The organism is Geodermatophilus chilensis (genome assembly GCF_002802985.1).
Classification (GTDB): Bacteria; Actinomycetota; Actinomycetes; order Mycobacteriales; family Geodermatophilaceae; genus Geodermatophilus; species Geodermatophilus chilensis.
In genome coordinates this window covers 1-42,564 of record NZ_NVPT01000022.1, presented here as the reverse complement: position 1 = coordinate 42,564, position 42,564 = coordinate 1, and the positions used below count along the sequence as shown (strand labels likewise).

At 75.0% G+C, this 42,564-nt stretch carries 46 protein-coding genes and 1 pseudogene; 23 read left to right on the top strand and 24 right to left on the bottom strand.

The features are described from left to right. The first annotated feature begins 137 nt into the window (after positions 1-137). From CNO22_RS05895 to pcaC, 3 genes are read left to right on the top strand one after another with little or no spacing between them, the layout of a single operon-like run. The gene (locus CNO22_RS05895; protein WP_232806827.1) at positions 138-647 is read left to right on the top strand and encodes a hypothetical protein; all 510 of its coding nucleotides are present in this window, start codon (positions 138-140) and stop codon (positions 645-647) included. Beyond that, entirely contained in the window at positions 644-1,450 is an 807-nt protein-coding gene (gene pcaD / locus CNO22_RS05890; RefSeq protein ID WP_100498400.1) for a 3-oxoadipate enol-lactonase, read from the top strand. The genes CNO22_RS05895 and pcaD overlap by 4 nt, the downstream gene beginning before the upstream one ends. Beyond that, positions 1,447-1,848, top strand: a complete 402-nt coding sequence (gene pcaC, locus CNO22_RS05885) for a 4-carboxymuconolactone decarboxylase (RefSeq protein WP_198588127.1) — start codon at positions 1,447-1,449, stop codon at positions 1,846-1,848. The genes pcaD and pcaC overlap by 4 nt, the downstream gene beginning before the upstream one ends. Positions 1,849-1,868: 20 nt before the next feature. Here the strand turns inward: pcaC and pgi are convergent, their stop codons facing one another. Then, entirely contained in the window at positions 1,869-3,530 is a 1,662-nt protein-coding gene (gene pgi, locus CNO22_RS05880) for a glucose-6-phosphate isomerase (protein WP_100498399.1), read from the bottom strand. A gap of 114 nt (positions 3,531-3,644) precedes the next feature. Between pgi and CNO22_RS05875 the strand changes: the two genes are divergently transcribed. Then, entirely contained in the window at positions 3,645-5,105 is a 1,461-nt protein-coding gene (locus CNO22_RS05875; protein WP_100498398.1) for a benzaldehyde dehydrogenase, read from the top strand. 81 nt (positions 5,106-5,186) lie between these two features. Here the strand turns inward: CNO22_RS05875 and CNO22_RS05870 are convergent, their stop codons facing one another. From CNO22_RS05870 to CNO22_RS05840, 7 genes are all read right to left on the bottom strand, one after another. Further along, positions 5,187-5,441, bottom strand: coding sequence for a hypothetical protein (locus CNO22_RS05870; RefSeq protein WP_100498397.1), 255 nt, complete (start codon positions 5,439-5,441; stop codon positions 5,187-5,189). A 40-nt stretch (positions 5,442-5,481) separates the two neighbouring features. Next, positions 5,482-7,293 carry a DUF222 domain-containing protein gene (locus CNO22_RS05865; protein WP_332870061.1) on the bottom strand — a complete coding sequence of 604 codons (1,812 nt, stop codon included), beginning with the start codon at positions 7,291-7,293 and terminating at the stop codon, positions 5,482-5,484. Positions 7,294-7,481: 188 nt separating this feature from the next. After that, a complete protein-coding gene (locus CNO22_RS05860) occupies positions 7,482-8,729 on the bottom strand; it encodes an MFS transporter (RefSeq protein WP_100498396.1) in 1,248 nt (415 codons plus the stop codon). A 74-nt stretch (positions 8,730-8,803) separates the two neighbouring features. Next, entirely contained in the window at positions 8,804-9,685 is an 882-nt protein-coding gene (locus CNO22_RS05855; protein WP_100498395.1) for a 5-oxoprolinase subunit C family protein, read from the bottom strand. Continuing rightward, complete coding sequence (locus tag CNO22_RS05850) at positions 9,682-10,293, bottom strand: 5-oxoprolinase subunit B family protein (protein WP_100498394.1); 612 nt, start codon at positions 10,291-10,293, stop codon at positions 9,682-9,684. The genes CNO22_RS05855 and CNO22_RS05850 overlap by 4 nt, the downstream gene beginning before the upstream one ends. Further along, positions 10,293-11,045 carry a LamB/YcsF family protein gene (locus CNO22_RS05845; RefSeq protein WP_100498393.1) on the bottom strand — a complete coding sequence of 251 codons (753 nt, stop codon included), beginning with the start codon at positions 11,043-11,045 and terminating at the stop codon, positions 10,293-10,295. Before CNO22_RS05845 ends, CNO22_RS05850 begins: the two co-directional genes overlap by 1 nt. A gap of 13 nt (positions 11,046-11,058) precedes the next feature. Further along, positions 11,059-12,249: an NRAMP family divalent metal transporter gene (locus CNO22_RS05840; RefSeq protein ID WP_232806826.1), complete on the bottom strand. Its 1,191-nt coding sequence runs from the start codon at positions 12,247-12,249 to the stop codon at positions 11,059-11,061. A 224-nt stretch (positions 12,250-12,473) separates the two neighbouring features. On the opposite strand from CNO22_RS05840, the gene CNO22_RS05835 reads away from it, so the two are divergent. Then, the gene (locus tag CNO22_RS05835) at positions 12,474-13,223 is read left to right on the top strand and encodes a GntR family transcriptional regulator (RefSeq protein WP_100498391.1); all 750 of its coding nucleotides are present in this window, start codon (positions 12,474-12,476) and stop codon (positions 13,221-13,223) included. Next, positions 13,220-14,008 carry a putative hydro-lyase gene (locus CNO22_RS05830; protein WP_100498390.1) on the top strand — a complete coding sequence of 263 codons (789 nt, stop codon included), beginning with the start codon at positions 13,220-13,222 and terminating at the stop codon, positions 14,006-14,008. The genes CNO22_RS05835 and CNO22_RS05830 overlap by 4 nt, the downstream gene beginning before the upstream one ends. Positions 14,009-14,126: 118 nt before the next feature. On the opposite strand, the gene argG is transcribed toward CNO22_RS05830, so the two are convergent. From argG to CNO22_RS05815, 3 genes are all read right to left on the bottom strand, one after another. Next, entirely contained in the window at positions 14,127-15,575 is a 1,449-nt protein-coding gene (argG, locus tag CNO22_RS05825) for an argininosuccinate synthase (protein ID WP_100498389.1), read from the bottom strand. A gap of 158 nt (positions 15,576-15,733) precedes the next feature. After that, positions 15,734-16,264 carry a dihydrofolate reductase family protein gene (locus CNO22_RS05820; protein ID WP_100498388.1) on the bottom strand — a complete coding sequence of 177 codons (531 nt, stop codon included), beginning with the start codon at positions 16,262-16,264 and terminating at the stop codon, positions 15,734-15,736. Beyond that, on the bottom strand, positions 16,261-17,199 hold the full coding sequence (locus CNO22_RS05815; protein ID WP_100498387.1) for a helix-turn-helix domain-containing protein: 939 nt from the start codon (positions 17,197-17,199) through the stop codon (positions 16,261-16,263). Before CNO22_RS05815 ends, CNO22_RS05820 begins: the two co-directional genes overlap by 4 nt. A gap of 136 nt (positions 17,200-17,335) precedes the next feature. Between CNO22_RS05815 and CNO22_RS28880 the strand changes: the two genes are divergently transcribed. Genes CNO22_RS28880 through CNO22_RS05790 form a run of 5 tightly spaced genes read left to right on the top strand, consistent with a single transcriptional unit; the run spans position 17,336 to position 22,747 of the window. Beyond that, a complete protein-coding gene (locus CNO22_RS28880; RefSeq protein WP_100498386.1) occupies positions 17,336-19,810 on the top strand; it encodes a molybdopterin oxidoreductase family protein in 2,475 nt (824 codons plus the stop codon). Continuing rightward, the gene (locus CNO22_RS05805; protein ID WP_100498385.1) at positions 19,807-20,289 is read left to right on the top strand and encodes a hypothetical protein; all 483 of its coding nucleotides are present in this window, start codon (positions 19,807-19,809) and stop codon (positions 20,287-20,289) included. Before CNO22_RS28880 ends, CNO22_RS05805 begins: the two co-directional genes overlap by 4 nt. A 10-nt stretch (positions 20,290-20,299) precedes the next feature. Further along, positions 20,300-20,980 carry a GPR1/FUN34/YaaH family transporter gene (locus CNO22_RS05800; protein ID WP_100498384.1) on the top strand — a complete coding sequence of 227 codons (681 nt, stop codon included), beginning with the start codon at positions 20,300-20,302 and terminating at the stop codon, positions 20,978-20,980. Between the two features lie 36 nt (positions 20,981-21,016). After that, complete coding sequence (locus CNO22_RS05795) at positions 21,017-22,222, top strand: cation:proton antiporter domain-containing protein (RefSeq protein WP_100498383.1); 1,206 nt, start codon at positions 21,017-21,019, stop codon at positions 22,220-22,222. A gap of 9 nt (positions 22,223-22,231) precedes the next feature. Then, on the top strand, positions 22,232-22,747 hold the full coding sequence (locus CNO22_RS05790) for a DUF421 domain-containing protein (RefSeq protein WP_100498382.1): 516 nt from the start codon (positions 22,232-22,234) through the stop codon (positions 22,745-22,747). Positions 22,748-22,799: 52 nt separating this feature from the next. On the opposite strand, the gene CNO22_RS28875 is transcribed toward CNO22_RS05790, so the two are convergent. Together CNO22_RS28875 and CNO22_RS28870 are read right to left on the bottom strand one after the other, a co-directional pair. Beyond that, a complete protein-coding gene (locus tag CNO22_RS28875) occupies positions 22,800-23,000 on the bottom strand; it encodes a hypothetical protein (protein ID WP_232806825.1) in 201 nt (66 codons plus the stop codon). A 36-nt stretch (positions 23,001-23,036) separates the two neighbouring features. Next, positions 23,037-23,348 (bottom strand): proton-conducting transporter transmembrane domain-containing protein, encoded by a 312-nt coding sequence (locus CNO22_RS28870; protein ID WP_232806824.1) that lies wholly within the window; start codon positions 23,346-23,348, stop codon positions 23,037-23,039. A 119-nt stretch (positions 23,349-23,467) separates the two neighbouring features. Between CNO22_RS28870 and CNO22_RS05780 the strand changes: the two are divergent. Beyond that, a pseudogene (locus CNO22_RS05780) lies at positions 23,468-23,911 on the top strand (molybdopterin cofactor-binding domain-containing protein); the annotation flags it as partial. 88 nt (positions 23,912-23,999) lie between these two features. Here the strand turns inward: CNO22_RS05780 and CNO22_RS05775 are convergent. Then, entirely contained in the window at positions 24,000-24,674 is a 675-nt protein-coding gene (locus tag CNO22_RS05775; RefSeq protein ID WP_157936820.1) for a cyclase family protein, read from the bottom strand. 498 nt (positions 24,675-25,172) lie between these two features. Between CNO22_RS05775 and CNO22_RS28165 the strand changes: the two genes are divergently transcribed. The 3 genes from CNO22_RS28165 to CNO22_RS05760 all read left to right on the top strand — a co-directional run bounded on the left by CNO22_RS28165 (position 25,173) and on the right by CNO22_RS05760 (position 27,854). Beyond that, entirely contained in the window at positions 25,173-25,595 is a 423-nt protein-coding gene (locus CNO22_RS28165) for a hypothetical protein (RefSeq protein WP_198588126.1), read from the top strand. A gap of 144 nt (positions 25,596-25,739) precedes the next feature. Further along, the gene (locus CNO22_RS05765; protein ID WP_232806822.1) at positions 25,740-26,780 is read left to right on the top strand and encodes an iron-containing redox enzyme family protein; all 1,041 of its coding nucleotides are present in this window, start codon (positions 25,740-25,742) and stop codon (positions 26,778-26,780) included. A 6-nt stretch (positions 26,781-26,786) separates the two neighbouring features. Beyond that, the gene (locus tag CNO22_RS05760; RefSeq protein ID WP_100498380.1) at positions 26,787-27,854 is read left to right on the top strand and encodes a glycosyltransferase; all 1,068 of its coding nucleotides are present in this window, start codon (positions 26,787-26,789) and stop codon (positions 27,852-27,854) included. A 181-nt stretch (positions 27,855-28,035) separates the two neighbouring features. Here the strand turns inward: CNO22_RS05760 and CNO22_RS28865 are convergent, their stop codons facing one another. After that, positions 28,036-28,770, bottom strand: a complete 735-nt coding sequence (locus tag CNO22_RS28865; RefSeq protein WP_232806828.1) for an ABC transporter substrate-binding protein — start codon at positions 28,768-28,770, stop codon at positions 28,036-28,038. 34 nt (positions 28,771-28,804) lie between these two features. Between CNO22_RS28865 and CNO22_RS28860 the strand changes: the two genes are divergently transcribed. Continuing rightward, positions 28,805-28,981 carry a hypothetical protein gene (locus tag CNO22_RS28860; RefSeq protein WP_232806829.1) on the top strand — a complete coding sequence of 59 codons (177 nt, stop codon included), beginning with the start codon at positions 28,805-28,807 and terminating at the stop codon, positions 28,979-28,981. A gap of 10 nt (positions 28,982-28,991) precedes the next feature. Here the strand turns inward: CNO22_RS28860 and CNO22_RS28855 are convergent, their stop codons facing one another. The 8 genes from CNO22_RS28855 to CNO22_RS05720 all read right to left on the bottom strand — a co-directional run bounded on the left by CNO22_RS28855 (position 28,992) and on the right by CNO22_RS05720 (position 34,700). Then, the gene (locus CNO22_RS28855; protein WP_232806821.1) at positions 28,992-30,371 is read right to left on the bottom strand and encodes a hypothetical protein; all 1,380 of its coding nucleotides are present in this window, start codon (positions 30,369-30,371) and stop codon (positions 28,992-28,994) included. Between the two features lie 73 nt (positions 30,372-30,444). Beyond that, positions 30,445-31,197 carry an alpha/beta fold hydrolase gene (locus CNO22_RS05750; protein ID WP_100498379.1) on the bottom strand — a complete coding sequence of 251 codons (753 nt, stop codon included), beginning with the start codon at positions 31,195-31,197 and terminating at the stop codon, positions 30,445-30,447. Positions 31,198-31,242: 45 nt separating this feature from the next. Next, a complete protein-coding gene (locus CNO22_RS05745; protein ID WP_100498378.1) occupies positions 31,243-31,938 on the bottom strand; it encodes a DsbA family oxidoreductase in 696 nt (231 codons plus the stop codon). A 42-nt stretch (positions 31,939-31,980) separates the two neighbouring features. Next, positions 31,981-32,142 (bottom strand): zinc ribbon-containing protein, encoded by a 162-nt coding sequence (locus tag CNO22_RS05740; protein WP_100498377.1) that lies wholly within the window; start codon positions 32,140-32,142, stop codon positions 31,981-31,983. Positions 32,143-32,157: 15 nt separating this feature from the next. Continuing rightward, positions 32,158-32,340 carry a hypothetical protein gene (locus tag CNO22_RS05735; protein WP_100498376.1) on the bottom strand — a complete coding sequence of 61 codons (183 nt, stop codon included), beginning with the start codon at positions 32,338-32,340 and terminating at the stop codon, positions 32,158-32,160. Positions 32,341-32,358: 18 nt separating this feature from the next. Continuing rightward, positions 32,359-32,670 carry a DUF2795 domain-containing protein gene (locus CNO22_RS05730; RefSeq protein ID WP_198588125.1) on the bottom strand — a complete coding sequence of 104 codons (312 nt, stop codon included), beginning with the start codon at positions 32,668-32,670 and terminating at the stop codon, positions 32,359-32,361. Between the two features lie 94 nt (positions 32,671-32,764). Beyond that, positions 32,765-33,355, bottom strand: a complete 591-nt coding sequence (locus CNO22_RS05725; protein ID WP_100498375.1) for a superoxide dismutase family protein — start codon at positions 33,353-33,355, stop codon at positions 32,765-32,767. Between the two features lie 130 nt (positions 33,356-33,485). Beyond that, a complete protein-coding gene (locus CNO22_RS05720) occupies positions 33,486-34,700 on the bottom strand; it encodes a zinc-dependent alcohol dehydrogenase (RefSeq protein ID WP_100498374.1) in 1,215 nt (404 codons plus the stop codon). Positions 34,701-34,946: 246 nt separating this feature from the next. On the opposite strand from CNO22_RS05720, the gene CNO22_RS05715 reads away from it, so the two are divergent. The 7 genes from CNO22_RS05715 (at position 34,947) to CNO22_RS05685 (ending at position 41,515) form a co-directional block, all read left to right on the top strand. Further along, positions 34,947-36,065, top strand: a complete 1,119-nt coding sequence (locus tag CNO22_RS05715) for a glycosyltransferase family 4 protein (protein WP_100498373.1) — start codon at positions 34,947-34,949, stop codon at positions 36,063-36,065. Beyond that, positions 36,062-37,030, top strand: coding sequence for a Gfo/Idh/MocA family protein (locus CNO22_RS05710; RefSeq protein ID WP_100498372.1), 969 nt, complete (start codon positions 36,062-36,064; stop codon positions 37,028-37,030). The genes CNO22_RS05715 and CNO22_RS05710 overlap by 4 nt, the downstream gene beginning before the upstream one ends. A 39-nt stretch (positions 37,031-37,069) precedes the next feature. Then, complete coding sequence (locus tag CNO22_RS05705) at positions 37,070-38,020, top strand: Gfo/Idh/MocA family protein (RefSeq protein WP_100498371.1); 951 nt, start codon at positions 37,070-37,072, stop codon at positions 38,018-38,020. Beyond that, entirely contained in the window at positions 38,017-39,111 is a 1,095-nt protein-coding gene (locus tag CNO22_RS05700; RefSeq protein ID WP_100498370.1) for a zinc-dependent alcohol dehydrogenase, read from the top strand. Before CNO22_RS05705 ends, CNO22_RS05700 begins: the two co-directional genes overlap by 4 nt. A 4-nt stretch (positions 39,112-39,115) precedes the next feature. Next, positions 39,116-40,327, top strand: a complete 1,212-nt coding sequence (locus CNO22_RS05695; protein WP_100498369.1) for a glycosyltransferase — start codon at positions 39,116-39,118, stop codon at positions 40,325-40,327. A 33-nt stretch (positions 40,328-40,360) separates the two neighbouring features. Continuing rightward, a complete protein-coding gene (locus CNO22_RS05690; protein WP_100498368.1) occupies positions 40,361-40,819 on the top strand; it encodes a hypothetical protein in 459 nt (152 codons plus the stop codon). A 174-nt stretch (positions 40,820-40,993) separates the two neighbouring features. Further along, positions 40,994-41,515 (top strand): DinB family protein, encoded by a 522-nt coding sequence (locus CNO22_RS05685; RefSeq protein ID WP_100498367.1) that lies wholly within the window; start codon positions 40,994-40,996, stop codon positions 41,513-41,515. A gap of 15 nt (positions 41,516-41,530) precedes the next feature. Here the strand turns inward: CNO22_RS05685 and CNO22_RS05680 are convergent, their stop codons facing one another. Further along, positions 41,531-42,319 carry a competence protein CoiA family protein gene (locus CNO22_RS05680; RefSeq protein WP_100498366.1) on the bottom strand — a complete coding sequence of 263 codons (789 nt, stop codon included), beginning with the start codon at positions 42,317-42,319 and terminating at the stop codon, positions 41,531-41,533. Positions 42,320-42,564: the final 245 nt, after the last annotated feature.

Genomic DNA, 42,564 nt, shown 5'->3' with positions numbered 1-42,564 from the left:
TCCGCGTCTTTATGTTGTGTTATATTTTCTTTCAAGCTGGATGACAGCTTAAGTGCACTAGGACGTGATGGTGGTAGAGGGGTGTTTGATGAGCGGCGGAGGCGAGGGGGGGGGAGGGGCGGGGCGGGTCGTCGGCGATGCCGCACAAGCGCAACCCGGTCGCTGCCATCTCCGCGCGGGCCTGCGCCCGCCGCGCGCCGGGGCTGGTCGCCACGCTGCTGTCGGCGATGGAGCAGGAGCACGAGCGCGCCGCCGGGGCCTGGCACAGCGAGTGGCCGGCGCTGACCGAGCTGCTCACCACCGTGGGGTCGGCGGCGTCCTGGCTGGCCGAGGGACTGCGCGGGCTGCGCCCCGATCCCGCCCGCATGGCCGCCACCGCCGCGGCCGCCGCGGAGGGCCCGCTGGCCGGCGCGCTCGCCGAGGCGCTGACACCCACCCTCGGCAGGGGCGCGGCGCACGACGCCGCGGCCGCCGCCGTCCGCGAGGCCCGCGACAGCGGCCGGCCCCTGGCCGAGGTGGTCGCCGCCCGCACCGACGTCGACGTGCGGGCGGTGCTCGCCGCCGGTACACCCGACGTCGGGGAGGCCGGCGCCCAGGTGGACGCCGCACTGATCGAGCACGCCGCACTCACGGAGGGACGCCCATGACGGCCGTCGAGGTCTCGTACACCGAGGACGGGCCGGCCGACGCGCCGGTCGTCGTCCTCTCCAACTCGCTCGGGGCCACCCGCGGCATGTGGGATCCGCAGGTCCCGGCGCTGGCCGAGCGCTACCGGGTGGTCACCTATGACACCCGCGGCCACGGCGACTCGCCGTCCCCCGCGGAGCCCTACACGCTCGACGACCTGGTGGACGACGTGGTCGCGCTGCTGGACCGGCTGGGCGTGCGGCGGGCGCACGTCGCCGGGCTCTCGCTGGGCGGGATGACGGCGATGCGGCTGGCGGCGCGCGAGCCCGCGCGGGTGGACCGGCTCGTCGCCCTGGCGACGTCGGCCAAGCCCGACCCGCAGGGCTTCCTCGACCGGGCCGCCGCGGCCCGCGCCGGCGGGACGGCGCCGCTGGCGCCGACCGTGGTCAGCCGCTGGCTGACGCCGGCGTACGCGGCCGAGCACCCGGATCTGGTGGCGCGGCTGGAGGCGATGATCGTCGCGGCCGACGACGAGGGCTACGCGCTCTGCTGCGAGGTGGTGGCCGCCGTGGACCTCCGGGAGGACCTCGGGCGGATCACCGCGCCGACGCTGGTGGTCTCGGGCGCCGAGGACCCGGCGCTGCCGCCCCCGCACCAGCAGGCCATCGTCGACGGCATCGCCGGCGCCTCGCTGGTGTCGGTGAGCCCGGGCGCGCACCTGCCGAACCTGGAGCAGCCGCTGGAGGTCACCGGCGCGCTGCTCGGCCACCTGGACGCGGCAGGACCCGGCCGTATCGACACAGCCGCGGGCGGACACGCGTGAGCGAGCCGCCCGACACCGACGACGCCCGCCGGGACGCCGGCATGCGCACCCGGCGCGAGGTGCTCGGCGACGCCTGGGTCGACCGCGCGGTGGCCGGCACGACGCCCTTCACCGCCGACTTCCAGGACTTCATCACCCGGGTGGCCTGGGGCGACGTCTGGCAGCGGCCCGGCCTGGCCCGCCGCGACCGCAGCCTGATGACGCTGTCGATCACGATCGCGCTGCGGCACTGGGACGAGTTCGCGCTGCACGTGCGCGCGGCGAAGAACAACGGCCTGTCCGACGAGGAGATCGCCGAGGTGCTGCAGCACGCGGCGGTCTACGCCGGCGTGCCGGCGGCGAACCACGCGTTCAAGGTCGCCGGGCCCATCCTCGAGGAGCTGCGCGGCGGGGCCTGAGCGGGCCTCGCGCCACCCCCTCAGGCCGGCCGGCCGCGGCCCTCGCGCAGGTAGCGGACGAGCGCGTCGGTCGAGGAGTCCGCGTCGTATTCCGGCGCGGACTCGCTCTGCAGCTTGGGCGCCAGCTGGTTGGCCATGACCTTGCCGAGCTCCACGCCCCACTGATCGAAGGAGTTGATGCCCCACACGACGCCCTGGGTGAAGACCCGGTGCTCGTAGGCGGCGACGAGCTGCCCCAGCACCGACGGCGTCAGCTTGGGCGCCACGATCGCGTTGGACGGGTGGTTGCCCGGCATCACCTTGTGCGGGACGACGTCCGGCGCCGTCCCCTCGGCAGCGACCTCCTCGGCCGTGCGGCCGAAGGCCAGCGCGCGCGGCTGGGCGAGGAAGTTGGCCAGGAACAGGTCGTGCATGCCGTCGAGGCCCCTGTCGTGGGCGAGGTCGTCGGGCTGCGCGAAACCGATGAAGTCGGCCGGGACGAGCAGCGTGCCCTGGTGCAGCAGCTGGTAGAAGGCGTGCTGCCCGTTGGTGCCCGGCTCGCCCCACACGATCTCCCCGGTGGCGACGTCGACCGGGGAGCCGCCGAGGGTGACCGACTTGCCGTTGGACTCCATGCACAGCTGCTGCAGGTAGGCGGGGAAGCGCGCCAGGTACTGCGAGTAAGGCAGCACCGCCTGGCTCTGGGCGCCGAAGAAGTCGACGTACCAGACCGAGATCAGCCCGAGCAGGGCCGGCAGGTTCTCCTCGTACGGCGCGGTGCGGAAGTGCTCGTCGACCGTGTGGAAGCCGTCGAGCATCTCGCGGTACTGCTCCGGGCCGATCGCCACCATGAGCGAGAGCCCGATCGCCGAGGTGAAGGAGTACCGGCCGCCGACCCAGTCCCAGAAGCCGAACATGTTGGCGGTGTCGATGCCGAACTCGGCGACCTTCTCGGCGTTGGTGGAGACGGCGACGAAGTGCTTCGCGACGGCGTCCTGGTCGCCGCCCTGTCCTCCGGATGCCAGGCCCTCGACCAGCCAGCGGCGGGCCTCCTTCGCGTTGGTCAGCGTCTCCTGGGTGGTGAAGGTCTTCGACGCCACGATGAACAGCGTGGTGGCCGGGTCGAGGTCGCGGGTGGCCTCGGCGAGGTCGGTCGGGTCGATGTTGGAGACGAAGCGGAAGGTCAGCGACCGGTCGGAGTGGTCGCGCAGCGCGAGGTAGGCCATGGCCGGCCCGAGGTCCGAGCCGCCGATGCCGATGTTCACCACGGCGCGGATCCGCTCGCCGGTGTGCCCGGTCCAGGCCCCGCTGCGCACCCGGTCGGCGAAGTCGGCCATCCGGCCGAGCACCTCGTGCACCTCGGCGTTGACGTCGTGCCCGTCGACGACCAGGCCGCTGGTGCGCGGGTCGCGCAGCGCCACGTGCAGGACGGCGCGGTCCTCCGTGGCGTTGACGTGCTCCCCGCGGAACATCGCCTCGGTGCGCCCGCGCAGGTCGACCCGCTCGGCCAGCGCCGCGAGCAGCCGCACCGTCTCGCGGGTCAGCCGGTTCTTGGAGTAGTCGAGGTACAGGTCGCCGGCGGTGACCACCAGCTCGGTGCCCCGCTGCGGGTCCTCGGCGAACAGCTCGCGCAGGTGCCGGTCGCCCACCGCGCGGTGGTGCTCGGCGAGTGCCTGCCACTCCGCGCTGTTCGTGATGCCCATGGACCCCTCCTGCTCCCAGCCGACGGATCGGCTGCCGACGCACCTACCCTGCCGGGAGGCGGCCCCCGGGGCGACTCCGGGACCCGCCGCCCGGACGAGAGGACGGACACGGACATGGCACTGCTGGACGACGGCGCGTGGCAGGGCAAGCTCTGGACCGGCGCCTGGACCGACGGGTCGGGCGGCACCTACGACGTGGTGGAGCCCGCGACGGGGGACGTCGTCGGCGCGGTCGGGAAGGCGACCCCGGAGGACGTCGCTGCCGCGGCGGACCGGGCGGTCGAGGCGCAGCGGGCGTGGGCGGCGCTGCCGTTCGAGGACCGCGCGCGGGTGCTCCGCCGCGCCGGTGAGGTGCTCGAGGCGAACGCGGAGGAGATCAGGGGCTGGCTGGCCCGCGAGACCGGCGCCGTCCAGCCGTTCGGCGACTTCCAGGTGCACACCACCGCGGCCGAGTGCTACGAGGCCTCGGCGCTGCCGAGCCACCCGTACGGCGAGCTGCTGCGCACCGGTGCGCCGCGGCTGTCCTTCGCCCGTCGGGTGCCGGCCGGCGTCGTCGGCGTCATCGCGCCGTTCAACGTGCCGACCATCCTGGCCATCCGGGCGATCGCCCCGGCCCTGGCGCTCGGCAACGCCGTCGTCCTCAAGCCCGACCCCCGCACCGCCGTCTCCGGCGGCGTGCTCTTCGCCCGCGTCTTCGAGGAGGCTGGCCTGCCGGCCGGCGTGCTGCAGGTGCTGCCCGGCGGCGCGGACGTCGGCGAGGCGCTGGTGACGGCCCCGCCGGTGCGGGTCATCGCGTTCACCGGCTCGACGAGGGCCGGCCGCGCGGTCGGCGCCCTGGCGGGCCAGCACCTCAAGCGCGCGCACCTGGAGCTCGGCGGCAACTCCGCGCTGATCGTGCTGCCCGACGTCGACGTGACCGCGGCGGCCTCGGTGGGGGCCTGGGGCACCTTCGCCCACCAGGGCCAGATCTGCATGGCCACCAGCCGGCACCTGGTGCACGAGTCGATCGCCGAGGAGTACACCGCCGTCCTCACCGAGAAGGTCGAGAAGCTGCCGGTCGGCGACCCGTTCCGCGAGCAGGTGGCGCTCGGTCCGCTCATCGACGCCGGCCAGCGCGACCGGGTGCACGGCCTGGTCACGAGCAGCGTCGACGGCGGGGCGACGCTGCGCACCGGCGGCACCTTCGAGGGGCTGTTCTACCGGCCCACCGTGCTCGGCGACGTCCCGGTCGAGGCGCCCGCCTACCGGGAGGAGATCTTCGGCCCGGTCGCCCCGGTGACCCCGTTCTCCAGCCTCGACCAGGTCGTGGAGCTGGCCCGCGGCACCGAGTACGGGCTGTCGCTCGGCATCCTCACCCGCGACGTCTACGCCGGCCTGCAGCTGGCCGAGCGGATCCCCTCGGGCCTGGTGCACATCAACGACCAGACGGTCAACGACGAGGCCGTGGCCCCGTTCGGCGGGGTTGGGGCGTCGGGCACCGGCTCCCGGCACGGCGGTCCGCAGGCCAACATCGAGGCGTTCACCGAGACCCAGTGGGTGACCCTGCGCGGCGACCTGCCCGCCTACCCCTTCTGATGCCACGTCAGGCAACGCCGTCCTGGAGGGGGCCTCAGGGAAACCGGGGTCATGGGACGAGGTGAGGCTTCGTCCGCCGACTTACGCGGCCGTCTGCCACCGCACGTGCGCCGGAGGTGGCAGCGGCAGCGGGTCGTCGTCGAGGGAGTACACCTCCAGCCCAGACAGCCGGCCGCCGTCGACGAACAGGAGGAGGCCACCGATCGGCTCGCCGTTCGCACCGACCACCGTGCCCTCGACTGGCACGGGGCTGCTCGCCGATGAGCGCGGCACGGTGTCGGGCACGTGCAGGTGCAGGGTCCCGCACCCGCAGCTGCAGCCGGGCGACGCGCTCACTTGGCGTGCCTGCACGCGCGGTGCTTCGACGCCCAGGAAGTCATGGCGGAGGAGCGCACCGAGAAGCAAGAGTTCGCTGCTCGTCAGCGGCCGGATGCCCACGGCGTCCCGCGGAGGATGTCCCGTCACGCCCTGAGTCCCATCCACTCCGCCGTCGATCAGCGTCAGCCCTGACTGGCGGCGGGTGTCCCTCAGTGGGCCGCTCAGGCGAACACCGCCTACCGCGGCACGACCTGTCGCACCCGAGGCTCCCAGGAGTCCACCCAAGGTGGCCAGGCGTCATCGGCTGGCCGCCGTGTCGGTTCGTCGACATGGCGACCAGCCGACACGGCGACGAGCCGACACGTGGTTCCGGCTGGTCAGAAGGGCGGGGGATCGGTGTCCTGGGGAGGTGGGTCCGGCCGTGGAGCGCCGTCTCTCTCCGGCGGTTCAGGTGCCGGTGGCCGCATCCCGGGTGGTCGGGTGGTGCGGGTGACGCCGGATGGTGTGGTGACGTGCAGGGTGCCGTCGGGGTCCATGGTGAAGGTCCAGCCGCGGGCGTGGGTCTTGAGGCGGTGGTGGCTGCGGCACAGGCAGCAGAGGTTGGCGCAGTCGGTGGCCCCGCCGCAGGCGTGCGGGATGACGTGGTCGCGGTCGGCCCAGCCGACCCGCTGCCCGCAGTTGGGGAAGCGGCAGGCCCGGTCGCGGGTGGTGACGAAGGCGTGCTGGGCGGCGGTGGGTACGTAGGCCTCGGTCGGCGGCGGCCGGTCCAGCACCGGGCAGCCGCAGTCGCGGTTGGGGTGGTCGGGGCAGCCGCGGCGGCGCGGGCCAGCTGCTCGGGGGTGGTGGTGGCCAGCAGCCGCCCGTCGCCGTCGGTGAGCGCGCAGGTCAGCGACCCGCCCTCGGGGGCGCGCAGGCCCAGCGCGCCGAGGCGGGCCAGCAGTTCGCGGACGTGCCGGGCGGTGATCGGCAGGCCGTTCACCGATCCCGGCGTGGCCGCGGTGCCCTCCAGGGCGTCCAGGGCGGCGGTCACCGTCACCCTTGCGGTGACGCCGGGCAGGCCGTGGTCGGCGGGGCGGCGCAGCAGCAGGAAGCAGACCTCGGCCCGGATCTGACCGATCGGCCGGTCATCGCCGTCGGCCTTGGCCATCCGGGCCAGCTGGTCGATCAGGTCGTAGGCCTCGGCGGCCTCGTCGGCGGGCAGCTCGGCGGCCAGGGTGGCCATGCCCTCCAGCTGCGAGGGATAGGTGCGCACGTCGGCCTGCCGCTTGGCGTCCTTGCGGCGGGCGTCGACGGCGTCGGCGTCCAGCTTGAGCAGCAGCGCCAGCGCCCGGGCGCGCAGCCGGCCGGTCGACAGGTCGCTGGCCTCGCCCAGCAGCTGCGCCTCGATCTGCCGGGCGAGCGCGGGGGAGGTCAGGCCGAGCACGTCGGCGAGCACCTTCGCCCGGGGCTCGTCCAGCGCACCGGCGGCCAGCGCCGCCCAGGTGGCGGGCAGGTGCTCCCGGTAGGTCCAGGCCCGCCGCGCCAGATTCGCCGCGCTGCGGCGGCCGCAGTTGAGCACCATCGCCAGCTCGGCGGAAAAGAACTGCGACACCCCGGGCAGCTCGGGCTCCGGCGCCCACGACCCCCGCCGCGCACCCGGCTGGTCCGCCGGCGGATCCAGGGTGTCCGGGGTGTCGTCGGCCAGCCCCAGCACCAGCTCCGCCTCGTACGCGGCGTCCATCGCCCGGCGGGCCTGCACCCGCTGCAACTCCGCGGCCTTCTGCTCCCGGGTCAGCAGCGACACCGGCAGCCGGCGGTCGGGCAGCGGCTGGGCCACCGACCAGTCGACCAGCAGCTCCTCCACCGCCTGCTGACCCCACATCCGACCCATGACCCGAACATACGTACGGGGTACGACAGTTCTCGTGCCATGAGCGGGGCTCCACTGACCCGGTCAGAGACGGCGGGACGCCACAGCACCGGCTGGGTCGCGTACTGGTCGCGTGCGCCGTCGACCTCCCGTCGTCCAGCCGGCCACCAGGGCGGATCCGCTGTCCGAGCCGACGACGAGCGACGACGTCAGTGGCGGGCAGCCGCAGTGCTGGCGGCCGCCACGGGCCCCTCGGTCACCAGCCGCGGCCGGCCGGCGTACAGCCCGGCCGCGAGCTGGAGGCCTTGCAGGACCATCAGCACGCCCAGGCCCGCGCGCCACCCGCCGGTCGCGTCGTGCAGCAGCCCGACCGCCAGCGGGCCGGTCGCGGCCAGCAGGTACCCGACGCTCTGCGCGGCCGCTGACAGCCGGCCGGTCTGGGCGGCGTCGCGGGTGCGCAGCAGCACCAGCGTCAGCGCCAGCGGGAACGCCGTCCCCGTGCCCAGGCCCCACAGCACCGCCCACACCGCCGGGGCCGCCGTGGGTGCGATGAGCAGCCCGACGATGCCGACGGCCGACAGCAGCGTCGCGCCGACCACCCACCCGACCTGGGAGCGGGCCCGCGCCGCCAGGGGCGGGACGACGAGCGCGCACGGCGCGCCGAACGCGGCCGCGACGGCCACGAGAGCTCCCGCGGTCACCGCGGACGTGCCGGCGTCGTCCTCCAGGACGTCGGCCAGCCAGGTGAGCATCACGTAGAAGGCCAGCGACTGGAGGCCGAAGAAGACCGTCACCGCCAGCGCCACCCGGTCGCGCAGGACGGCGACCACCGGCGGCCCGGCCACCCGCGGGCCGGACGCGGGACGGCGGCGCCGGGCCAGCAGCGCCATCGCGGCGGCCGCGACCAGCACCGGTGCCAGCCACACGGTGAGCCCGGCGACCGCGCTGCCGGTCGCGCTGGCCAGCGGCTGGGCCAGCCCGGCGCCGAGGCTGGCGGAGAACCCCATCGACGCCGTCGCCGCGCCCAGCACCGGTGCCGCGCGGTCGCCGTACGCGGCCCGCGCGGCGGCCGGTACGAGCACGTTGCCCACCGCGATGCCGGCCGACAGCAGCACGGTGCCGGCGTAGAGGCCCCAGGTGCCGGCGGTGCGCAGCGCGATCCCGACGGCGAGCACGGCGAGGCCGGCCAGGACGGCGCGCTGGACGCCGAGCCGCGCGGCCAGCGCGGGCGCGACGGGGGAGACCAGGCCGAAGCAGACCAGGGGGAGCGCGGGCAGCACCGACAGCGCGGCCTGCGGCACGGACAGCTCGGTGCCCAGCTCGCCGAGCACCGGACCGACGGCGGAGAACGGCGCGCGCAGGCAGAGCGCGGCCAGCACCAGCGCGGCGGCGGGCGCGAGCACCACCCACCACCGGCGTGGGGAGCCGGGTCCGGTCGCCGGGTCGGCGGTCTGCACGCGCGTTCCTCCAGGAGGTCGGGGACGGGTGAGCGGGAAGACGTGATCGTCGCGCAGCCGCTCCCGGCGCCCGGTCAGCCGGGGGAGACGGTGCCGCGGAAGCGCAGCGTCTGGCCCGGGCGCAGCTGGCCGCACCGGTCGACGTCGGCGTCCTCGACGTAGCCGATGACCGGGTAGCCGCCGGTCACCGGCGCGTCGGCGAGGAAGAGCACCGGCTGTCCGGACGGCGGCACCTGCAGCGCCCCGCGCACCATGCCCTCGCTGGCCAGCTCGCCGGCGCGGGTGCGCTCCAGCGCGACGCCGGCCAGCCGCAGCCCGATCCGGTTGCTCTCGCCGGTCACCTCCCACGCGGTCCCGGTCAGGGCGCGCAGCGCCTCGTCGGAGAACCAGTCGGTGCGCGGGCCGGGCAGCACCCGCACGGTCACCTCACCGCCGGGCGGGTCGGCCACCGGCGCGAGGTCCACCCCCGGCATCGGCCCGGCCGCGGACCCCACCGGCAGCACGGCGCCGGGGGAGAGCACCGGGGGACCGAGGCCGGAGAGCAGGTCGGTCGAGCGGCTGCCCAGCACCGGCTCGACGGCGATCCCGCCGCGGACGGCGACGTAGGTGCGCAGCCCCATCGTCGGCAGGCCGAGCCGCAGCTCCGCGCCCGCCCGCAGCGTCACCGGGGCGTTGTGCGCGACCGAGCACCGGGCCCCGGTCGTGGCCACCACCAGGTCCGCCCCGGCCCGCACCACCAGGCCGCCGAGGGTCGCCTCGAGCACGGCGGCGCCGGGGTCGTTGCCCACCAGCCGGTTCGCCAGCCGCGCCGCGGTCCGGTCGCAGGCGCCGGACCGGCCGACGCCGAGCGCGCCCTGCCCGGGCCGGCCGCCGTCCTGGACGGTGGTCAGCGGGCCGGTCGCCAGCACGGTGAGGGAGCGCGTCGCCCCGCCCTGCGACGCGGCGGGGCCGGTCACGTCACCTCCGTGAACCGCACCCGGACGCCGGGGCGCAGCAGCGCCGCCGGGTCGCGGTCGACGTCGAAGACGGCGACGTCGGTGCGGCCGATGAGCTGCCAGCCGCCCGGGGACTCCCGCGGGTAGACCCCGCTGAACTCCCCGGCCAGCGCCACCGACCCTGGCGGCACCTTCGTCCGCGGGCTGCTCCGGCGCGGCACGTCCCACGGCTCGCCGTCGGGGGTGAGGTAACCGAAGCCGGGGGCGAACCCGCAGAAGGCGACCGTCCACTCGGTGGCGGTGTGCCGGCGCACCACCTCGCCGGGGTCCACGCCCAGGTGGGTGGCGACGTCGGCGAGGTCGGCGCCGTCGTAGACGACCGGCAGCTCGACGAGCTCCCCGCCGTCCCGCCGTCCGGGGCGCGGCGTCGTGCGCCGCACCGCCTGCTCCACGGCCGCGAGGGAGGTCACCGCGGGGTCGGTCACGAGCAGCACCGTGCGCGCCGCGGGGACGACGTCCACCACCCCCTCGAGCGGCTCGGCGGTGAGCGCGGCGTACAGGCCGAGGACGTCGTCGAGACCGCCGAGCTCGACCAGCAGCGCGGTCGACCCGCTGGGCAGGACGCGCATCAGTCGGCGAACGGCGCCAGCGACACCCCGGCCGCCGTGAGGACCTCGCGCACCCGCCGGGCGATCGCCACCGCGCCGGGGGTGTCACCGTGGACGCAGATGGACTCCGGCGCCAGCCGCAGCAGCCCGCCCTCGACGTCGGTGACCGGCTCGCCGGTGGCCATCGCGACGCAGCGGCGGGCGATCTCGTCGGGGTCGTGCAACACCGCGCCGGGCAGCCGGCGGGAGACCAGCGTGCCCTGGGGGGTGTACTCGCGGTCGGCGAACGCCTCGGCCACCGTCGTCAGCCCGGCCTCGTCGGCCAGCCGCAGCCAGGCCGACCCGGGCAGCCCGAGCACCGGCAGCGCGCGGTCGTACTCGACCACCGCCTGCACCACGGCCGCCGCCTGCTCCTCGTGGGTGACGATCGTGTTGTAGAGCGCGCCGTGCGGCTTGACGTAGCGCACCCGGGTGCCGGCCACGCGGGCGAAGGCCTCCAGCGCGCCGAGCTGGTAGAGCACGTCGGCGGTCAGCTCGGCGGGCTCGACGTCGACGAACCGGCGGCCGAACCCGGCCAGGTCGCGGTAGGCGACCTGCGCGCCCACCGCCACGCCTGTCTCGGCCGCCCGGGCGCACACGCGCCGCATGATCGAGGGGTCGCCGGCGTGGAAGCCGCAGGCCACGTTGGCGCTGGTGACGACGTCGAGCAGCGCGTCGTCGTCCCCCAGCCGCCACTGGCCGAAGCCCTCGCCGAGGTCGGAGTTGAGGTCCATCCGTCAGCCTCCCTCACGAGAACAGCGCGATGACCGGGCGGATCGAGTTGACCGCCAGGTAGACCGTCAGCAGCCACGCCGCCCAGCCGACCACGAGCAGCCAGCGCGGGTAGCGGTACCCGTTCAGCAGGTCGGCCCGGCGGGTGGCCACCCAGAGCAGCACCGCGATGCCGATCGGCAGCAGCAGCCCGTTGAAGGCGCCGGCGAAGACCAGCAGCGTGGTCGGGGCGGCACCGATGAGGAGGAAGGCCAGCGTGGTGACCGCGATGAAGCCGACCACCAGCAGCGTGCGGGTGCGGTCGCTGGTGCGGGTGCGCGAGGTGACGAAGGAGATCGAGGTGTAGGAGGCGCCGATCACGCTGGTGATCGCCGCGGCCCACAGCACGACGCCGAAGACCCGCAGCCCGACCTCGCCCGCCGCGCTCTGGAAGGCGTTGGCCGCCTGGTTCTCCGTGCCGAGGTCGGCGCCACCGGTCACCACGCCGAGGATGGCGAGGAAGAGGACGACCCGCATGATCCCGGTGATCACGATCCCGGTGATCGAGCCGCGGGTGATGTCGCGGACGTGCTCCCGGCCGGTGACCCCGGAGTCCAGCAGCCGGTGCGCGCCGGCGTAGACGATGTAGCCGCCGATCGTGCCGCCGACCAGCGTGGTGATCGCCAGGAAGGAGACCTCCTCGGGGAGGACGACGTTGCGCAGCGCCCGGCCCACCGGCGGGCCCGAGGTGATCGCGATGTAGGCGGTCAGCACGATCATCAGCAGGCCGAGGACGACGACGATCCGGTCGACCGCGACCCCGGCCCGGCGGCTCAGGAAGATGCCGATGGCGATGACGGCGGAGATGGCGCCGCCGATCCTCGGGTCCAGCCCGAGCATCGCGTCGAAGCCCAGGCCCGCGCCGGCGACGTTGCCGATGTTGAACACCAGCCCGCCGGCCAGCAGGAAGGCGGCCATCACCCAGCCCAGGCCGGGCGCGACGAGGTTGCCCAGCTCCTGGGCCCGCCGGCCGCTGACGCCGATCACCCGCCACACGTTCAGCTGCAGGGCGATGTCGATGACGATAGAGACGGCGATGGCGAAGGCGAAGGCCGCACCGAGCTGGACGGTGAACGTCGTCGTCTGGGTGATGAACCCCGGGCCGATGGCCGAGGTGGCCATGAGGAACATCGCGCCCAGCAGCGTCGACCGCGTGCCGGCGGCCATGCGGCTGCTCGTGGGGCCGGCCGTGGCCGGAGCGCTGTGGGGGCTGGTCGGTTCGGATGCCATGGCAGTTGCTCCCGGTCGGTGGGACCGCCGTTACCCGCACCGGCGGCTCGAACACCCGGCGCGGCCGGGCCATGGCCGATGAAGATAGAGAGTTGTTGAACGATCCGACAAGGGGCCGGTCAACTGTTCCCCTCGCGCCCCCCGTTGGGCACGATGGGTGCATGGCATCCCCGTCCGCTGCGGACGACGACCCCGGCCGCGGCCCGGACACCCATGCCGGCTGGCTGCGCGCCGTCGCCGAGGAGGTGCGCTCCTTCGACCGGTCGAGCACCGCCGAGCGGGTCGCCGAGCTGCTGCGCCACCGGGTGATCGAGGGGGACCTGCCGCCCGGGCACCGGCTGTCGGAGGAACAGCTCGTCGACGTCCTGCACGTCTCCCGCAACACGCTGCGCGAGGCGTTCCGGCTGCTCACCCACGAGGGGCTGCTCGTGCACCGGCTGCACCGGGGGGTCTTCGTGCCCGAGCTCGACGAGGACGACCTGGTCGACCTCTACCGCCTGCGCCGCACGATCGAGTGCGACGTCGTCCGCCGGCTGCACGGGCTGGACCCGGTGCGGCTGCGGCCGCTGCACGACGACGTGGCCGCCGGGGAGGACGCCGCCCGCCGCGGCGACTGGGTCGCGGCCGGCACCGCGAACATGCGCTTCCACCAGCACCTGGTCGCGCTGGCCGGCAGCCGGCGCATCGACGAGACCGCCGCCCGGCTGCTGGCCGAGCTGCGCCTGGCGTTCCACTCCGTCGGGGCCCCGCAGCGGCTGCACGAGCCCTACGTCGGCCGCAACCGGGCGCTGCTGGACCTGCTCGTCGCCGGGGAGACCGACCGCGCGGCGAAGGAGCTCGAGGACTACCTGCACGACTCGGAGGCCGAGCTGCTGGCGGCCTTCCGCGACCGATCGAGGAGGACCCCGTGACCGTCACGTTGCCCGCCGCCGACCCCGCGCTCGCCCGCGAGCACTACCGCGGCGGCCTCGCCGTCCCGTCGTCGGGCTGGGCGCCCGGCTACACCCAGGCCAACCTCGTCGTCGTCCCGCAGGACTGGGCCTACGACATGCTGCTGTTCGGCCAGCGCAACCCGCAGCCGGTGCCGCTGCTCGACGTGACCGACGCGGGGTCGACGTCCACCGTGCTCGCGCCGGGGGCGGACCTGCGCACCGACCTGCCGCGCTACCGGGTGTGGCGCGACGGCGTGCTGGTCGACGAGCCGACCGACGTCGTCGACCTGTGGCGCGACGACCTGGTCGCCTTCCTGATCGGCTGCAGCTTCAGCTTCGAGACCGCGCTGCTGGACGCCGGTGTGCCGGTGCGCAACATCGAGCAGGGCCGCAACGTGTCGATGTACCGCACCAACCGGCCGTGCCGCCCCGCCGGCCGGCTCTCCGGGCCGCTGGTCGTGTCGATGCGCCCGGTGCCCGGCGAGCTGGTGGCCACCGCGGTGCAGGTGACCGCCCGGATGCCCCAGGTCCACGGAGCGCCGGTGCACGTCGGCGCGGCGGAGTCCCTCGGCATCACCGACCTGGCCGCGCCGGACTACGGCGACCCGGTCGAGGTCGCCGACGGCGACGTCCCGGTGTTCTGGGCCTGCGGGGTCACCCCGCAGGCGGCGCTCATGGCCTCCCGGCCGCCGTTCGCGATCACCCACGCACCCGGGCACATGTTCGTCACCGACATCCCGGACGCGGTCTACCGGCAGACCTAGGGACCGTCGGGACCGGCCCCGTCCCGGGCCCCGCCGGCCCGCTGCAGGGTCCCGCCGCGAGCCCGCGAGTGGCGGGGAGCAGGGGGTCCTTCGACGAGCGGTGGGGAGGACGGGGTCCTCAGTCCGTGCCGGACTCCATCGCGGCGCGGTCGAGCAGCTCCTCGTCCTCCGGGACCGCCCCGCGGGAGGCGATCGCCTCGGCCCCGCCCCGGTCCATGGCGCCGATCAGGCCGGTGGAGGCCGCCTGCGCGGCGCCGATCAGCTGCGGATGACCGGTGCCGACCATGCCGAGGGCCGCGTACTGCTCCAGCTTGGCGCGGGAGTCGGCGATGTCGAGGTTGCGCATGGTGAGCTGGCCGATCCGGTCCGACGGGCCGAAGGCGGAGTCCGCGGTGCGCTCCATCGAGAGCTTGTCGGGGTGGTAGCTGAACGCCGGGCCGGTGGTGTCGAGGATCGAGTAGTCCTCGCCGCGCCGCAGTCGCAGCGTGACCTCGCCGGTGACCGCCGTCCCGACCCAGCGCTGCAGCGCCTCCCGCAGCATCAGCGCCTGCGGGTCCAGCCAGCGGCCCTCGTACATCAGCCGGCCCAGCCGGCGGCCCTCGCTGTGGTAGGTCGCGAGGGTGTCCTCGTTGTGGATGGCGTTGACCAGCCGCTCGTAGGCCGCGTGCAGCAGCGCCATGCCCGGCGCCTCGTAGATACCCCGGCTCTTGGCCTCGATGACCCGGTTCTCGATCTGGTCGGACATGCCCAACCCGTGCCGGCCGCCGATGGCGTTGGCCGCCAGCACCAGGTCGACGGCGGAGTCGAAGGTCTTGCCGTTGATCGTGACCGGCCGGCCCTGCTCGAAGCCGATGGTCACGTCCTCGGGCTCGATCTCGACCGCCGGGTCCCAGAACCGCACGCCCATGATCGGCTGGACGATCTCCACGCCGGTGTCGAGGTGCTCGAGCGCCTTGGCCTCGTGCGTGGCGCCCCAGATGTTGGCGTCGGTGGAGTAGGCCTTCTCGGTGCTGTCCCGGTAGGGCAGGCCGTGGGCCTGCAGCCACTCGGACATCTCCTTGCGGCCGCCGAGCTCGGTGACGAAGTCGGCGTCCAGCCACGGCTTGTAGATCCGCAGCGAGGGGTTGGCCAGCAGGCCGTACCGGTAGAAGCGCTCGATGTCGTTGCCCTTGAACGTCGAGCCGTCGCCCCAGATCTGGACGTCGTCCTCGAGCATGGCGCGCACCAGCAGGGTGCCGGTGACCGCGCGGCCCAGCGGGGTGGTGTTGAAGTAGCTGCGGCCGCCCGAGCGGATGTGGAACGCCCCGCAGGTCAGGGCCGCCAGGCCCTCTTCCACCAGCGCCGCGCGGGCGTCGACGAGCCGGGCGATCTCCGCGCCGTAGGCCGTCGCGCGCCCGGGGACCGAGCTGATGTCGGGCTCGTCGTACTGGCCGATGTCGGCGGTGTAGGTGCAGGGCACCGCGCCCTTGTCGCGCATCCACGCGACCGCCACGGAGGTGTCGAGACCACCGGAGAAGGCGATTCCGACGCGTTCGCCGACGGGCAGGGAGGTGAGCACCTTGGACACACGAAGAAGTATGCACGACTGTGCATGGCCATGCGTCGGTGGGTCCGGAGGCTGCGCGGGCGGCCCGGTGCCGAGTGAGCAGTCGCGGTCGCCGGGAACGGCGTGTCGGCGCGTGTCGCGAACTGCAACTGCCCACTCGACCGCTGGGACCGCTGCCCTCACGTCCGGACGACGTCGTAGCGGACGCAGACGAACTGGCCGTTGACCGCCTCCTCGGTGCGGGCCAGCTCCAGCCGGCGCGGCAGCAGCGGCGCTCCGCCGCCGAGGGTGACCGGGGCGATGGACACGACCACCTCGTCGAGCAGGCCCCGGTCGGCGAACTGGCCGGCGAGGTCGCCGCCGCCGACGATCCACACGTCGCGGTCCCCGGCGGCCGCCACCATCTGCGCGTGCACGTCCGCGACGTCGGCCGCGGTGAACCGGATGTCCGCGTCCCGGTACGCGGCCAGCCGCCGGTGCGTGAACACCCACGCGGGCACGGTGTAGGCCCACGCGCCCGGGTCGTGCTCCTGCACCCACTCGTAGGTCGTGGCGCCCATGGCGAGCGCGCCGACCCGCTTCTCGAACTCCGCGTACCCCATCGGGCCGTGCTCGTCGGAGTGCCGGGAGAGCAGCCAGTCCAGCGAGTGCCGCTCGTCGGCGATGAAGCCGTCGAGGCTGGTCGCGGTGTAGTAGACGGTGCGGGTCATCGGTCCCTCCTGGCCAGCCACTCGATCGGGTCCCCGGTGTCCACGGCCAGGCCGGCGTCCCGGAGCAGGTGACGCACCAGCAGCCGCCGGTGCGCGGAGAAGGTGAGGACGTGGGCGACGACGCTGCCCAGGACGAAGGTCTCCGGCGGCTCGCACAGCGCGTCGACCAGCCGGTCGCCCCAGGCGCCGCGGCGGGCGACGTCCCGGACGGCGGCCAGCCAGCGGGGCGCCACGGCGTCGTGCCGGGCCAGCAGGGCGGCCGGGTCGTCGGCGCCGCGGGCGGGGTGCCCGGCGCCCTCGATCGAGGCCAGCCACACCTCCTTGGTCCACACCAGGGTGTCCAGGACTGCGGCCACCGACTCCTCCGCGCCGGCCCAGGGGAGCACCGAGAGCCCGGGCAGCCGGGCGCGGCGGTATTCCCCGTCCGGGAGTGCCTTCGCGACCTCGAGCAGGGCGCGGGTGTCCTCGACGTCGTGGTGCACCAGCAGCGCGGTCACCTCGTCGGGAGCGCCGCGCCGGCCCTCGTCGGCGACCCACAACGAGGTCGGCGGGTGGAAGTGGATGCCGTTGGGCGCGGGCAGCCAGTGCTCGTCGCGGGTGCGCGGTCGGCCGTCGTCCAGCGTGCCGGGCGAGCGGCCGTAGGCGCGGGCGAAGGCGCGGGCGAAGCCCTCGACCGACTCGTACCCGGCCGCGAAGGCGGCCTCGGTGACGCTGGACCCCGAGTGCAGCTGCCACGCCGCCCGCTCCAGCAGCACCCGGCGGCGCAGGGCCACCGGCGGCTCGCCGGCGCCCCGGCTGACCTGCCGGGCGAAGTACCACGGACTGGCGAAGGCGTCGCCGGCCATGTCGGGCAGCGTGCGGTTGTCCTCGTCGAGGACGGCGTCGAGCAGCTCGCGGAGGCGGTCCCGCCCGGGGAGGGGGTCGTCGTCGGCCACGTCGGGGAGTCTGGCCGGAGCGAGCGGCGCGGCGCCCGACCGTTCTTGCCCTCCTGGCCCACCGCCGGCCCGATGTCACGGTTTCGTCATCTGACCGACGTTCGGGGGGCCTCGGGCTGCGGGTACGGCGGCGGCCATGCCGCGAACTGACCGCATCGCCGAGCCGTGGGGGACCCGGACGCCGTACGGCCCGGGGGAGACCTGGCCGACGCGCGTCGACCAGTACCTCGCCGACGGCCTGACCGAAGTCGACGTCGACCGCTGGGTGCAGTCGGCCACGATCCTGCACAGCAACGGCGACGGCCTGGACATCGCCGTCAAGGACGACCGCATCGTCGGCGTCCGCGGCCGGGCCGTCGACCGCGTCAACCACGGCCGCCTCGGCCCCAAGGACCTCTTCGGCTGGCAGGCCAACAACTCGCCCGACCGGCTCACGAAGCCGCTGATCCGGCGCAAGGGGAAGCTCGTCGAGACCGACTGGGACACCGCGATGGACGCGGTCGCCGGGCGGTGCAGGGAACTGCTCGAGGAGCAGGGTCCCAGCGCCATCAGCTTCTACACCACCGGCCAACTCTTCCTCGAGGAGTACTACACCCTCGGGCTCATCGCCCACGGCGGCATCGGCACCAACCACGTCGACGGCAACACCCGGCTGTGCACCGCGACCGCCGCCGCGGCGCTCAAGGAGACCTTCGCCTGCGACGGTCAGCCCGGCTCCTACACCGACGTCGACCATGCCGACGTCATCGCCCTCTACGGGCACAACATGGCCGAGACCCAGACGGTGCTCTGGACGCGCGTCCTCGACCGGCTGGCCGGCCCCAACCCGCCGAAGGTCATCTGCGTCGACCCGCGCGAGACCCCGGTCGCCAGGGCGGCCACGGTGCACCTCGCCCCGCGCCCCGGCACCAACGTGATGCTGATGAACGCGCTGCTGCACGAGATCATCACCAACGGCTGGATCGACCGCGAGTACATCGCGGCGCACACCGTCGGCTTCGACGAGCTCGAGAAGCAGATGAAGGCCTACACCCCGGAGGTCGCCGCCGAGGTCTGCGACGTCCCCGCGGACCGGATCCGCGAGGCCGCCCGCATCCTCGGGCACGCCGAACGGCTGCTGTCCACGGTCCTGCAGGGCTTCTACCAGTCCCACCAGGCCAGCGCGGCCGCCGTCAGCGTCAACAACATCAACGTCATCCGGGGCATGCTCGGCAAGCCCGGCTGCGGCATCCTGCAGATGAACGGCCAGCCCACGGCGCAGAACACCCGGGAGTGCGGTGCCGACGGGGATCTGCCGGCCTTCCGCAACTGGTCCAACGACGCCCACATCACCGACCTGGCCCGGATCTGGAACGTCGACCCGATGCAGATCCCGCACTACTCGCCGCCGACCCACATCATGCAGCAGTTGCGCTACATCGAGGAGGGATCGATCCGGTTCCTCTACGTGACGGCGACCAACCCCGCGGTCTCGCTGCCGGAGCTGCGACGCATCCGCGAGCTGCTCAGCCAGGACCGGCTGTTCCTGGTCGTCCAGGACATCTTCCTGTCCGAGACCGCGCAGCTGGCCGACGTCGTCCTGCCGGCCGCGACGTGGGGCGAGAAGACGGGCACCTTCACCAACGTCGACCGCACGGTCCACCTGTCGGAGAAGGCGGTCGAGCCCCCGGGGGAGGCCAGGGCCGATCTGGACATCCTCATCGACTTCGCCCACCGCCTCGGCCTCGAGGACAAGGACGGGCAGCCGCTGGTCAAGTGGACCGACGCGGAGGGCGCCTTCGAGGGGTGGAAGGAGTGCAGCCGCGGCCGCCCCTGCGACTACAGCGGCATGAGCTACGACAAGCTCCGCGGCAGCAGCGGCATCCAGTGGCCGTGCAACGACGAGCACCCCGACGGCACCGAGCGGATCTACGTCGACGGGAGGTTCTGGGCGCAGCCGGACTACTGCGAGAGCTACGGCCGCGACATGGTCACCGGGGCCCCGGTGGAGGAGACCGAGTACAAGGCACTCAACCCGACCGGGAGGGCGGTGCTCAAGGCGGCCGAGTACGTCGCCCCGCACGAGCTGCCCAGCCAGGACTTCCCGTTCCAGCTCATCACCGGCCGGACGCTCTACCACTTCCACACGCGCACCAAGACCGGCCGGGCGCCGCAGCTGAACGCGGCCGCGCCGGAGGTCTGGGTGGAGATGTCGGCGAGCGACGCCGCCGACCGGGGTTTCGCCGAGGGCGACCTGCTGGAGGTCGCGACGCCCCGCGGCCGGGTGCGGGCCCGGCTGCGGGTCAGCGGCATCCGACCGGGTGTGCTGTTCCTCCCGTTCCACTACGGCTACTGGGACACCAAGGACGGCTCGCAACCGAAGAAGAAGGGCGAGGGCCGGGCGGCGAACGAGCTGACGCTGACCGACTGGGACCCGGTGTCCAAGCAGCCCATCTTCAAGACGGCGGCCGCGCGGGTCGAGCGGGTCTCCCGGGGAGGTACGCCTGCCCCGGCACCGACCACCACGGGGTCGGCCCCGGTGACCGGTGCGGTCCCGCCCACCGTGGGCGGCGACAGCGCCCGCGCCGAGGAGCTCGTGGCAGGCGGCACGACCGTGGGAGGTCAGGCGTGAAGCTGGACCTGGCGATCGAGGAGCTGCACCGCTCGGAGAACCACCTGGTCACCGTGCTGATGTCGATGTCGGACCGGCACAAGGCCGACCACGAGGTCTTCTACGTCACGCGGGACATGGCGAAGTGGTCCCGCGAGCACGTGGTCGAGCTGGCGCGGATCGGGCGGGACTTCGGGCTCGACCTCGACCCGGAGGCGTCGGAGGACCCCGGCCTGCTGGCCAGCGTGCGGCAGCGGGCCTCCGAGCTGATGGGACGACGGTCCACGCCGGGCCTGCTGCTGCTCGCCGACCTGCGCCACCTGTACCGCGAGACCGCGGGCACGTCCCTGGACTGGGAGATCCTGGCCCAGTCCGCGCAGGGCGCCAAGGAGGCCGAGCTGCTGGAGCTGGCCCGGCGGTGCCACCCGGAGTCGCTGCGCCAGGCCCGGTGGGCCAACGCGCACCTCAAGGTCGCCGCACCGCAGGTGGTCGCCAGCTGATGCGCGACCGATGAGCGACGCCGCCCCCGCGGGGCCGCCTGCCACCCGGGTGGTCCTGCGGCCGCTGGCCGCTCCGCTGCCGCTGGGCTTCCTCGCCCTCGCGCTGGCGACCACGGTGTTCAGCGCTGTCCAACTCGGGTGGATCCCGGCCGACCAGGGGCGCATCGCCGGCCTGACCGCGCTGGCCGCGACGGTGCCACTGCAGCTGCTCGCCTCCGTCTTCGGGTTCCTGTGCCGCGACCCGGTCGCGGCCACCGGGATGGGGGTGCTCGCAGGGACCTGGGGCGTGGCCGGCCTGACGACCCTGACCTCTCGGCCCGGGGCGGTCAGCGCGGGACTCGGTGTGCTGTTGCTCGTGGGCGGGGTCGCCATGCTCGTCCCCGCGGCTGCGGCGCTCCCGAGCAAGGTGGTGCCCGCTGCGGTCATGGCCACGGCGGCGACACGATTCGCCGTCACGGGGGCTCACGAGCTGACCGGCTCGGCGGCCTGGAAGACGGCGGCCGGCTGGGTCGGCATCGCGCTGGCCCTCCTGGCGCTGTACGCCGCCCTGGCCCTGGAGCTCGAGGGGACCAACGAGCGCACCGTCCTCCCGGTCGGTCGCCGGGGTGCCGGCCGGGCGGCGATGTCCGGGGAGGGACCGCTGGACCCCCACGGCCTGATCGAGGAGGCGGGCGTCCGACCGCAGCTCTGATGTCTCCGTAGGACGGCGCTCGAGAGGAGGCCGCTGGTGCTGATCGACGTGCTCCTGCTCGGGGCCGGCGTCCTCGCCCTCGTCGTGGCGGCGCTGTCCGGCCGGCTGCGTCGGCTGCCGGTGTCCGAGCCGGTGCTCGCCCTCGGGCTGGGGATCCTGCTCGGCCCGGAGCTGCTCGGCGTCCTCACCCTGCCGCCGCTGACCGAGGAGAGCGCCTGGCTGCACACGGCCACGCGGGTCCTGCTGGCCATCTCGGTCATGGCCGTCGCCCTGCGCTACCCGTTCGGGGACGCGCGGGCGCGGCTGCGTCCGGTCCTGCTCCTGCTGGCGGTCGTCATGCCGGTCATGGCCCTGGTCACCGCGGGGCTGGCCGCGGCCGTCCTCGGGGTGGGGCTCGGCACGGCCGCGCTCATCGGTGCGGCGCTGTGCCCGACGGACCCGGTGCTCGCCTCCAGCGTGGTGACCGGGGACCCGGCGGAGGAGGACCTGCCCGAGCGCGACCGGCAAGTGCTGTCCCTGGAGTCCGGCGCCAACGACGGGCTGGCCCTGCCGCTGGTGCTCGTCGCCCTGGCGGTCGCCGGCGCGCGGCCGCTCGCCGGTGCGCTGCTCGAGTCGCTCTGGCAGGTCGCCGGGGCCGTGCTGGTGGGTGTCCTCACCGGCTGGCTCGGGGCCCGCGCGCTGCGGGCAGGGGAGGCCCACGGGTCGACCGATCCCGCGCCGCGACTGCTGTTCACCGCAGTGCTCGCCCTGACGGTGCTGGGTGTCGGCGGCCTGCTGCACGTCGACGGCATCCTCGCGGTCTTCGTCTGCGGCCTGGTCTTCAGCCGGGTGAGCACGGGCGCGGATCGCACCGACGACGCCCCGATCGACGAGGCGGTCAACCGGTTCGCGGTCCTGCCGCTGTTCCTGGCGCTGGGGGTCGTGCTGCCGTGGTCGGCGTGGGCCGGACTCGGCTGGGCGGGCGGGCTGCTGGTGGTGGCCGTGCTGCTGCTCCGCCGGCTCCCGGTGGTGTGGCTGCTGCGCCGCCCGCTGCGGCTGGGCCGGCCCGACGCGGCCTTCCTGGGCTGGTTCGGGCCGATCGGGGTGTCGGCGCTGTTCTACCTCACGCTGGAGCACGAGCGGATGCACGTCGACCCGGTGGTCCTCGCCGCTGGCAGCCTCGTGGTGGCCGCCAGCACCGTGGTGCACGGCGTCAGCGGCTCCCCAGGCCGGGTGCTGTACCGCAGGGCTGCGCGGGGGTAGGGGCACGGCATGTGGTTCGACTCGTGGGCCGACCTCGGCCGCATCCTCGCGGTGGGGGCGAGCGCCTACCTGACGCTGGTCCTCGTGCTGCGCTCCTCCGGGAAGCGCACGCTGGCCAAGCTCAACGCGTTCGACCTCGTGGTCACGGTGGCCTTCGGCTCGACCCTGGCGACGATCCTGCTGAGCAGCGACGTGTCCTGGAGCGAGGGCGCGCTCGCCCTGGCGCTGCTGGCCCTGCTGCAGTTCGTCGTCGCCTGGGTCACCGTCCGCAGACCGACCCTGCGGACCGTGACCACGGCGCGACCGACCCTGCTGTTCCGGGACGGCGCAGCACTCCCGGCGGCCCTCCGCGAGCAGCGGGTGACGATCGACGAGGTCCGGCAGGCCGTGCGCGCCACTGGTTCCGGCGACCTGTCGGCGGTCGCCGCGGTGGTGCTGGAGACCGACGGGTCGCTCAGCGTCGTCCCGGCGGAGAAGGCCGGGGACCGCTCGGCGCTCGAAGGGGTCCGGGAGGCGGAGGGCTGATCCCCCGATCCTCCGGGCCCGGTCCGAGGTGCCGGTCCCCCCCGGCGGGAGGTCAACGGGCGAGCGTCCCCTCGACCAGGGGCGCCACCGCGCCGAGGCCCACCCCGAGCGCGAGCACGCAGCCGGCCGCCAGGACGGCGGCCGCGGCGGCGAACGGGCGCGGTCGCCCCGGCTTTGGCTTGTCGTCCGCCGGCCGCCGGAAGGCCGGGGCGATCCAGCGCAGGTAGTAGAAGAGGCTGGCGACGGTGTTCACCGGGGCCACGACGACCAGCCAGGCCAGGCCGCCGTCCTAGGCGGCGGTGAAGACGCTCAGCTTGCCGAGGAAGACCGCGGTCGGTGGGGTGCCGACGAGGCTGAGCAGGCTGACCACGAGGGCCGCGCCCAGCCAGGGCGACCGGGCGGCCAGCCCCTCGTAGTCGTCCACCGAACGCCGGTCCGGCACGGCGCCCACGACGGCGAAGGCGGCGAGGTTGGTGACGGCGTAGCCGCCGAGATAGACCAGCAGCGCGAACAGCGCCTCCCCGCTGCGGTCGGCGACCGCGACCGGCATGAGCAGGTAGCCGACCTGGCGGACCGTCGACCAGCCCAGCAGGCGGCGCACGTCGGTCTGGCCGAAGGCGGCGAGGTTGCCCCTTCCGGGAGAAGTTCGGCCGCGACCCCGGGGACGGCGACGAGGCGGAGAACGGCGTCGACCGGGCCGCGCAGTACGAGGACCACTCGCCGTACGCCTTCGGCGCGCAGTTCGTCGAGGTCCGGGTGCACGCCGACACCGGCGAGCTGCGCGTGCCGCGGCTGTACGGCGTCTTCGCCGCCGGCCGGGTCATCAACCCCCGCACGGCCCGGTCGCAGTTCATCGGCGGGATGACCATGGGCCTGTCGATGGCCCTGCACGAGAACAGCGTCTGCCCCCCGAGCGTCGGCCAGGTCGCCAACCACGACCTCGCCGAGTCCCATGTCACCGTCAACGCCGACGTCGGCGACGTGCAGGCGCACTGGATCGACGAGCACGACCCGTACGTCAACGCGATGGGCACCAAGGGCATCGGGGAGATCGGCATCGTCGGCACCGCCGCGGCCGTCATCAATGCCGTCCACCGGGCCACCGGCGTCCGGGTGCGGCACCTGCCGGTCACCCTCGACAAGCTGCTGCCCGGCCTGCCCTGACCGTGAGCACGGCCGGGCCGGCTCGTCGATGGTGGGCCGGCGGCCGGCAGCGGTGGGCCTGACCCGTGCCCTGACGGGGACGACCGCACTACCCGGCGAGGCCACCGCCACCGTCGTGACCGGGCGATGGGGGCCGGCTCAGGACGGCCCGCGCCGGGGCCCCGTCGGCGCCGGGGATGCGCAGCGGGAGGCAGGTGAGGGTCCACCAGCCGGGGTCGACGGCCCGGAGGTCGAGCGTCTCGACGATGGTCACCCCGGCGCAGAGGAGCGCCTCGTGGGTGGGGGCCGGGTCCTGGTAGGTGGCGATGGACAGGTAGTCGATGCCGACGAGCCGGATGCCCCGCCGGGCCAGTTCGGTTGCGGCGTCCGGGGCGACGGCGACGAACTCCTCGACGAACGTCGGCGCGTTCCACAGTGCCGAGTTCGACGTCTTGAACAGCACCCGCGTCGCCTCCTCCGGGATGTCGACGCGGTCGAGCGCCGCGCGGTCGACGTCGCCGTCGAGCGCGGTGGCGTCGGCCACCCACACCGGTCCGATCAGCGTCTCGATCGGGACGGTGTCGACGCCGGGCTGCCCGTCGAAGAAGTGCACGGGCGCGTCGACGTGGGTCCCGCAGTGCAGCGAGCAGGTCAGGGACGAGACGTTCGAGGGATCGCCGTGCGCCCGGTGCTGCCGCCGCCGGACCTCCAGGTCGGTGTCCCCGGGGTACAGCGGCACCAGGCCGGGGACGAGGGGCACGGTGACGTCGACGTAGCGGGTCACGCCAGCGGGATACCCGCCCGGATGGGTCGCGAGACCCGGTGCCGGCGACGAACCGGAGGACGGCACTACTCCGGGGACGCCGGTCGACGGCTGGGCCGGTACGGCGTGGTGTGCTCCGCGGTGGGTCGACGGGCCGGGCTCGCGGGGCGCATCACGTCGGCCGTCCACGGGGTAGAGGCCGGTATGGCCCGCGACTTCGACCCCGCCGAGTACGGGGGGCACTTCGCCTCCGTCTACGACGAGCTCTACGCGGAGCTCTCCCCGGAAGACGCCGTACGGTGCCTGGCAGATCTCGCCGGCGGTGGAGCCGTCCTGGAGCTGGGGATCGGTACCGGACGGATCGCCCTCCCGCTCGCCGCCACGGGACTGCTGGCGAGGGGATCGACGGGTCCCCGGACATGGTGGCGCAGCTGCGCCGCAAACCCGGCGGGGAACGGCTGCGCGTGGAGGTGGGCGACTTCGCCACGACGGCCATGGGGACGGCGTTACGACCTCGTCGTGCTGGCCTTCAACACGATCAACGCCCTGCCCTCGCAGCAGGCGCAGGTGGAGACCTTCCGCACCGCCGCAGCGCACCTCGAGCCGGGCGGTGCCTTCGTCGTCGAGAACTGGGTGCCCGACCTCGCCGCCTTCCGGCGCGGGTGCTCGGTAGCGGCGCACGAGGTGGGGGAGAGCCAGGTCGTCGTCGACGTCGCCGAACTCCACCCGGCCGAGCAGCGCATGAGCACCACGCGGCTGGCCTTCTCCCGGGACGGGGTGCAGCTGCTGCCGATGAACCACCGGTACGTCTGGCCGGCGGAGCTCGACCTCATGGCGCGGCTGGCCGGCATGCACCTCGAGACCCGGTGGGAGGACTGGCGGCGGAGGCCGTTTACCGATGACAGCGCCGCATACGTCGCCGTCTACCGCATGGACCACTGACCGGAGACACTCCTTGACGGGCCGACCTGCCCCGACCGGTACCGCATGCGCCGCCCGGGTCCGAGTACCGGCCGGGAGCCGGTGACGACGACGGGGTCAGCAGCGGCCCCACGGGCGGCCTGCGTCGAGCCGTGGAGGAGCGACGTGCACCTGCCCCTGCCCCGAGGTCCGCTGACCGAGCAGCTCGTGTCCGTCCTGCGTCGTCCTCCCCAGCGGCTGCCCGGGATCGAGCAGTGCGCCCGCGAGCTGGCCGCCGGCACGACGGGACGCGACGTCCTGGTGCACGACGACCTGCACCTGGGCCTGCACGTGCTCTACGAGTCGCACTACCGCGGCTTCGACGGCGTGGACCCGGCCTGGGAGTGGGCGCCCGACCTGCTCGCGGCCCGGGCGGTGCTCGAGGAGGTCCTCGAGGAGACCATCCGTTCGCGCGTGCCGGTCCCGGCGCTCCCCGAGGCCTGTGCACCGGCCGTCGCCGAGGCCCTCGGTGCACTCGTCGCCTCCGACGACTCGCCCTCCTGCTCGGCGTTCCTGGAGGTCGAGGCCACCCCCGAGCAGTTCCGTGAGTTCCTCGTCCACCGGTCGGTGTACGAGCTCAAGGAGGCCGACCCCCACACGTGGGCCATCCCGAGGCTGTCGGGGCGGGCCAAGGCCGCCCTCGCCGAGGTGCAGTCGGACGAGTACGGGGGAGGCCGCCCGGAGCGGATGCACTCGGAGCTGTTCGCGCGCGCGATGCGGGCCCTGGACCTCGACGACACCCCTGGCGCCCACCTCGATCGCGTGCCCGCGCTGACCCTGGCCTCGGTCAACGTGATGTCCCTCTTCGGACTGCACCGCCGGCTGCGCGGAGCGGTCGTCGGTCACCTGGGGGCCTTCGAGATGACCTCGACGGTCCCCAACCGGCGCATCGGCGACGGGCTGCGCCGCCTGGGGTTCGACGGTGACGCGACGTGGTTCTTCGACGAACACGTCGAGGCCGACGCGGTGCACGAGCAGATCGCGGCCCACGACCTGTGCGGCGCGCTCGCCGAGGACGAACCGGGCCTCGTCGGCGACCTGTTCCTCGGGGCCGCCACGGCCCTGACCATGGAGGGGTTGTTCGCCGACCACGTGCTCTCCGCCTGGACGGCGGGGCTGAGCTCCCTGCGCGGACCGGGCGACCTGCCCCTCGGCCGCGTCGCCTGAGCACCGGTGGCACTCGACGGGGAGTACGTGCTCCCGCTCCGCTGGCAGGACGACCGTGAACTCGACGAGCTGACCGGCTACCTCCGACGGCTGAGCCGCTGGTTGCCGGTCACCGTGGTCGACGGCTCGCCGCCCGGACTCTTCGAGGCCCACGGCCGGGCCTGGGCCGGTCTGGTCCGCCACCTGCGGCCCGAGCCGCGGGGCGGTGCCAACGGCAAGGTGGCGGGCGTGGTGACCGGTGTGCGCGCGGCTCGCAGCGAACGCGTCGTCCTCGCCGACGACGACGTCCGCTACGACCGGCCGGCCGTGGAGCGCGTGCTGGCGCTGCTCGAGGAGAAGGACGTGGTGCGCCCGCAGAACGTCTTCCGTCCGCAGCCGTGGCACGCCCGCTGGGACACCGGGCGGACGCTGCTCAACCGGTCCGTCGCGGCGGACTACCCCGGGACGTTCGGGATCCGCCGCAGCACCTTCCTGGCCATGGGCGGGTACAGCGGCGACGTCCTGTTCGAGAACCTGGAGATGGTCCGCACCGCGCGGGCCCACGGGGCGCGGGAGCACCGGGCGGGCGACCTGTTCGTGGTCCGGCGGCCGCCGACGGCAGCGCACTTCTGGTCCCAGCGGGTGCGTCAGGCCTACGACGACCTCGCCCAGCCGTGGCGGTTGGCGGGTTCCCTGGCGGCGTGGCCGTTCGTGGTCCACGCCGTGGTGCGGCGACGCGGCCGCCGGCTCGCGGTCGCCGCGTCGGCCGTGGTGCTCGCCGCCGACATCGGCCGCCGACGCGCCGGCGGCCGAGCCGCGTTCCCGCGGACCGCGCCCCTGTGGGCCCCGGTGTGGGTCCTCGAGCGGGGCCTGTGCTCCTGGATCGCCCTGGGTGCACGGGTCCTGCGGGGTGGGGTCCGCTACGGCGACGGGCGCCTGAGGACGGCCGCGCACTCCCCGGCCCGGCTCCGACGGAACGCCCGGACGACCGTGCCTCTGCCGGCCCTCGACCCAGAGGCCGGTGGAGCGGATCCCCCGCACGCCGCGCCGGCCGGTGCAGGGCCCGCCCGCAGCGGCTCCGTACCACGGGGCTGAGGCCGTCCCTGCGGGTCGCCGGGCGGCCGTCCGGCCGGGCGTCGAGCGCGTCCTCGAGAGCCGGCACCAGCCCCGACGTCACGAACAGCACCCGGCTCGACGGGTCCACGAAGGTGGCCTGGCCCGCGCGGAGCCCGGCCTCGGCAGGCGGCACGGCGGCGTCCCGGGTCACTGCCCACGGTCACCGTCTCCTCCACGCGGTCGGCGGTCGTTCGAAGACCGGGTCCACCGGTCCGGCGCGGAACTCACCGGACCGGCCGACGAAGGCCCGGTGCAGCTCCAGGGGCGGGACGTCGACCGACTGGGAGCCCTGCTCGAGCAGCAGGACGTCCCAGTCTCGGGGCTCCTTCACCGCCTGCCTCCGGCGGGCCTCCCGCTCGGCCTCCGCGCCCCGGAGGACGGTGACCTCCACCGCGAGGCCGAGGGCGGTGTGCCACTGGGCCGCGACGGTGTGCGCCACCGCCTCCCAGGCGGCCAGCGCGGTCAGCCGCAGCGGCCGGTCCGCCCCGCCGGCGGCCTGCCAGAGCCGGGCGGCCTCGGCGGGGTCGTGCGGATAGGGGCGCAGGCGTCCGGGCGCGCGGTGCAGCACCGTCAGCAGGGTGGGCGGCGTCAGCCCGGAGAGCGGGCGGGCGTGGCCGCCGAGGAGGTCGACAAGGGCGTCGCGGTCGACGGCCAGGTTGAGCGCCCGTCGGGCCCGGACGTCGTTCAGCGGCAGCCCCTGGGCGCCACGGTCGATCGCACCGGCGAGGGCGCGGACGGCGTCGACGGTCACCAGCCGGGCGTGCCGGGAGCGGCGCACCCGCTCGGCCGGGGCGTGCGGGACCTCGGAGACGACGTCGACCTCGCCGACGGTGTCGCACACCAGGTCCAGGGCCCGGTCGCGGTCGAGGTCGTTGCGGAACTCGACCTCGGCCAGGCGTGGCCCGCGGCGGCGGTCCCAGTAGTGCGGGTTGGCCCGCAGCCGGTCGGTCGGGGTGCGTTCCTCGGTCTGCAGCCAGGTGCGGTCGGCGCCGTCGGTGACGACGGCTGCGACCCACCTGTTCCCGGAACCGGGAGCGCTCGAGCAGGTCGTCGACCGGACCGTCGACTGGCTGGGCCGCTGGCTGGCGCCGTCCGCGACCGGCTGACCGGCCGCGGTCAGGACCCCGGCCGCCGGCGTGCGGCGGTCAGCGCGGCATCGACGTCGTCGAGCACGGACAGGGGCAGGTGCTCGTCCGGCAGGGGCCGGTGCGGCCGGTCCCGCCGGAGCGCGGGGCCGTAGCGGGCGAAGGCCGGGAAGTCGGCGGGGAAGCGGCGTTCGTCGGCGCCGAAGAGCTGGACCGGACCCAGCACCTCCCGCCAGTCGTCGGGGCGGGCCAGGCCGATGGAGTCGATGCCGTGGGAGAACAGCAGCTGCGCGGTGTCCCGGTACGGGTCGGTCGCGGCCAGGTGGCTGCACAGCCGGTCCAGGGACGGCCGGACGGGGAAGAGCGTCCAGTAGGGGACCCGGGCGCTGCGCAGGGCGGCGACCGGGTCGTGCAGCACGAAGGACTCCACGAGCAGCCGGTCGGTGGGCAGACCGCGCTCGGCGTACCAGCGGCGGTACAGGTCTGCGACCGGACCGCTGAGCTCGTCGGGCTCGTCCAGGACCAGCTCGCGGACCGGGTGCCCGGCTGCCGCAGCCCAGCGGCGGACGTCGTCGGCCAGTTGCGGGGCGAGCCCCCACTCGGCCTCCGGCGCCTCGGTGTCCGGTGCCGGCGGATCCCACCAGTCCCGGGCCACCCCGTGCCGGGAGAGGAACGCGCGGACCCGCGGTCCGCCGGACAGGTACTCCTCGACGGTGGCGCCGCCGCGTGCGCCGAACTGGAACACCTGGCGCTCGGCCACGCGGGTGACCGGCCAGCTGCTGCGGTCGCTGACGAGGAGGACCGTGCCGCCGGGGACCAGGTGGTCGGTGAGGAACCGCTCGTAGGCCGCACCGAGGGTCAGGCGCTTGAGGCGGAGGTAGGTCATCCAGCGCACCATGAGCCGGTCCTGGTTGGGGTCGTGCATGTGGTGCACCGTCACCTGCGGGTTGGCGGCCGACAGCGGTGCGGCGACCCGGGCGCCGTACTCCAGCGCCCCGTGCCCGTCGTCGGGGTCGGCGCGGGCGTGCCGGACGGTGACCAGCAGCGTCTGGGGCAGCCACGGGATGCCGAGGGCGGTGTACAGGTGCACCGCCGCGCCGTTGGAGGAGCCGATCGCCACGGCCGGGTAGCGGCGTCGCGGGCGGTGCGACACGACCCAGCCGGCCACCTTCTCCACGTCGAGGTCACCGAGCCGGTCTGCGGGCACGCCGCCGGCGCCACCGGCGAGGCTGTAGGCCGCACGACGCACGGGGCCCGGCAGCAGTGCCGAGGAACGCACCGCGGCGGCGGACACCCGTCCGCGGCCCAGATGCGGGAAGTCCTGACCCTGCAGGGCCGCGGCGGTGGAGCGCAGCATCGCCGAGGCGGAGTCGAAGGCGGCCACCGCCCGGTCGGGCCGGAGCACGGTCACGGGTCCTCCTCGCCGGCGCTCGTCGGCCCCGCTCCCGTGGGTGCTGTGCTCGTGCGTGACCTCGCGAGCTCGGTCACGGCAGCTCCCGGGCGAGGTCGCGGACCGGTCCCGACCAGGCGTGCGGGTCGGCCCACGGGAAGGTGTGCGCTCCGGGCATCGAGGCGAACCGGCCCTGCCGGGCGCGCTCGGCCAGGGAGCGGGCCCAGTTCTCGGTGCACACCCGGTCCTGGCTCCCGTGCAGCACCAGGACCGGGACCCGCAGCTGCGGGACGACGTCCTCGAGCCGGTCGGCCAGGTGGATGCGGACCACGTGCACCAGCCGGCGGAGGCCGGCCCGCCTCCACTCCGGCCGGTGCGACTCGCTCAGACCCGGCGGCTCCCGGCGGCCGTCGAGCCGCCACGCGACGAACAGGCGCCCCCAGCTGCGGTAGCGGGGATCGATCGTCGGGCTGGCCAGCACCACTCCCCGCACCGCCGGTTGCTGGCGGGCCGCCGCGCGGGCGGCGACCTGCGTGCCGCTGGAGTGCCCCATGAGCAGCACCCGGTCCAGGCCTGCCCCGTCGAGCCAGGCCGCCACCGCGTCCCCGTACCCGACGACGTTCAGCGGACGGGGTGGCTCGCCACTGCCGGCGAGACCCGGCAGCTCCAGCAGGTGGGCGCGGGTCCACTCGCCGAGCGCGGTCAGGCCCGGCAGGAGGTAGTCGGCCACCGCCATGCCCTGCACCAGCACGACCTCGGGGACCCCCTCCTGCGGCGAGCCCACGGCGCGGCTGCGCATCCGCCCGAACGGGGTGTCCCGGTGGGTCGTCACCGGCTCCGCTGTCATCGGCGACCTCCCGAGCCGCGGGCCGTCACGGGATCCGGTCGGGGGTCACGAGCCGCCCGGGGCCCGGTCGGCGGCGTCCGCCGCGCGCCGGACGAGGTCCTCGTAGACGTCCGGGTCGTCGGTGTCCACCAGCGGGTAGCCGGCGTCGGACCAGTGCAGCGAGATGCCGGGGTTGTGCACGTCGGAGCCGTCGGCCAGGAAGAAGTGCGGACTGCCCTGCACCTCGTCGGCGTGCGTCCGGTAGTCGGCCATCATGGCCCCGCGGGCCCGCCCGTCCTCGAGCGCCGCGGCCAGCGCGTCGGCGTCGACGCGGTCGCAGCTCCGGGCGACGTCGACCACCTCGTGCAGCATGCTGATGCACCGGCTGTCACGGAAGAACGCCAGCCGCAGGGCCATGTCCAGCTGCTCGGCGGCCGCTGCCGACTGCGCCTTGGCCGCATGCACGGCCTCGTCCGCCGGCAGAGCCGTCACCGGCCAGTCCGACGGCTGTCCCTGCCAGGGGGAGATGCCGAGGTCGGGCTCGAGCGGACCCACCACCGGGACCTCGGCCTGGAGCATCCGCATCGGGAGGGCGAACCGGTTGACGTCCTCCAGCAGGTACAGCCGGTGGTCCACGCGCACCTGCTCGTCGAGGCCCAGCCGGGACCGCGCCGCGTAGAAGCGCTGCAACGCGACGGTGGACCAGGCGCAGACCACGTCGGTGTAGACGGCCACGGTGCCCGAGGCGACGTCGACGGCCACGGGGGCTCCTCCCTGTCGGAGGGGTGGGCGTGCGGGCCCGCCTCAGCTCTTGTTGCCGGGCTCGTTGCGGCGGCTCTCGAAGGTCTTGTGCCCGTTCGGGCACGGCGGGATCTCGTGGCCCTGCTGCACGTGCACCTTCTCGCTGCAGTGGGCGCAGTAGAAGTCCCCGGTCTTCTGGGCCTTCTCTCCGGCGTGGGCGGCCATTCGTCTCCTCCTTGGTCAGCGCAGGGCGAGCCCGCCGCCCTGCGCGCGGCTGTCCGGGTCCAGGCCGAGCTCGCGGAGCAGGTCGGCGTCCCGGACGGTGTCCACCTGCACGTCGAGCTCCTCCTCGGCCCGCCGGGCCTGCTCGCGTCGCCCGCCGGCGCGCAGCGCCTGGACGACGTGACTGCGGTCGATCCGCACGGGTTCCTCCCCGGGTCGTCAGGTGGTCCGGCGGTCCTCGCCGGCGACTCGGTCCTGCTGCGGCGTGCGGCTGACCTGGCTGACCCCCGGCGGGGCGGAGGCGCGGGCCTGCTGGCCCGGTTCGGCGTGCGGGGCGGGGTCCAGCCGCAGCGAGCGGACGACCTCGTCCCGGTTGCGGTAGTCGACCGGGGGCACCGCCCGGATGGCCTTCACCACCTCCGGGGAGGCGCCGCGCCGCTCCGCCTCGGCCAGCAACGTCTCCTTGTCCGCCGGGTAGTCAACGTCGGTCAGGTGTCGCATGACGTCGTCAGCGGTCACCGCATCGGCCACGGTGGTGTCCTCTCCTCGCGTGGGCCCGTACGTCTGCTCCGCGCGGACCGGGTGGTCGTACCCGGCGGCCGGGCGGCGTACCCGACCCGTCCGGTCAGGCCTCGTTGAACGGGGCGCAGGCGAGCCGGGACCCGGTGGGTGGGAGCTCGGCGGCCAGGTCCGGCACGGACTCGTACACCACCAGCGCGGTCCCGTCGTCCACGAGCAGCTCCTCCACCGCGGGGGCCGGCTCGACGAGGGTGGTCAGCGATCCCACGCCGTTCTCGAACACCAGGACCGGGGGGAGGACGGCGATGAGCTCGCCGACGGAGGGGAAGGCCTCCCCGGCGGCCGCGTCCGCCGTGTCGCAGGTGCCGACGTCGTGCAGCGCCATCCCGTGGAACCCCGGTGTCATGCCCCGGACCTCGACGCTGACCTCGACGCCGATGTCGCCGTCCCGGAGCGCGGCCGATCCCATCACCGAGCCCTCGGCGTCGACCAGTTCGGTGGGGACCTCCGCCGGCTCCAGGACCGCCCGGTCGTCCTGCTCCTCCGTGGGCCCCTCGCCCTCCCCGGTGTCCGGGATCCGGGCGCCGTCGGCCGCCGTCGCCGCGGCCAGGTCATTGCGCAGCTCTTCCCCGTCGTCGGACGCGCAGGAGGTCAGGGCGATCAGGACGGCGGCTGCGGGCAGCAGCGTGCGACGCATGGCAGGGCTCTCCTCGGGATGCGGACGGTGACCAGAAACGTGCCCCGCAGGGCGCCGCCCCCTGCGCGGGGACGCCGAGGTGACACGGACTCGTAACGTGCCGCCGCGCCGTCTCCGTGCCGGGCGGCGGTCAGGACGACGGGTCGAGCGCCACCTTGGTCCAGCCCGCCTCGCGCCGGTCGAAGGTCTCGTAGGCGTCGAGTACCGAGGGCATGTCGTCGACCTGGGTGAGCACCGTGGACGGGTCGATGGCGCCGGTGCGCACCAGATCGAGCAGGTGCGGGACGTAGCGGCGGTGGTTGCAGTTGCCCATCTTCACGGTCAGGTTCTTGTTCATCGCCGCACCGATCGGGAAGCTCGTCGCCTGCGGCGGGTAGACGCCGATGATCCCGATGCTGCCGGCCTTGGCCACTGCCTCCACCGCCCACTGCAGCGACTGGCTCGGCGCGTCACCGGGCACCCAGGTGTCGCCGTGCGGGTCCTGCTCGGGCGCGACCTGCGAGCGCTGCTGCTCGAACTGCTCCGCCTGCTGCTGCGCGGCCTCGGCGGCCGGCCCGCTCTTCGGCCGCTGCGCGTCGACACCCACGGCCTCGATCACCCGGTCGACGCCGATGCCGCCGGTGAGCTCTTTGACGACGGGGACCGGGTCCTCGGCGTTGAAGTCGATCGCCTCGGCGCCGCGCGCCCGGGCCTGGTCCAGCCGGGTGCCGACGCCGTCCACCACCAGCACGCGGCCGGCGCCCTGCTGGAAGGCGCTGGTGACCGCGAACTGGCCCACCGGACCGGCGCCGAGGACCAGCACCGTGTCGCCCTTGCCGACCTCGGCCAGCCGGGCGCCGAACCACGCGGTCGGGTAGATGTCCGACAGCATGATCGCCGCGTCGTCGCCGACCTCCTCGGGCAGCCAGACCGGGCCGACGTTCGCGTACGGGATGCGGGCGTACTGGGCCTGCAGGCCGTCGACCGGGCCGGTGGTCTGCGGCCCACCGAAGAAGCAGGTGCCCGCCTCCGGGCCGTTGGGGTTGGCCCGGTCGCACTGCGCGTAGTAGCCGGCGCGGCAGTACGAGCACGTGCCGCAGCCGATCGTCGAGGGGATCACGACCCGGTCGCCGGGGCGCAGGTTGCGCACGCCCGGGCCGGTCTCGCGGACGACGCCGACCGCCTCGTGGCCGAGGATCGTGCCCACGACCATCCCGGACATCGTGCCGCGCACGAAGTGCAGGTCGGTGCCGCAGATCGCGCTCGCCGTGATCTCCACGATCGCGTCGGTGGGGCCCTGGATGGTCGGGTCGGGGACGTCGTCGAGCCGGATGTCACCGACGTCGTGCCACACCACTGCCTTCACGGGTACCTCCCGGGTCGGTCAGGAGGTGGTGCCCTACCCGGTGGCTCTCACCGAACCAGGGGTGGACGGGCATGCCGAGTTCCACTGAGGACCCGCGGAGCGCTGAGCTGTGGGTCACGCGGATCCCGGGTGCGTACCCCCGAGCCCGGCCGCAGAACGGTGCGCTCCAGGTCACACCGAGGCGGACGGGGCGGTAGCTTCCTCGTTCCCGGAGCCCACGGGGCCCACCGACCACGGGGGACGCCGATGACCGCCTGCCGCTCGATCTGCTTCTACACGCCGTCGACCGACCCCTCGGGGATGGGCGCGCACATGGTGGACCTGATCGCCGAGTACGCCGGGACGGCCGACGTGGCCCTGATGATGAGACCGACGGAGGGCGGCCGACGGCTGCTGGACCGCGCTGCCGAGCTGGGCGCCCGCACGGTGGAGCTGCCCTCTCCCCGCGACCGGCGCTTCGCCGCCGTGGTGACGGGCTTCCTCGACGCCCACCCCGCCGACGTGTTCCACTGCCACGTCGGCACCGGCTGCGAGGACTGGGACGGCGTGTGCCTCGCCCGCCGCGCCGGGTGCCCGGCGGTCGTGCAGACCCAGCACCTGCCCTACCTGGTGTCCTCCCCGCGCAAGCGGCGGGCGTACCACCACGCGATCCAGGAGGTGGACCGGCTGATCGCCGTCTCCCAGGGGCTGCGCCGCACCTACTCCCGCATCGGCGTCCCCCCGGAGCGGTTCACCACCGTGCCCAACGGCGTGGCCCCACTCCGCGACCGGATCGGCCGGGACGCCGCCCGCGCCGCCATCGGCCTGGATCCGCACCAGCCCGTCGTCCTCACGGTGGGCCGGCTCACACACATGAAGGGCCAGTGGCACCTGGTCGACGCCGTCCCCGGGCTGCTGGAGCGGTTCCCGGACCTCGCCGTCGTCCTGGTCGGGGACGGGCCGCTGCGCGAGGCGCTGGAGAAGCGGGCGGCGGGGCTGGGCGTGGGCGGCGCCGTCCGGTTCCCCGGTCACCGCAGCGACGCCCGGCAGCTGCTCGCCGCCGCCGACGTGTTCGTCCTCCCCTCGCGGCACGAGGGGATGCCGCTGGTGGCGCTGGAGGCGATGGAGGCGGGGCTGCCGGTGGTGGGCACGCGGGTGATCGGCACCGAGGAGGTCGTCGCGGACGGCGTCACCGGCGCGCTGGTGCGGCCGGGGGACCCCGCCGCCCTGGGGGCGGCCCTGGAACGGCTGCTCGCCGACCCCGCGCTCCGGCGCCGGCAGGGCGCCGCCGGACGGCGCCGGTACCTGGCCTGCTTCACCCGCGAGCGGATGGCCGGGGACACCGCAGCGGTCTACGAGTCGGTCCTGCGCGGGGCCCTGCGGTGAGCCGCCTGCGGGTCGGCGTCGTCGGCACGGGCTTCATCGCCGGTCGGCACCTGGCCGCGCTCGCCGGCTTCGACGACGTCGAGGTCGTCGCGGTCGCCGACGCCGTCCCCGCGCGGGCCGAGGAGGCCGCCGCGCGCTACGGCGCGCGGCCCCACCCCGACGGGACTGCGCTGCTGGAGACCGAGGAGTTGGACGCCGTCTGGCTCTGCGTCCCGCCCTTCGCGCACGGACCGCTGGAGGCCGCGGCGCTCGCCCGGGGCCTGCCGTTCTTCGTCGAGAAGCCGCTGGGGCCGGACCTGGCCACCGCCGAGACGATCGCGGCCGAGGTCGCGGCGGCCGGGCTGACCACGGCCGTCGGCTACCACTGGCGGCACCTGGGGCTCGTGCACCGGGCGCAGGAGCTGCTGAGGGACCGGTCCGTGCAGCTGGTGACCGGTGCCTGGCTGGACCGCACCCCCGGCGCGCCGTGGTGGTCGCGCCGGGCGGCCTCGGGCGGGCAGGTCGTCGAGCAGACCACCCACCTGTTCGACCTCGCCCGGCTGCTCGCCGGGGAGGTCGACACCGTCGCCGCGGTCGAGCGAGCGGCACCGGAAGGTGACGTTCCGGCCGCCGCCACCGCGCTGCTGACCTTCACCTCCGGCGCCGTGGGGAGCATCTCCTCGGCACGGGTCCTCGGCCGCCGCCACCACGTCGGGCTGGAGCTGGTCACCGAGGGCCTCGCCGTGGAGGTGACCGAGCGCGGCCTGTCCGACCACGAGCTGCGCGTCTCCGACGCCGACGGGGCGGAGACCACCGGCTCCGACGAGGATCCCGTCGCCGTCGAGGACCGGGAGTTCCTCGACGTGCTGCTCGGGCAGGCCCCGGGGGTGCGGGTCCCCTACGCCGAGGGGCTGCGCTCGCACGCCCTGGCCTGCGCCGCCGACCGGGCGGCGCGTGAGGGCAGGCCCGTCCGGCTCGGGGACTGACGACGGTTGCCGCCCGGTCGGCGCGGGCAGGAGGCGGACATGACGACGAGGATCGGCCTGGTCGGGGCTGGGTTCATCGCCGGCCGGCACGTGGACGCGCTCAGCTCCATCGACGGCGTGACCGTCGCCGGGATCGCCGACCCGCGCGCCGACCGGGCCGAGGTGCTCGCCGCCCGCGCGGGGGCCGCGGCCTACGCGCACTGGGCGGACCTGCTCGACGTGGAACGGCTCGACGCGCTGTACGTCTGCGTCCCGCCGCACGCGCACGGCGAGGTCGAGACGGCGGCCGTCGAACGCGGGCTGCCGCTGTTCGTCGAGAAGCCGCTGGCGACCGACCTCGCCACCGCCGAGGCGCTCGCCGACCGGATCGACGCCGCCGGCCTGCTCACCGCCGTCGGCTACCACTGGCGCTACCTCGACACCCTCGAGCTGGCCCGCGACCTGCTGGCCGGGGCGCCGGCGCGGATGGTCCTCGGCGCCTGGCTGGACCGGGCCCCGCGGGTGGACTGGTGGGCCCGCCAGGACGGCTCGGGCGGGCAGACCGTCGAGCAGGCCACCCACCTCTTCGACGTCGCCCGGGTGCTGGTCGGGGAGGTCGAGGGCGGCTGGGCCACCGGTTCGCGCTCGCCCGACGGCCCCGGCGACATCCTCGACGTCTGCACCGCCGCGCTGCGCTTCGAGAGCGGCGCGGTGGGGTCCTTCTCCAACAGCTGCCTGCTGCCCCGCGCGCACCGGATCGGCGTCGAGCTGGTCGCCCCGGGCCTGGGCCTGTGGCTCACCGAGCACCGGCTCGTGGTCACCGACGCCGACGGGGAGCGGGTGGTCGACCGCGACGTCGACCCCTTCGAGGCCGAGGACCGCGCCTTCGTCGCCGCCGTCCGGGGCGAGGGACACGACGTCCGGGCGCCGTACCGCGAGGCGCTGCGCACCCACCGGCTGGCGGTCGCGGTGGCGCAGGCGGCCGCCGACGGCGGGACGGTCCAGCTGTGAGCCGCGCGGTCCGCAGCATCGGCGTCGTCGCCCCGGGGGAGCCGGCGGTCCTCGACGTCGAGGAGCCCGATCCCGCGCCCGGTCAGGCGTGGGTGCAGACCGAGTGGAGCGGGGTGAGCGCCGGCACCGAGGTGGCGATCGTCCGCGGCACCGACCCGCACCACCTGCTGCACTGGGACCCCGACCTGCGTTCGTTCGACGACGCCGGCCCGCCTGCCGCCTATCCGGTCACGGGGCTGGGCTACATGGAGGTCGGCCGGGTCACCGAGAGCCGCACCCCGTCGCTGACCGAGGGGCAGCTCGTCGCCATGGCCTACGGGCACCGCACCGGTACCTGCGCCGACCCGTCGGCCAGGCCGGTGATCCCCGTGCCCGACGACCTCGACCCGCTGCTGGGCGTCTACCTCGCCCAGATGGGGCCCATCTGCGTCAACGGGCTGCTGCACGCCGCGGCCGACGCCGCCGGGCCGGGCGCCGGCGTCGACGCCGGGGTGCGCGACCGGCACGTGCTGGTCACCGGCGCCGGGGTCATCGGGCTGCTCACCGCGATGCTCGCCGTGCAGCACGGCGCCGCGGACGTCGTCGTCGCCGAGCCCTCGGCCGAGCGGCGGGCGGTCGCCGAGGCGCTGGGCCTGGCCACCCTCGCCGATGACGCGTCCGCGTGGCGCGCGGTCAAGGAGCGCTGGCGGCACGGGCCGGGGGACGCCGGCGCCGACGTCGTCCTGCAGTGCCGCGGCCACGACGCCGCGCTGGCCACCGGGCTCAAGGCGCTGCGCCCGCAGGGCACCGTCGTGGACCTCGGCTTCTACCAGGCCGGTGCGGAGGCGGTGCGACTCGGCGAGGAGTTCCACCACAACGGCCTCGCGGTGGTCTGCGCGCAGATCAGCCGGGTGCCGCGGGGCATGGCCGGTGCCTGGCCGCGGACGGCGCTGGCGCAGGTCACCCTCGACCTGCTGCGCGAGCGGGGTCCGGAGATCCGCTCGCACCTGGTCACCGACGTCCTGCCGTTCGAGGAGGGGCCACGGCTGCTCGCCGACCTGGCCGGCCGCCGGCTGGCCGCTCCGCCGCTGCAGGCCGTGCTGCGGTTCTGACGCCGTGCGGGTGCTGCTCGTCGGCAACCACTGGACGCAGGGACCCGGTGGCGCGGAGACGGTGCTGGTGCTCACCGCGGAGCTGCTGCGTGCCGCCGGGCACGAGGTGGTGCCCTTCGCCGTCGCCGAGGAGCGGACCCTGCCCACCCCGGTGCGCTCCTCCCTGCCGGTGGCGGCGGGGGCCGGTGCGCGGACCCGGTTCGGCGAGGCGTGGGCGGGGGTGTGGTCGCCGTCCGCCTACCGGGCGCTGGCGCGGGTGGTCGACGAGGTGCGGCCGGACGTCGCGCACGTGCACCACGTCTTCGAGCGGCTGACGCTCTCGGTGCTCGACGCGCTGCAGCGCCGCGGCGTGCCGACGGTGATGACGCTGCACGACTACAAACCGGTCTGCCCGGACTTCCGGCTGTTCACCGAGGGCGCCCCGTGCACCCGCTGCCTGTCCGGCGGCTACTGGCAGGTGGTGCGGCACCGCTGCCTGGAGGGCTCGCGGTGGCGGTCGGTCGCCGCGGCGGTGGACGCCTACGCCGCCCGCGCCCGCGGCGTCTACGACCGGGTGGACCGGTTCGTGGCGCCGAGCGCCTTCCTCCGCGACCGGGTGGTCGAGGGCGGGCTGCCGGCCGAGCGGGTGGAGGTGCTGCCCAACCCGGTGGTCGCGGCTCCCTCGCCCCGGCTCGCCCCCGGGGATCCGCCGGCGGTGCTGTACGCCTCCCGACTGGTGGCGGAGAAGGGCGTGGACACCCTGCTGGACGCCGCAGCCGCGCTGCCGGCCGGCGCGCGGGTGCGCCTGGCCGGGTCCGGGCGGCTGGCGCGGGCGGTGCGCGCCCGGGTCGCGGCGGAGTGCCTGCCGGTGGACGTTCTGGGCCCGCTGCCGCCCGACCGGGTCGCGGCCGAGCTGCGGGTCGCGGCGGTCGCCGTCCTGCCGGCGCTGTGGTGGGAGAACTGCCCGATGGCGGTGCTCGAGGCTGCCGCACAGGGGGTGCCGGTGGTCGCCTCCGCGGTGGGTGGGGTCCCCGAGCTGGTGGACGACGGCACGACCGGGCTCCTGGTGCCGCCCGGGGACACCGCCGCGCTGTCCGGCGCGCTCACCCGGCTGCTGTCGGACCCCGCCGAGGCGGGCCGGCTCGGTCGAGCTGGATGGGCCCGGGTGCGGTCGCGGCACGACCCCACGGCCCACGTCGCAGCGCTGCAGGAGGTGTACCGGCGTCTCGCCTGGTGAGCCGTTGCGGACGCCCTTGTGCCGCAACCCCAGGTGGCGGATCCTGCCGACATCGCCGCCGACGCCGGGTGGACCGGCTGCCGCGGCGCTCGGGGAGTGGTCGTCATGGGGTGGGCGGCTGTCGTCGTGCTCGCCTTCGGGCTCGAGGTCGCGGCGGTCATCTGGCTGGCGCGGACCAACACCGCCCGGTGGGAGCGCGACCACCGGGCCGCCCGGGCGGCCATCAGAGCGCGCGAGGAAGCGGGGCTGCGTGTGCGGGCGGCGGCGCTGATGGCGCAGCACGCGCCGCACCCGCACCTGCCGCACCTGCCGCACGTGCACCTGCCGCCGCGCGTCGTCGACCGGCTCGCGCACCCCCGCGGCACCCTGCACCGCCCGCACCTGCACCTGCCGCACCTGCACCTCACCCGGCGCCGTCCGGACGCGCAGGAGCCGCCGGTGCCCGCGCTGGACGACGCGAGCCCGCCGTCCGAGGAGCAGCCGACGTCGTAGCTGGTCGGCGGCCGGTCGCGGTGTGTGCACGCAGCGCTGTCCGCGCGCGGTCCGATCCCCGCTCCGTGCACATCCCGCACGGGACCTCGGCCGCGCTCGGCACTACCAACGACCGCGTCCACCAGCCCAGGTGCGGCACACTGCCGCGGCAGACGCCGGACGAGGAGGTGGGCGGTGACGCCCGAGGACGACCGCACCGAGGCCGCGCTCACCGGGGACGAGCGCACGCTGCTGACCGGGTTCCTGGAGTACCAGCGGCAGACCCTCGCCTGGAAGTGCGCCGGGCTGACGCCACAGCAGCTGGCGACCCGCGCCGTCCCCACCTCGGACCTCACCCTGCTCGGCATGGTGCGCCACCTCGCGGCCGTGGAGATCGGCTGGCTGGTCGGTCTCGGCGGGCTGCCGTACGACATGTGGCCGGACGTGGTGCGGGACCGCGACGAGCAGTTCCGGGTCGATCCGGACACCGTCACGCAGGAGGACGTCGACGCGGCCTGGGCTACCTGGCACGCCGTCACCGACGCAGTCGGCACGGTGGTCGACCGGCTGCCGCTCGACACCGTGGACCGGCCGTGGGGGCGGGACGACGAGTACTCGCTGCGCTGGATCCTGCTGCACCTGGTCGAGGAGTACGCGCGGCACAACGGCCACGCGGACCTGCTGCGCGAGGCCGTCGACGGCGCCACGGGCGAGTAGCCGGGCGGGTACCCGCTACGCGGGGAACGGGAGGAGGGGCGGTGCCTCGGCCCGCGGGTGGTCCCGTGGCCCCTGCGCCGCCCGCTCTGCGCACCGGGCGGCCCGGCGTGCCGCCTGCTGCCGGTCCGCCGCGCGGCGGGCGTGCAGTGCCCGGGCCTCCGCGGCGCCCGGTGCCTCGAACCCGTCGGCGGTGAGGCGGCAGGCGCCGAGCCGCACCCAGCGCGTCCCGCCGGCGACGTCCCGGACGCCGACGAGGAGCCCCGTGTTGTGCCGGCGCACCGCGTACGCCACGCCCCGGACGGCCAGCTCGGTGTCCCCGGCCGACCCGGCCTCGGGGCCGTAGAACCAGGTGACGTGCCGGACGCGCCTCCGGTACCGGTCGTCGCGCTCCCGCCAGGCGGTGTCCGGCAGGGACGAGAGCTGCACCACCAGGGCGCTGCTCGCCTCGGCCACGACGACGTGCAGCCCGCCGCTGCCGGGGACCTCCTCGAGCCGCGGCCGGAACCCCTGCGCGGCCAGCCACGCCCCCATCGCCCGGCGGTGGCGGAGCTGCTCGTACGCGGGCCCGGCGTCGGACCCATTGAGGGCGCAGCGGCCGTCGGCGGGGTGCCGGAAGTGCGGCCGGGCGCCGTCCCGGGCCTCCAGGACCAGCCGGCTCCCGCACCCGCCGGCCTCCCGGGAACACCAGAAGCCCCTGCCGTGGTCGAGGCCGAGCACGTGGGCGGCCATACCGTCGTCGGGCAGCGCGACGGCCGCGGTCCCCGCCGGACCGTCCGTCACCGCCCACCGCAGCTCGCCCGACACGCCGCGACGGTAGGCCGGGGGTCCGACAGGACGGCGGCGCTCCCCGACGCCACGACGCGCGGTGTGTGCACTCAGCGCTGTCCGGCCGCCGTCGCGTTCGCGCTGCCTGCACACGGCGCGAGCCGGGCTAGACCCAAAGCCGTTCACTTAGGCGCTGGACCGAGTTGTCACGGGTCAGGGTCGGTGAGGATGTCGATGCTGATGGTGGCCCGGTAGCTGGGTCCGCGTAGTCGGCCGAGGGCGGT

Bases quoted from the DNA above. Each gene is read 5' to 3' on its own strand.
- CNO22_RS05820 (WP_100498388.1), bottom strand. From the start codon at position 16,264: ATGACCCGCACCGTCTACTACACCGCGACCAGCCTCGACGGCTTCATC.
- CNO22_RS05875 (WP_100498398.1), top strand. From the start codon at position 3,645: ATGGCACTGCTGGACGACGGCGCGTGGCAGGGCAAGCTCTGGACCGGC.
- CNO22_RS28880 (WP_100498386.1), top strand. From the start codon at position 17,336: ATGCCGCGAACTGACCGCATCGCCGAGCCGTGGGGGACCCGGACGCCG.
- CNO22_RS05800 (WP_100498384.1), top strand. From the start codon at position 20,300: ATGAGCGACGCCGCCCCCGCGGGGCCGCCTGCCACCCGGGTGGTCCTG.
- CNO22_RS05750 (WP_100498379.1), bottom strand. From the start codon at position 31,197: ATGACAGCGGAGCCGGTGACGACCCACCGGGACACCCCGTTCGGGCGG.
- pgi (WP_100498399.1), bottom strand. From the start codon at position 3,530: ATGGGCATCACGAACAGCGCGGAGTGGCAGGCACTCGCCGAGCACCAC.
- CNO22_RS05840 (WP_232806826.1), bottom strand. From the start codon at position 12,249: ATGGCCGCCGGCACGCGGTCGACGCTGCTGGGCGCGATGTTCCTCATG.
- CNO22_RS05740 (WP_100498377.1), bottom strand. From the start codon at position 32,142: ATGGCCGCCCACGCCGGAGAGAAGGCCCAGAAGACCGGGGACTTCTAC.
- CNO22_RS05865 (WP_332870061.1), bottom strand. From the start codon at position 7,293: ATGGGTCGGATGTGGGGTCAGCAGGCGGTGGAGGAGCTGCTGGTCGAC.
- pcaD (WP_100498400.1), top strand. From the start codon at position 644: ATGACGGCCGTCGAGGTCTCGTACACCGAGGACGGGCCGGCCGACGCG.
- CNO22_RS05705 (WP_100498371.1), top strand. From the start codon at position 37,070: ATGACGACGAGGATCGGCCTGGTCGGGGCTGGGTTCATCGCCGGCCGG.
- CNO22_RS05835 (WP_100498391.1), top strand. From the start codon at position 12,474: ATGGCATCCCCGTCCGCTGCGGACGACGACCCCGGCCGCGGCCCGGAC.
- CNO22_RS05845 (WP_100498393.1), bottom strand. From the start codon at position 11,045: ATGGACCTCAACTCCGACCTCGGCGAGGGCTTCGGCCAGTGGCGGCTG.
- CNO22_RS05715 (WP_100498373.1), top strand. From the start codon at position 34,947: ATGACCGCCTGCCGCTCGATCTGCTTCTACACGCCGTCGACCGACCCC.
- CNO22_RS05725 (WP_100498375.1), bottom strand. From the start codon at position 33,355: ATGCGTCGCACGCTGCTGCCCGCAGCCGCCGTCCTGATCGCCCTGACC.
- CNO22_RS05895 (WP_232806827.1), top strand. From the start codon at position 138: ATGCCGCACAAGCGCAACCCGGTCGCTGCCATCTCCGCGCGGGCCTGC.
- CNO22_RS05790 (WP_100498382.1), top strand. From the start codon at position 22,232: ATGTGGTTCGACTCGTGGGCCGACCTCGGCCGCATCCTCGCGGTGGGG.
- CNO22_RS05850 (WP_100498394.1), bottom strand. From the start codon at position 10,293: ATGCGCGTCCTGCCCAGCGGGTCGACCGCGCTGCTGGTCGAGCTCGGC.